This window comes from Hydrogenophaga sedimenti (genome assembly GCF_051857515.1).
Classification (GTDB): Bacteria; Pseudomonadota; Gammaproteobacteria; order Burkholderiales; family Burkholderiaceae_C; genus Hydrogenophaga.
The window spans coordinates 219,698-274,779 of sequence record NZ_JBPZHA010000003.1; the positions used below are offsets into that span (position 1 = coordinate 219,698).

The window sequence follows — 55,082 nt, forward strand, 5'->3', positions numbered from 1 at the left end:
TCGGCCAGGCTCACGAAATCTTCCAGCCACTTGGTTTCCATGGCGGCGGATTATGCGCGCCGTGCATGAACGCACACCCCCTGCTTTTCCGGGGTTTGGGATGCGCCCGCTTCCGTTACGATAGAGAAAACCTAGGGTTAACCCTTACCTTCATTCCCATGACCCAGAACCCGCCCGCCGTCTTCCCGTCCCGCATCGCCCACGAAGGGCTGCGCCAGAAAATCATGTCGGCCGACGCGGCCGCCGCCCTCATCCACCATGGCGACCACGTGGGCATGAGCGGCTTCACCGGCGCCGGCTACCCCAAGCTGGTGCCGCTGGCGCTGGCGAAAAACATCCAGGCCCGGCACGACGCCGGCGAACCCTTCCGCATCGGCCTGTGGACCGGTGCCTCCACCGCGCCCGAACTCGATGGCGCGCTGGCCAAGGTGGGCGGCATGGACATGCGCCTGCCCTACCAGTCCGACCCGACCTGCCGCGAGCGCATCAACGCCGGCGACATGGCCTACACCGACATCCACCTCTCGCACGTCGCGCAGTACGTGTGGTTCGGCTTCCTGGGCCAGCTCAACGTCGCGGTGATTGAAGTGGCCGGCGTGCTGGAAGACGGCCGCCTGATCCCGGCGACCTCGGTCGGCAACAACAAGACCTGGCTGGACCAGGCCGACAAGGTCATCCTCGAAGTCAACCATGGCCACCCGCTGGCGCTGGCCGGCATGCACGACATCTACTACGGCACCGAGCGCCCGCCGCACCGCAAGCCGATCCCGATGACGCACGCGGGCGACCGCATTGGCGAACCCTACCTGCGCTGCGACCCGGCCAAGGTGATCGCCATCGTCGAGACCAACCTGCCCGACCGCGACACCCGCTTCACCGCCCCCGACGAGGCCTCGCGCCGCATCGCCGGCCACCTGATGGACTTCCTGCAGAACGAGGTGAAACAGGGCCGCCTGCCGCCCGAGCTGCTGCCGCTGCAGTCGGGCGTGGGCAACATCGCCAACGCCGTGATGGAAAGCCTGAACGACGGCCCGTTCACCGGCCTGCAGGGTTACACCGAGGTGCTGCAAGACGGCATGCTGGCCCTGCTCAAGTCCGGCAAGATGCGCATGGCCTCGTCGACCGCGATCTCGCTGTCCAGCGAGGTGATGAAGGAGTTCAACGAGAACCTGGACTTCTACCGCGAGCGCATCGTGCTGCGCCCGCAGGAGATCAGCAACCACCCCGAGGTGATCCGCCGCCTGGGCCTGATCGCGATGAACGGCATGATCGAGGCCGACCTCTACGGCAACGTGAACTCCACCCATGTGATGGGCACGCGCATCATGAACGGCATCGGCGGTTCGGGCGACTTCGCGCGCAACGCCTACATCTCGATCTTCATGACGCCGTCGACCGCCAAGGGCGGCGCGATCAGCTGCATCGTGCCCATGGTCAGCCACGTGGACCACACCGAACACGACGTGCAGATCGTCGTGACCGAACAGGGCCTGGCCGATCTGCGCGGCCTGTCACCGCGCCAGCGCTCGCGCCTGATCATCGAGCGCTGCGCCCACCCGGATTTCAAACCCGCGCTGCTGGACTACGTGGAACGCAGCGAGGCCAACGCCCGCGCCGGCCACGCCGGCCTGCACACGCCGCACCTGCTGGAAGAAGCACTGAGCTGGCACGCCCGGTACGAGCAAACCGGTCACATGCTGCCGCGCTGAACAATCAGCCCCCACGCTCCGCCGCTGCGCGGGTCGCTGCCCCCGAGGGAGCGCGGCCTTGCTTGGGGCGGCCCTGCGCAGCGGCCCGTCAGTCCTGCCCTGCCTGCTGCAGGGACCACATGCCGGCGTAGGTGCCGCCCTTGGCGACCAGTTCGGCGTGCGTGCCGCGCTCGACGATCTCGCCGTTGACCAGCACCAGGATCTCGTGCGCATCGACCACCGTCGAGAGCCGGTGCGCGATCACCAGCGAGGTCTTGTTGCGCGCCGCGCTCTTGAGCTCGGTCTGGATCGCCCGTTCGTTGGCCGAGTCCAGCGCCGAGGTCGCCTCGTCGAAGATCACGATCGGCGGGTTCTTCAGCAGGGTGCGCGCGATCGCCACCCGCTGCTTCTCGCCGCCCGACAGCTTGAGTCCGCGCTCGCCCACCGTGGTCGCGTAAGCCTGCGGCAGCCGGTCGATGAAGCTGTGGATGTGGGCCGCCTTGGCCGCCTCCACCGCCGCATCGTGACCCGCATCGGGCCGGCCGTAGAGGATGTTGTATTCGATGCTGTCGTTGAACAGCACGGTGTCCTGCGGCACGATGCCAATCGCCTGGCGCACGCTGGACTGCGTCACGGCGCGGATGTCCTGGCCGTGGATGGTGATGCGGCCGCCCCCGTGAGGGCCATCGGGCTCATGGTTGCTCACGTCGTAGAAACGGTAGAGCAGCCGGGCCAGCGTCGACTTGCCCGAACCCGAGGGCCCGACCACCGCCACCGTCTTGCCGGCCGGCACCTCGAAGCTGATGCCGTGCAGGATCTCGCGCGCCGGTTCATACGAGAAACGCACGTTCTCGAAGCGGATGGCCGGCGGCCCGTCCAGCGCCAGCGGCTGGGCACCCGGCTGGTCGGCGATCTCGCGCTCCTTCTCCAGCAGCACGAACATCTTGTCCAGGTCGGTCAGGCTCTGCTTGATCTCGCGGTAGAGCACCCCCAGGAAGCCCAGCGGGATGTAGAGCTGGATCATGAAGGCGTTGACCATGACCAGGTCGCCCAGGGTCATGTGGCCGTCGGCCACGCCCTGTGTGGCGCGGTACAGCATCAGCACCAGCGCCACCGCGATCACCAGCTGCTGTCCGGTGTTGAGCATGGACAGCGTGGTCTGGCTCTTGATGCGCGCGCGGCGCAGCTTCTCCAGCGACTCGTCGTAGCGGCGCGCCTCGAAGGCCTCGTTGTTGAAGTACTTGACTGTCTCGTAGTTGAGCAGCGAGTCGATCGCCTTGGTCTGGCTGCGCGATTCCAGCTCGTTCATCTCGCGCCGGAACTTGGTGCGCCACTCGGTCACCGTGACGGTGAAGGTGACATAGAGCACCAGCGCGACCAGCGTGATCCAGACATAGCCCATGTCGAACTTCGTGCCCAGCAGCGTGAGCACGAAGGTCACCTCGATCAGGGTCGGGAAGATGCTGTAGAGCGAATACGAGATCAGCGACTGCACCCCGCGCGTGCCGCGCTCGATGTCGCGCGTCATGCCGCCGGTCTGGCGCTCCAGGTGGAAGCGCAGCGACAGCGCATGCAAGTGGCCGAACACCTGCAGCGCGATGGAGCGCGTCGCGCCTTCGGTGGCCTTGGCGAACACCAGTTCGCGCAGCTCGGTGAACGCGCTGGTCGACAGGCGCAGCAGGCCGTAGGCCACGATCAGGCCGACCGGCACGACCAGCATCGCCGCCGTGCCGCCGGGCGGGATGGTCATCGCATCGACCAGTTGCTTGAGCAGCAGCGGCACGCCCACGTTGGCGGCCTTGGCCGCGACCATGAAGCTCAGCGCCGCGATCACGCGCCACTTGTACTGCCACAGGTAGGGGAACAGGCGTTGCAGGGTCGCCCAGTCGGAACGGGGCGCAGACGTGCCGCTGTCGGCGGCGGGCGCGGGATAGGCGGCCCGGGAGACGGACGAGGAGCGCATGCGGGACAATCGTGGGAGTTAATCAGAGATTGTGCCCATGTCCAGCGAATCAAGCCCCCGCCCCCACACCGATCTCCCCGAAGGCCGCGAGCTGGTGCTCAAGGTCATCCCGATGCCGGCCGACACCAACGGCAACGGCGACATCTTTGGCGGCTGGGTCATGGCCCAGGTCGACCTGGCCGGCGCCGTGCTGCCGGCGCGCTATGTGCGCGGGCGCATGGCGACCGTGGCGGTCAACCAGTTCATCTTCAAGCAGCCGGTGCGCGTGGGCGACATCCTGAGCTTCTTCTCGCACGTCACCCGCGTGGGCAACACCTCGATCACGGTGCAGGTCGAGGTCTTCGCCGAGCGCTTCTCGGCCCAGGGCCAGTATGTGAAAGTGACCGAGGCCAGCCTGACCTACGTGGCGATCGACCACGAAGGCAAGCCCCGCCCGATCCCGCGCGACGGGCTGCCGGCCAACATGGGTTGATGCGCCGACGCGGTGGGGTGTCAGACGCCGGCACCGGTGCTGCGCACCGCCGCCAGCATCTCGTGCACGTCGTGCGTCATCACGGCCAGAAAGCCCAGCAGGGCGATGTAGTAAGCCCCGTACTCCAGCTTGATGGCCGGGGCCGCCTGGTAGTAGGCGGCGTCGTCACCGTCCGCGCGGTGGCGCAGTGCCTGCAACACCTGGGGCGCCGCCATCACGGCCATCAGGATGAGCATCGGGCTGGGGCGGTAGAAAAACAGGCCGATCAGCACCGGCACGCCCAGCAGCCAGATGCGCGGCGAGAGCACCGCCGTGATCCGCCCGCCATCGAAGGGCGAGAGCGGAATCATGTTGAACAGGTTGAGAAAAAAGCCCGAATAGGCGACCGCGAGCAACCAGTTGAGTTCGTGGTTGCGCGCCAGGAAATAACACAGCAGCGCCCCCACGGTCCCGACCAGCGGTCCGCCCAGGCCCACATAGGCCTCGGTCTCGACGTCGTGCGGCATCTCCTTGAGTTCGATCCAGGCGCCGACAAAGGGAATGAAGGTCGGCAGCCCCACATCCAGCCCCCGCTGCCGGGCCGCCAGGTAATGCCCCATCTCGTGCACGAACAGCAAGGCGACAAAGCCGGCCGCGTAACGCCATCCGTAGACAAAGGCGTACACGACCAGCGAGATCAGCATCGTCCCGCCGGAGCTGAGCAGCTGGCCCAGCTTGGCGCCGGACAGGAGCAGCAGCAACAGCTTCATCAGGCTTCGGTTTTCTTGCCGAACAAGCGCTTGAGGCCAAAGCCCAGGCCGGCGAGCGCCAGCAGCCCGATCTTGGCGAACTTCACCGCAAACGCCGCGATCACCGCCAGCAGGCCCAGCTTCTTGGCACCCACGCCCAGCACCAGCGCAGCCAGGCCGTACTCGGCCACGTGGTCGGTGCTGGCGTTGAAGTCGGCGTAGCGCTTGCCGTCGATGAAATTCATGGCATCCAGCAGGGCGTGGGCCTGCGGCTTTTGCGACTCCAGTTCCTTGAGACCGGTCACCAGGTTCATGCTGAAGTACCCCTCGCGGCCGAGCACATAGGTGTTGTAGTTCACGCCCAGATCGTCGTCGTTGGTGGCGCCCTTGTCGCGCGACTTCATCGCCCACACCAGGCGGTGCGTCGCCGCGTCATAGGCCGGCGGCTGGGCCCAACCCAGGATCTCCATCTCGGTCACGCCCATCTTGACGCGTTCCTTGTTGTTTTCCTCGGTGCCTTCGCGGTAGCTCTTGAGCAGATCGTCGGCGTTCCAGTCCTTGGCGTCGTCGTCCTTGATGTAGCCCGAGCCTTCGTAACGCACGGTCATGAACCAGCCCGCGTTGTCGTCCGCCGGGAAGATCAGGCCCTGCAGGCGCGGGTCCTCGCCGGGGTTGCCCATGGCGTTGAGCAGCTTGGTGGCATTGGGCTGGGGAATGAACACGCGGTCGGCCGGCAGCTTGAGCACGGCCTGACTGGCCAGGGTGATCTCGGCCGGGCCTTGTTTGGCCACTTTCTTGGCTTCTTCCCAGGGATCGTCCGCCTTGGCGGCAGCTTGCTGTGCGCTGGCCAGCAGCGGCGCCGCGCACCACATGCAAAGGCCCAACATCAGGGCGAGCACGCCCCTCCACACGGTGATGGTCCGCATATTCCTCCACTCCATTTATTTGTTGATGTGTGGCGCTGGCGCCCTGCCAGTCCCTCCTCGGGCAGTATATGCGGCACCCTTCCGGGCTCCAGGGTGCGCTCAGCCCCGCCAGCGTTCGCGCCAGCGCGCGTAGATGCGGTCGGCAAGCGCCCGGCTGGCGGCCAGGTGCGCGCGGCTTCCCTCGCGCATGGCGGCGGCCGTCTGCACGGTCTGCGGGTGCGCAGCGCAGGCCGGCCCGTAGGCCTGCCCCGGCGCGGCCAGCCAGTCTTCGACCTTGCGCGCCGTGATCTCGATGTGGAACTGCATCGCCAGGTGCTGGCGCAGCACGAAGGCCTGGTGCGGACAGGCCCGCGATCCTGCGATCGGCTCCGCGCCCGGCGGCAACGCCACGAAGCTGTCGTGGTGCCACTGGTAGACAGTGGCCTCGGGCGATTCACCGAGCCACTCCCGCGCCGCCGCACTGCCGCTGTGCCGCATCGGCAACCAGCCGATCTCGGGCTCGGCCAGTGTCTCGACGCGACCTCCGAAGGCCCGCGCCATGAGCTGGCCGCCCAGGCAGTGCCCGATCACCGGAATACCCAGCGTGTCGGCCTCGCGGATCAGGGCCTCGGCCTGTCGCAGCGAGGGATGTTCGTCGTTGGCGCTCCAGGCACCACCGAGCACCGCCAGCCCTCTCAGGCCGCGCAGGCCGCGCACCGACGCCGGGTAGGCCTCACCCGCTTCGGTGCACAGCACGCGCCAGCGCACGCCCTGCGCGTCCAGCCAGTCGCCCAGATGCCCCGGCCCATCTTCCAGCAGGTGTTGCAGCACCAGCACGTCGGTGCTGTGGGTCAACAGATCGTTCATGGCCGGAATGATCGCGACGCGGCGCCCACCACCGGGGGCCAATCGGCCCCGCTCAGAAGGTGCCGTGCCGGCCTTCGCCACCCGCGAACCGCGTCGCGCCCTGCAGCGCATCGGGGATGCGCGCCTTGCCGCGTTGCCATTCCTGCTGCAGCGCCTCGCCCAGCGGCAGGTCCCACTGCGCATGCGCGCTCTCGCGGTCGGCGCGCATCGTCGCCTGCGGGAACGCCGCGAGCTGGCGCGCCAGCGCCAGCGCCGCCTCGCGCGCCTGCCCACGCGCCACCACGCGGTTCGCCAGCCCCATCTGCAGCGCCTCGGCCGCCTCGACCTTGCGGCCCGTGAGGATCAGGTCCATCGCGTGGCCCATGCCGATCAGGCGCGGCAACCGCACCGTCCCGCCGTCGATCAGCGGCACGCCAAAGCGCCGGCAGTAGACGCCGAAGTAGGCGTCCTCTTCCATCACACGCGGGTCGCACCACAGCGCCAGCTCCATGCCGCCGGCCACCGCCGCGCCGCTCACGGCGGCGATCACCGGCTTGGACAAGCGGAGGCGCGACGGGCCCATCGGTCCGATGGCGCCCGGGTCGGCGCTGTCGAATTCCAGTTGCGAGAGGGCGCCTGCGTCGCCCGAAGCCGCCAGCCGCGCACCGTGCTGCAGATCCCAGCCGGCGCAGAAGTGGCCGTGGGCGCCATGGAACACCGCGACCGTGCCGCCCGGGTCCTCCTCGAACGCCAGAAAGGCGGCGTGCAGCGCCTGCGCGGTCGCGCCGTCGACGGCATTGCGCACCTCGGGGCGGTCGAGGGTGACGACATGGATGCCGTCGACGACTTCGGTGGTGACGGCGCTCATGCCTGGTCTCCCCACCAGCCGACTCGCTGCTCGCGCGATGCAGCTTTAAGCTCCTCTTCCGACACATCGATCTCCATCCGCAAGAGCGCCCCCGCCATCGCCTTGCCCAGGTTGTCCAGCCGCAGGTTGCGCGCGCCGCCACCCTGCAGCGCGCCCTTGAGCACGAACTTCAGCGCCAGGATGTTGGGCAGCGGCCAGGCCTCGACCTCGCCCGGCAGCCAGGGCGCGAAATGCGCCTGCACGCGTGCGGCCGTGACCTCGCGTTCGAGGATGGCGTAGCCGGCGGCGTTCCAGGCGAACAGCCCGAAGTCGACCCAGTCGGCCTTGTCGCCGCTGCGCGCGTGCGCGAGACGGACCAGGGGAATCTTGAGCACCGTCATAAAACCTCCACCCGCACACCCGCCTCGACCTCGGCCCGCGGGATCAAGGTCGGCCAGATGCCCAGCAGTTCGCTGGTGTTGTGCAGGCCGGTGAAGCCACAGGTGTAGGCCGGGCCGCTCAGGCCGATCCAGGGGAACAGGCGGCCGAAGCCGTCGGCCGCGGCCTTCACGTTGGTGCGCAGCACCAGCCGGGTCCAGAGCTCGTTCATGGCGTTGAGCTGATCCGGCGGCGGCAAGGGCGCCAGCGGTCCATGGGCCGAGTTCAGGCCCGGGTATTCGATGTACAGCTCTTCGTGCGGCACGCGCCGTTCGGCCAGCTGGGTGCGGATGGTGTGAATCGCGGCCTGCGCCTTGTCCCAGGCGTCGGGCCACGAAAAACCCCAGGTCACCTCGGCCTTGAAGCCGTCGCGAAAGCCCGCCACCACCTTGAGCCGGTCGCCCGGCGCGGTGCCGCGCGCGCCGGTCAGGCGCACGCGGTCGTGGCCCTCGTCGTGCAACGTGATGCCGCCCATGTCCAGCACCACGTCGGGCGAGCGGTAGGCGTGCGGGTTGTGCACCTCGTAGAGCAGCTGCTGGCGCACGGTGTCGAAGTTGACCCGCCCGCCCGTGCCCGGCGCCTTGGTGATGAGCGCCGTGCCGTCGGCCCACACCTCGGCGATGGGAAAGCCGATGTGCGCCAGATCGGGAATGTCTTTCCAGGCGTCCTGGCTGCCGAAGTTGCCGCCGCTGCCCTGCCCCGAACATTCGAGCAGGTGGCCCACGGTGAGGCCCTGCGCCAGCCGGTCCAGACCCGCCGCATCGGTGGCGCCGAGGTCCCAGCCCAGGCGGTGCACGATGGGCCCGAGGAACAGCGCCGCGTCGGCCACTCGGCCGGTGATGACGATGTCGGCCCCCAGGTCCAGCGCCTGCACGATGGGCGCGGCGCCCAGGTAGGCATTGCCGAACACCAGCCGTTCGCGCACCGCCGCCACCGGTTCGCCCGTGAACAAATGGGCCAGGGCCGCGTCGGGCACCGACGCGTCCAGCAAGCGCGGCAGCACGTCGTCGCCCGTCACCACCGCGATGCGCGGGTGCCAGCCCCTGGCGGCCAGCGCCTCGCGCACCGCCTGCGCCGCCCCCAACGGGTTGAGACCCCCGGCGTTGCAGACGAAGCGCACACCGCGCGCCTGCATCAGCGGCCACAGCCGCAGCAGCATGGGCACCACGTCGCGCGCATAGCCCAGCGAGGGGTCGCGCTGCCGGTCCTTCTGCAGGATGGCCAGCGTCAGTTCGGCCAGGTGGTCGCTGGCGATGAACTGCACATTGCCGCGTTCGATGCTCGCGACCACGGGTTCCCAGTGATCGCCGTAAAAGCCGAGCCCGGCGCCGATGCGGATCGATGTCATGAGGTCAGCATAAGGGCATTCCCTATTTTTGCCAAGCAATTGCTTGCTGAAAATACACCCACACCGAAGGATGGCGCCTGCGGGACGCGTGCTGGGGACAACCCTAGCGTCCGTTTCGCACAAGCCCTATATAAAAACCGCACCACCGCTGGACCAGCGCCACCGTTCTTGCCGCGCAGCGTTCCGGAACATCACAGGAGACAGGGCGTGCAATTGCTGCAACTGCTGATCGGCGGCGTGGCCCAGGGATGCATCTACGGACTCATCGCCCTGGGCTTCGTGCTGATCTACAAGGCGACCGAGACCGTGAGCTTCGCGCAGGGCGACCTGATGATGGTCGGCGCCTTCGGTGGTCTCCTGACCATGACGCTGCTGGGGTTTCCCTTCTGGCTGGCGGTGCCGGCGGCGGTGCTTGGCATGGGGCTCTTCGGGGTCGTGGTCGAACGTCTCGTGGTCCGCCCCATCCTCGGCCAGCCGGCGTTCTCCATCGTGATGCTGACCATCGGCGTGGGCTATGTGCTGCGCGGTGTCATCACCATGATCCCCAACTTCGGCACCGACACCCACACGCTGGCCGTGCCCTATGCGGGCGAGGTGTTGCGCCTGGGTTCGCTGGTGCTGGCGGCCGAGCAGCTGGTGGTGATCGGCGTCACCGGCGTGCTGTGCGCCCTGCTGTTCGCGATGTTCCGCTACAGCAAGCTGGGCATCGCGATGCAGGCCGCGTCGCAGAACCAGCTCGCGGCCTACTACATGGGCATTCCGGTGCAGCGCCTCAACGGCCTGGTCTGGGGCCTGGCGGCCGGCGTGGCCGCGGTCGCGGGCCTGCTGCTGGCACCCATCACCTTCGTGCACGCCAACATGGGCTTCATCGGCCTCAAGGCCTTCCCGGCCGCGGTGGTGGGCGGCTTCGGCAGCCTGCCCGGCGCCATCGTCGGCGGCCTGGTGATCGGCATCGTGGAAGCGCTGTCGGGCTTCTACCTGCCCGAGGGCTTCAAGGACATCGCGCCCTACATCGTGGTGCTGCTGATGCTCGTCTTGAAACCCAACGGCCTCTTTGGCGAGAAGCTGCGCAAGAAGGTCTGAACGAAAAGAACCCATGAGATTCATCTTCAAGACCGACTACGACCAGGACATCCGGCTGGCCAAACACGGCGGCCATGTGTTCTGGTACAGCCTGCTGTGCGCCTTCCTGGTGGTGGCGCCCTGGGCCCTTCCGGAGTACTGGCTGGCGCAGCTGACCTTCGTGCTGATCTACGCCATCGTGGGGCTGGGCCTGATGCTGCTGGCGGGCTTCACCGGACTGTTCTCGCTGGGTCACGCGGCCTTCCTCGGCGTCGGTGCCTACACCGAAGCGGTGCTCAGCAACGCCGGCTGGCCCTTTCCGCTCTCCATCGCCTGCGCCGGCCTGCTGTCGGCGGCGGTCGGCATGGTGGTCGGTCTGCCGGCGCTGCGCGTCAAGGGCATCTACCTCGGCATGGCGACCCTGTCGTTCGGTTTCATCGTCGAAGAAGGCCTGGCGCGCTGGGAGCACGTGACCGGTGGCAACGCGGGCCTCACGGTCAACCCGCCGTCCATCGCCGGCTGGACGCTGGACTCCACCAACGCCTTCTACTTTCTCTGCCTCGTGCTCTGCTTGGGGTCGACGCTGGCCATCGTCAACCTGCTGCGGGCGCCGACCGGCCGCGCCTTCGTCGCCATCCGCGACTCCGAGATCTCGGCGCAGAGCATGGGCATCCACCTCGCGCGCTACAAGACGCTGTCGTTCGCGCTCTCGGCCGCGCTGGCCGGCATCGGCGGCGCGCTGTACGCGCACAAGATCCAGTTCCTCTCGCCCGACCAGTTCTCGATCATCCAGTCGATCGACCTGCTGCTGATGGTGGTGATCGGCGGCCTGGGCTCGATCCACGGCGCCTTCCTGGGCGCCATCTTCCTGATCGTCATGCCGCAGCTGATTTCGCTGGCCAAGGATGTGCTGCCCGAGGCCATCGGCCAGTCCACCGGCCTGCAGGGCACGGTCTACGGACTGGTGCTGATCGCCTTCGTGCTGTTCGAACCCATGGGCCTGTACGGGCGCTGGCTCAAGGTGCGCGCGTGGTTCCAGCTGTTCCCGTTCTACCGCAAGGGCATGTTCAAGCGGCAGAAGAGCTTCCAGAAATCCGATCGTCTGAAGTGAGCACCATGAACGACGACATCCTTCTCTCGGCCCGCGACCTCAGCGTGCGCTTCGGCGGCGTGCTGGCGGTCAACAAGGTGAGCTTCGACGTCCGCAAGGGCGAGGTGTTCACCCTCATCGGCCCCAACGGCGCCGGCAAGACCACGGTCTTCAACCTCATCAGCCGCATCTACACGCCCACCAGCGGCGAGATCGACTTCTACGGCCCGCGCGGCCCGCTCAAGCTGACCGAGCAGCCGCCACACCGCATCGCCGGCCTGGGCATCGCGCGCACCTTCCAGAACATCGAGCTGTTCGAACACGCGACCGTGCTGCAGAACCTGCTGATCGGCCGCCACACGCACCGGCGGACCGGGCTCTGGAGCGAGCTGCTGTTCACCGGAAAGACCCGCGCCGCCGAGATCGCCGCGCGCGAGAAGGTCGAGCAGGTGATCGACTTCCTGGACCTGCAGCACCACCGCGAGTCGCTGGTCGCCGGCCTGCCCTACGGCGTGCGCAAGGTGGTCGAGCTGGCGCGCGCCCTGTGCACCGAACCGCGCCTGCTGCTGCTGGACGAACCGTCGTCGGGCCTGAACGTGGAGGAAACCGAAGACATGGCGTTCTGGATCGCCGACATCAAGAACGAGCTCGGCATCACGGTGCTGATGGTCGAACACGACATGACCCTGGTCTCCAAGGTCTCCGACCGCGTGCTGGCGATGAGCATGGGCGCCGAACTGGCGACCGGCACGCCGGCCGAGGTGCAGCGCCACCCCGGCGTGATCGAGGCCTACCTCGGCACGGTGGACGACGTGTCCAGCCTGCGCCGCGAAAACCATGCGGGGGCTTCGACATGACCGCCCCGGTGAGTGACCAGGCCGTGCTCAAGCTGCTCAACGTCGAGAGCGCCTACGGGCCGATCAAAGCCATCCGCGGCGTGAGCCTGCAGGTGCGGCGCGGCGAGATCGCGACCGTGCTGGGCAGCAACGGCGCCGGCAAGACCACCATCCTCAAGACCATCAGCGGCATCATCGATCCGCGCAAGGGCAGCATCGAGTTCAAGGGCAGCGACATCACCGCCCAGGACCCGGCCCACATCGTGCAGCAGGGCCTGATGCACGTGCCCGAGGGCCGCGAGGTGTTCCCGCTGCTGTCGGTGCGTGACAACCTGCTGATGGGTGCCTACACCCGCAAGGACCGCGACGGCGTGGCCCGCGACATGGAGCTGGTCTTCAACTACTTCCCGATCCTGCGCGAGCGCGCGGTGCAGGACGCCGGCCTGCTCTCGGGCGGACAGCAGCAGATGCTCGCCATCAGCCGCGCGCTCATGGCCAACCCCGACCTGATCCTGCTCGACGAACCGAGCCTCGGCCTGAGCCCGAAGCTGACCAAGGAAATCTTCGAGATCGTGGTGCGCATCAACCGCGAGCGCGGCACCACCATCCTGCTGGTCGAGCAGAACGCCAACATGGCGCTCAACGCCTCCGACTACGGCTACGTGCTGGAGAACGGCCGCATCGTGATGGAAGACACCTGTGCCCGGCTGCGCGAGAAGGAGGACATCAAGGAGTTCTACCTCGGCATGAAGGAAGCCGGCGTGCGCGCCGACCGCCGCTGGAAAAAGAAGAAAAACTGGAGATAAGGATGACCCACCCCCGCGCCGCGCTTTCAGCGCGTCACCCCCTCAAGGGGGCCATGCGAGTGGCCCGGCAAAGCCGGTTCCACCGCATTCTCGACACAGGCACTTCTCGCCGGAAGGGGAGTGGGTTACAGGGCACCGAGGCAGCGGCTTTGCCGGGCCGCCAGTGCCGCCCCCTGGGGGGTGACGCCGCAGGCGGCGCGGGGGGACTATGAGCTTTCTCTGGGACCTCTCCTCCATCCGCCCGCAGACCGGCATCGTCATGCCGGGCGAGACGATTCCCGCGATCTTCTGGAACGCGGTCGAGAAGCGCGGCCCGAACATCTGGCTGCGGCAGAAGGAGTTCGGCATCTGGCGCCGATGGAGCTGGACGCAGGTCGGCGAGGCGGTGCGCGAGATCGGCCACGGCCTGCTGTCCATCGGCTTCGATGGCCGCGAAACCGCGTCCATCCTCTCCAACACCAACGTCGAGTGGGTGCTGTGCGACCTCGCGGTGCTGAGCGCCAACGGGGTCTCCAACGGCATCTACCCGACCGACGCCGCCGAGCAGGTGCAGTTCCTATCTGAAGACTCGCGCACCACCGTGCTGTTCGTGGAAGACGACGAGCAGCTGGACAAGGCGCTGGAAGTGCGCGGCCGACTGCCGCTGCTGCGCAAGATCGTGGTGTTCGACATGGAGGGGCTGCGCGACTTCGACGACCCGATGGTGATCAGCCTGGACGCGCTGCGCGCCCTGGGCCGCGACCACCTGCGCGCGCAGCCGAAGGCGCTGGACGAGCGCATCGCCTCGGTGCGCAAGGAAGACCTCGCGATCCTGGTCTACACCTCGGGCACCACCGGCAAGCCCAAGGGCGCGATGCACTCGCACCAGGCCCTGGTGTATGCCGCGCGCGGCTACAACACGCTGATTGCGCGCGACGAGAGCGACGAGTGCATGTGCTTCCTGCCGCTGTGTCACATCGCCGAGCGCATGGGCGGCGAGTACTTCTCGCTCTACACCGGCGCCCGGCTCAACTTCGTCGAGAACCCCGAGACCGTGCCCGAGAACGTGCGCGAAATAGCGCCCACCGTGTTCACCGCCGTGCCGCGCGTCTGGGAGAAGTTCTATTCGGGCGTGATGATCGCGCTCAAGGAAGCCAGCGGGCTGCAGCAGGCCGCCTACGCCTGGGCCATCGGCGTGGGCCAGCGCGTGGCCGACCACGTGCTCAGGCGCGAAGAGGTGCCGGGCGGCCTGAAGCTGCAGTTCCGGCTGGCGCGGGTGCTGGTGCTCGACAACGTGCGCAAGCTGATCGGCATCCACCGCGCGCGCTTTCTCGTCACCGGCGCGGCGCCGATCTCGCCCGATCTGGTGCGCTGGTACCTCGCGCTGGGCGTGCCGATGCTGGAGGTCTGGGGCATGACCGAAACCTGCGGCGCGGCGACCGGCGTCCCGGCCGACCGCATCAAGCCCGGCAGCATCGGTCCGGCCACCCAGTACAACGAGGTGCGGCTGGACCCGCAGACCTGCGAGATCCTGGTGCGCGGCCCCAATGTGTTCATGGGCTACCTGAACCTGCCCGAGAAGACCGCCGAGACCATCGACCAGGACGGCTGGCTGCACACGGGCGATGTGGGTGTGGTCGATGAGGAAGGGTTTTTCCGCATCACCGACCGCATGAAGGACATCATCATCACCGCAGGCGGCAAGAACATCACCCCCAGCGAGCTGGAGAACGAGCTCAAGTTCTCGCCCTACATCACCGACGCCGTGGTCATCGGCGACAAGCGGGCCTACCTCACCGTGATCATCATGATCGACCAGGAGAACGTGGAGAAGTTTGCGCAGGACAACGACGTGCCCTTCTCCAACTACGCCAGCCTGACCCGGGCGCCCGAGGTTCAGCAGCTGATCCAGGACGTGATCGACACGGTCAACAAGAAGTTCGCCCGCGTCGAGCAGATCAAGAGGTTCTGGCTGCTGGAAACGCAGCTGACCGCCGAAGACGAAGAACTGACCCCGACCATGAAGCTCAAACGCAAGCTGGTGCAGCAGAAATACGCCGGGCCGATCGAGGCGATGTACCGCTGAGCCCCAGCCCCCAGAACAACAACGGTTCCCGCCCATTCCCATCCAACCAGGAGACAAGACCGATGAAAGCCCGACTCTCTCTGATCGCCGCCGCGCTGGCCCTGACGACCGGCGCCGCGCTCGCGCAGTCGCAAGGCGTGTCCAAGGACGAAATCCTGCTCGGCTCGATCCAGGATCTGTCCGGCCCGCTGGCGGGCTTCGGCAAGCAGATCCGCCTGGGCATGACGCTGCGCGTGGACGAGATCAACGAACAGGGCGGCGTCAACGGCCGCAAGCTCAAGCTGCTGGTCGAGGACAGCAAGTACGACCCCAAGAATGCCGTGCTCGCGGCGCAGAAGCTGGTCAACCAGGACAAGATCTTCGCCATGGTCGGCCACCTCGGCACGGCGCAGAACATGGCCGCGATGCCGGTGCAGTTCCAGAAGAACGTCGTCAACTTCTTCCCGGTGACGGCCGCGCGCGAAATGTACGAGCCCTTCCACAAGCTCAAGTACTCCTTCGCCGCCACCTACTTCGACCAGATGAAGAACTCGCTGCCCAAGGTGGTGAAGGAAAAGGGCGCGAAGAAGGTCTGCACCGTCTACCAGGACGACGAGTTCGGCCTTGAAGTGGTGCGCGGCGCCAAGGAAGGCCTGAAGTCCATCGGCATGGAGATGGCCGAAGAAGCCAGCTTCAAGCGCGGCGCGACCGAGTTCGGCTCGCAGATGCAGAAGCTCGCCGCCGCGCAGTGCGACTTCGTCGTGCTCGGCACCATCATCCGCGAGACCGTCGGCACCATCGCCACCGCGCGCAAGCTCGGCTTCAACCCCACCTTCATGGGCAGCAGCGCGCTCTACACCGACCTGATCCACAAGCTCGGCGGCCCCGCCATGAACGGGCTGTACGCCACCATGACGGTGCAGAACCCCTACACCGACGACGCCTCGCAGCCGGTGCGCTTCTGGGCCAACAAGTACAAGACCAAGTTCAACGAAGACCCGACCGTGTTCTCGGTCTACGGCTACAACATCATCGACACCTTCGCCAAGGCCGCCGGCAAGGCGGGCGGCAACCTGAGCACCGACAGCTTCGTCAAGGCGATGGACTCGATGACCATCCCGTCCGACATCTTCGGCAGCGCCCCCGCCACCTTCACCCCCACCCAGCACCTGGGCAGCAACGTCTCGCGCCTGTCGCAGATCGTCGACGGCAAGTGGAAGGTGATTTCCGAGTACCCGAAGAACTGAATCCGTTCAGGGCATCAGCGACGCCTGGACAACAGGCCATGCGCTACCGCCGCCAGTGCCCTCGGGTGCTGGCGGTTTTTTTATCCACAATCCGGCCATGATCACCGACATCGAAGACTTCTTCTCCAAAGGCTGCGGCCGCTGCGACCGCTTCGCCACCGAAGCCTGCTCGGCCCGGAAGTGGGATGCCGGCCTTAAGCACCTCCGCGAGATCTGCCGCTCGGCAGGTCTGGTCGAAACGGTGAAATGGGGCCACCCCTGCTACATGCACGCTGAGCGCAACATCGTGCTCATCGGCGCCTTGCAGGGCGACTTCCGGCTCAACTTCTTCAACGCCGCGCTGATGAAGGACACCGATGGTCTGCTGGAGCGGCAGGGGCCGAACACGCAGCACCCCGACTCGATCCGGTTCACGGCGAGCGGGCAGGTCGAAGAGCGCGCCGCATCCATTCGCGCCTATCTGCAGGAAGCGATGGCGTATGCCGACGCCGGCATCCTGCCGGCGAAGGTGCCGCAAGCACTGGAACTCCCAGACGAACTGGTCGATGCGATGGACGCTGACCCGGAGCTGGCCGAGGCCTTTCACGCACTCACCCCGGGCCGCCAGCGCAGCTACGTGATCCACCTCTCCTCGGCCAAGACGGCGGCGACACGCGTGTCGCGCATCGAGAAGGCCCGACCGAACGTCCTGTCGGGCAAGGGGGCCAATGAACGCTGACTGCCAAGAGCGGGCGTTCAACGAAGTAGGTAACCGGCGCGTAGCGGCGCGGCACTGCTGGATCAGAATGAAATGAGGCGCTGTGGTGGCATGCTGTTGCGAGTCCAGTTGATCCAAGGTTAAGCGTCATCCGCTAGGATTTCGAGTACAGATCGACCCTGCTTTTCAGAATTTCCAAAGGCGACTTGTTCCAATCAATTAGCGTGCGCTCCTTGAGCCACCACCGAATTAGCACCACGAAAGAGAAGGCCGCGCGCCGGCATTCCATCGGGCCTATTGGAATCCTAGACTTGTGAGATGCAGCGTTTCGATATCGTATGAGTTCGTTCACTGCATTGTTCACGATCTCAGGCCAAATTAGAATCTTCCGCTCTGGCTTTCCAAACCTATCGATTCGGACGTTTGTATGCTTATGAACTTCAACCATCAAGGTAACCAATCTGCGTAAAAGTTCAACGGACTTTGCCGGTGAGAGTTGAGGATCTTCAATCGCGGCCTTGAGTTCTGGATACATCACTGCAACGTCGGGAAGTGGCTCTTCCTTTCTCTTGAAGAGTGCGGCTGCGCGAGCATGTAGCTCGTCGGCAAGCTGGCCCAAGGTCAAGCCCTTGGTCAACTGCTCTCGATAGAGTGTTTCGAAAATCTGGGTTAAGACATCTTCGGACGCCAACCCTATCGCGCTGACGCAATCAGAGAAATTTGATTCCGCAAAGTTTGTCATTGCCTTTTCAATGACGGGCTGTAGATGTGGTTGTGGAATGACAAAATCGTATGCCATTCTGAGAAGGTCAAAATACGGTGCGAATACCTCTTCCTCCGGGGAGAAGACGGGCATAACTGAGGCTTCCTCAATCTTTCCGGTCGCCAAAAGGAACCGCTGTAAATCATGCAGCGGTGAGGAGTCCCAAGCAATCGCGGAGAGTTCACCGTGGCTTCTCGGACCTCGCTGAACGATCATTGAGCCGGACTTAAGGCGAGTTTGATGTCCAACTGCAGCGACCGGGTCAAACCCTGGCAACCAAACCGTCTGTCGAAAGACGTTCAGAGCGTCCACATACTTTTCCTTGATTGGCCCAATGTCGATCAAATCTAATACCAGCTGAACTTCTTCATGACCCGGCCCGAACTGATCGATGCTTTCAGGCTGTTGAGTGTCGAGTCTGACGAGATAGTCGAAGAGGGCAACTGTAAAAGTCAGAGTTGAACAGACCTCCTGACGAAGCTTCATTCGCCATTCGTCATTAATTTTGATGCGGCGATCTCGCTTCCCGCTGCGGATCGTGAGCGTCTCTTTGTCTTTCGTTTCCTTCTCAATATCTGCCCAAATGTCGGCTGAGATGCCGTTACTTGGCAACCATACCGCGTTGAGGTGCCACAAACCAGACGAAACTGGGTTCTCTAGGTACTGAGCAATCTTGCGCTTTTCGTTCTGACTCAGCGGATTGGAGTCACGTTGGCGCAAGCGCCCGCTTCGTCCCATCGTTGCAAGAAAGGCGGCGAATTGGTCGTCGGAGGTGCTCACAGTTGCTTTCGAAGATGTTGAATGAGGAGGAGCTGAGGCGCTCTACTACACTTGGCGTAATTTACCTCACATGACCTGCTGGATGTTCTAGCCAAGCAACTCCCCAAAAGACCCAATCAGTTTCACCAATTGCGAGAGAACAGTCGTCATTTATACACAGATATGAAGTTCGCGAAATCCGGCGGCATCGACCATAGGTAGTTTGTTGCGTTTTCAGTGCTTCAACCAGCCGCTTCGGGTCGATTCCTGGCGTTCAAACTCCACCCAGCCTACGCGCCTCCACCTCAAACGGGTTGTCCCAGTAAGCCCGCCGCCCGCGCATCCATTGCCACACCCCGGCCAGCGCATATGCCGGCAGGAACAGCGGCCCCCAGCGTTCGCATTGCCGCACATGCACCCGCTCGTGTGCGCGCAAGCGTTGCAGTTCCTGCGCATGGGTGCCGAGGATGACGTGGCCGAAGGTGATGGCGGCGAAGGGCCAGCGGCGGCGCGGTGAATGGTGCCGGGCGGCGATCTCGATCACGCCGTCGACCAGCCGCAGGCGCGCGCCAAACGGCACCAGCAACAGACCAAACACAAGACCGATCAGGGTGTTGGGGGAAGCCCAGAGACGCAACGCCCAGCGCTTGAGCAGGCCTGTCGGGTGGCCGGGGCGGCGGCCCCTTCGTGTCATGGTTTCAGGAGACGATGTACGCGCCCGAGCCGCAGGACAGCAGCTTGCCGTCCGGGCCACGGAACTCCATGCGCGTGGACGCGACGCGCGAGCCCAGGCGCAGCACTTCGGCGCTGAGTTCGAAGTGTTCGCCGATGCCGGGGCGCAGGTAGTCGATGCGCAGGTCGATGGTGCCGAGCTTGCCGAAGCGGTGCAGGCGCTGCTCGGGCGTTTCGTCCATGTGGCGCGCACCGATGGCGGCCATGCAGGCCAGGCCGCCCATGGCGTCCAGGCCGGCGCTGATGACGCCGCCGTGCACGCGGTTGTAGCTGTAGTGGCCCACCAGCTCGTGCTTCATGTCGATGCGTGCGACGACGCGCTCGGGCAGCAGGCTGGTGATCTTCAGGCCCAGCACCTGGTTGAAGACGATCTTCTCTTCGAAGATGCTCTTGAGCCCCGCGATGAACTCGGGCTCGAACTCGGTGGGCGGTGGCGGTGTGGTCTTGCTCATAGTCCCCATTGTCGTGCGGCCAGTTCTTTCATGATTTCTTCGGCGCCGCCGCCGATCATCATGACCTTGACCTCGCGGTAGATGCGTTCGCTGGCGGTGCCGCGCATGTAGCCCATGCCACCGAGGATCTGCACCGCCTGGTCGGCGCAGAACTGCATGGCCTGCGTGGCGTGGTTCTTGAGCAGGCAGATCTGCGCGACCCAGTCCGGGCCGGTGTCGCCCGCGTCGGCGCGGGCAGCCAGCGCGTCGGTCCAGGCCTGCGTGGACTCGATGCGCATGCGCATGTCCATCAGCTTGTGGCGGATCACCTGGCGCTCGATCAGCGGCGCGCCGAAGGTCTGGCGCTGGCGCGCCCAGTCGAGCGCTTCGTCGTGGCAGGCCTGCGCAAAGCCCAGCGCCATCGCCGAGAGCGCGATGCGCTCGCCGTTGAAATTGCCCATGACCATGCGAAAGCCCGCGCCCTCCTCGCCCAGCCGGTAGCGCGCGGGCACGCGCACACCGTCGAAGCGCAGGTGCGCGGTGTCGGAGCAGTGCCAGCCCATCTTCTGCAGCACCGTGCGCGAGACGCCGGGCCGGTCCATCGGCACCACGACCATGCTGATGCCGCCGGCGCCCTTGTTGTTGGCATCGGTGCGGACGGCGAGCGTGACCCAGTCGGCGCGCACGCCGGAGGTGATGAAGACTTTCTCGCCGTCGATCACGTAGTCGTCGCCGTCGCGGCGCGCGGTGGTGCGCAGGTTGGCGACGTCGGAGCCGCCGCCGGGCTCGGTGATGCCCAGCGCCGCGATCTGCTCGCCACGCAGCACCGGCGGCACGATCTCGGCCTGTTGCTCGGGCGTGCCGTGCGCGAGCACGGGCGGCAGGCCGATGTTGTGCGAGAACAGGCTGGCCATCAGGCCGCCGCTGGTGCCGTGGCGCGCCAAGGTCTGCGACAGCGCGTTGCGGGCGCGCCAGGGCGCTGGCGTGCCGCCGAGGTGTTCGGGGTAGCCCAGACCGAGCAGGCCGAGGTCGGCGGCTTCGCGGTACAGGTCGCGCGGGATCTCGCCGGCGGCTTCCCAGGCATCGAGGTGGGGGCGCACGCGTTCGGTCGCGAAGCGCCGCACCGTGTCGACCAGGGACTGCAGATCGGCCGAATCGAAGGATGCAGCGATGTCGGTGGCGGTGTGGCTGCTCATGCGGCGTCCTCACCGAACACCAGCAGCACCTGCCCCGGCATCAGCTGCTGCCCCGCGACCACGGTCACACCGGACACGGTCGCGTCGCGCGGCGCGCTGATCTGGTGTTCGATCTTCATGCTCTCGATGGTCAGCAGCACCTGGCCCCGCGCCACGCGCTGGCCGGGTTGCACCGACAGGGCCACCAGCTTGCCGTTGAACAGGGCACGCAGCTCGCGCGCAGCGGCACCGCCGCCCGCGCTGGCGGGAGCGGTGTGGCTCAGGTCGTCCAGCGTCACCTGGTCCGCGCCCCAGCGCACCTCACAACGCCCATCGGGCTGGCGCGACACGGTGGCGCGGCGCGTGACGCCGTCGAGCGTGACCACACCGTCACCGACCACGGCGTCGTGCGTGTCGGTGCCCACCGCGACCTGCAAGGCGCCGTGGCCCTTCTCGCGCACCACCAGGTCGAGCGTCTCTTCACCATGCCGCCAGCGCAGCGGCCGGGGGAACGGCGACGGCAGGTCGCCCGGTCCGTGGCCGAGGTAGCTGGCCGCCAGCGCGGCGGCCAGCAGCGCCTCGCGGGACGGGGCGAGCGTGGCGCGCACCTCGCCGGCGTGTCCGGCGAGAAACGGAATGCCCGCGTCTCCGGCCCGGAACGTCGGGTGGCGCAGGCAAGCCGCCAGGAAGGCGCGGTTGTTCGGCAGGCCGAGCAGCACCGTGTCGTCCAGCGCCTGCGCCAGCCGGTCGATCGCTTCTGCGCGGGTCGGCGCGTGGGCGATCAACTTGCCGAGCATGGCGTCGTAGTGCGGCGTGACCACGGCGCCGCTCTCCAGCGCATGGTCAAAGCGCAGACCTCCGTGCAACGCGGGTTCGATGAAGCATTGCACCGTGCCGGCGTGCGGCGTGAAGTGATCGTCTTCGGCACAGAGCCGGACTTCGATGGCGTGGCCGTCCAGACGCACCTGTTCCTGCTTCAGCGGCAACGCCTCGCCACGGGCGACGCGCAGTTGCCATTCGACGAGATCGAGGCCGGTCACCATCTCGGTGACAGGGTGTTCCACCTGAAGCCTGGTATTCATCTCCATCAGGAAGAACTGGTCGCCCTCCAGCAGGAACTCCACCGTGCCCGCGCCCACATACCCCGCGCCCTGCGCGAGCGCGACGGCGCAACGGCCGAGTTCGGCGCGCAGCTCGGGCGAGACCGCCGGGCTGGGCGACTCTTCGATGATCTTCTGGTGGCGGCGTTGCACCGAGCAGTCGCGTTCACCGAGATGGATGCAGTGGCCGTGCGCGTCGGCGAACACCTGCACCTCCACATGGCGCGGCGCCAGCAGGGCGCGCTCGATCAGCAGGTCGCCATTGCCGAAGCCCGCGAGCGCTTCCGAGCGCGCACTCTGCAGCGCAGCCGGCAACTGATCCGCGCGGTGCACCAGGCGCATGCCGCGCCCGCCGCCACCGGCCACGGCCTTGACCATGAGCGGAAAACCGATGCGCTGCGCTTCAGCGATGAGGGTTTCGTCGCGCTGGTCGTCGCCAAAGTAACCCGGCAACACGGGCACCCCCTGCTGCAGCGCCACGGCCTTGGCGGCCGACTTGCTGCCCAGCGCGCGGATCGCCGCGGGCGGCGGACCGACCCAGGTCAGGCCGGCGTCGATCACGGCCTGTGCGAAGTCGGCGTTTTCGCTGAGGAAGCCATAGCCCGGATGCACGGCGTCGGCGCCGCTGCGGCGTGCCGCGTCGAGCAGCTTGTCAATGCGCAGGTAGCTGTCGGCCGAGGCGGTGCCGCCCAGCGCCACCGCCGCATCGGCCTCGCGCACATGCAGCGCGTCGCGGTCGGCGTCGGAATACACCGCCACCGTGGAGAGGCCCATGCGGCGCGCGGTGCGGAGGATGCGGCGCGCGATCTCGCCGCGGTTGGCGATCAAAAGGCGCTTCATCGCGGCCCCGACTGCACCCAAGGGGCGGGCTGCTTGTGCATGAAGGCGTGCAGGCCGCTGGCGGCTTCGTCGCCGCGCAGGGCCGTGGCAAAGGCCAGGGCCGCTTCGTCCCGCAGATCGGGCAGCGGCGCGTGCATGCGGCGCAGCAGCTGCTTGGTCGCGGCGGTGGCGCCCGGTGCGGCGCGGCGGAAATGCACCAGCGTGTCGAGCAGCGCGTCTTCCAGTTCGCCGTCGGCCACCACATCGTTGACCAGACCGAGCGCGTGCGCTGCGGTCGCGCTGTAGTGCTGCCCGGAGAGCAGGCACTGGCGCGCGGCCCGGTCGCCCAGGCGCTGCCAGACGAAAGGCGCGATCTGCGCCGGCGGCAGGCCCAGCGTGACCTCGGGCGTCGCGAACACCGAGCGCTGCGTGGCCAGCACCACGTCGGCGCAGCAGGCCAGACCGAAGCCGCCGCCCATCGCCGGACCATCGACCGCCACGATCAGCAACTGCGGCAGCAGGCTCAGCGCGTGCAGCACGTCGCCGAAGCCGCGGTTGGCGTCGATCAGCGGGTCGCGCTCGCCCGGCGGCAGCGGCTGGCCGATGGCGCTGGCGAAACCGCCGAGACTGCCACCGGCGCAGAAGGCGCCGGCCGCCCCGGTCAGCACCACCGTGCGCAGCTCCACATCGGCCTGCGCCCGCAGGCAGGCTTCGTACAGCGCCACCACCATGCCGTCCGACAGCGCATTGCGCGAGGCCGGGTCGTTGAGCGTCCAGCGCTCCACGTCGCCCTGTCGCACCACCAGAAAGTTGCTCATCGTCGTGTCCTCCGTCTGCGGCTCAATGCACCGGCTTCTTGGCGATGCCCATCATCTTGGTCAGGATGCCCAGCATCACCTCGTCGGCGCCGCCGCCAATCGACGCAAGCCGGCCGTCGCGGTACATGCGCGAGACCTTGTTGTCCCAGGTGAAGCCCATGCCACCCCAGAACTGCAGGCAGGTGTCGGGCACCAGGCGGTTCAGGCGCCCGGCCTTGAGCTTGGCCATGGTCGCCCACTCGGTCACATCCTCGCCCGCCACGTAGTGCTCGCAGGCCTGGTAGGTCAGCGCGCGCAGGCTCTCGACCTCGGTCTTGAGCTCGGCCAGCTTGAACTGCACCCACTGCTGGTCGGCCAGCGTGCTGCCGAACAGCTTGCGCTCCTGCGCGTAGTCCACCGTCCACTGGATGCAGTTGCTCAGGCTCTGCAGGCAACTGGCCGCCGCCCACAGGCGCTCTTCCTGGAACTGCTGCATCTGGTAGATGAAGCCCGCGCCTTCGGCGCCGATGCGGTAGCGCTGCGGCACGCGCACCTCGTCGAAGAACAGCAGGCCGGTGTCGCTGCTGTTCATGCCGATTTTCTTGATCTTCTGGCCGACCTCGAAGCCCTTGACCGTCCTGCCGTTCTCGCGCAGCGGCACCATGACCAGGGTCTTGTTCTTGTGCGCCGGGCCGTCGCTGGTGTTGACCAGCATGCACATCCAGTCGGCCTGCAGGCTGTTCGTGATCCACATCTTCTGGCCGCTGATGACGTAGTCGTCGCCGTCCTTGCGCGCCACGGTCTTGATGGCGGCCACGTCGCTGCCCGCGCCCGGCTCGCTCACGCCGATGCAGCCCACCGCGTCGCCCGCGATGGCCGGCGCCAGGAACTGCGCCTTGAGTTCTTCGCTGCCGAAACGGGCCAGCGCGGGCGTGCACATGTCGGTCTGCACGCCGATCGCCATCGGCACGCCGCCACAGTGGATGTGGCCCAGCGCCTCGGCCATGGCCACGCTGTACGAATAGTCCAGCCCCATGCCGCCGTGCGCCTCGGGCTTGGTCAGGCCCAGCAGGCCCAGGGTGCCCATCTGCTTGAAGACCTCGTGCGCGGGAAAGATTTCGGCCGCCTCCCACTCGTCGACGTGCGGGTTGATCTGCTCATCGATGAAGCGCTTGAGCGTCTTCTGGATCTCGCGGTGTTCGTGGGTGAACTGCATGTCTGGTCTCCGGTTTTTGTGGGGTCGGGTTTGGGTCACATGCGCGCGACACCAAACTGCATGCGGCGCGGCTGGCGCAACGCGGCTTCGGCCACGGTGTCAAGGCAGAAGCTCAGCACCGCGCGGGTGTCGCGCGGGTCGATCACGCCGTCGTCGAGCACCAGGCCGCTGGTGGTGAACGCGTCGGCCTGCGACTCGAACTTCTGCACGATGGCGTCGAACTGCGCCTGCATCTGCGCCCGCACCTCGGGTGTGTCGGTCGGTATCCCTTTGCGCGCCATGCCGGCCTCTGCAACGATCTGCATGGTCTTGGCGGCCTGCTCGCCGCCCATGACGGCCGTGCGCGCGTTGGGCCAACTGAACAGGAAACGCGGTGCATAGCCGCGGCCGCACATGCCGTAGTTTCCGGCGCCGAAGCTGGCGCCGCACTGGATGGTGATCTGCGGCACGCTGGCGTTGGTCACCGCCTGGATCATCTTGCTGCCGTGCTTGATCATGCCGGCCTGTTCGCTGTCCTTGCCGACCATGTAGCCGGTGGTGTTCTGCAGATAGACGATGGGGTGGCCAAGCTGGCACATCCACTGGATGAAGTGCGTGGCCTTGTTCGCGCCAGCCACATCGATCGGGCCGTTGTTGCTGATGAGGCCCACCGCATGGCCGCCGATGTGAGCTTGTACGCAGACCGTCGCGGCGCCGTAGAGCGGCTTGAATTCGAGGATGTCGGAGGCGTCGGTGATGCGCAGCATGAGCTCGCGCATGTCGACCGGCTCGCGGTGGTGCGGCGGCATCAGCGACAGCAGGTCGTCGGCGTCGAAGCGCGGCGAGGGGACAGAAGCAGCCGTTGTCGTCTGCCACCCTGCCTGGGAAACCACCTCGCGCGCAATGCCCAGCGCCTCGCGGTCGTCTTCGGCCAGGTACTCGCCCAGCCCCGACACCGCCGTGTGCATCTCGGCGCCGCCGAGTTCTTCTTCGGTGGCGACCTCGCCGGTCGCGGCCTTGAGCAGCGGCGGCCCGGCGAGGAAGGCGCGCGAACGGCCGCGCACCATGATCACCACGTCGGAGAGGCCCGGCATGTAGGCGCCACCCGCCGTGCCCGAACCGTGCTGCACCGTGATCACCGGCAGCCCTGCCGCCGAGAGGCGCGCAAGGTTACGGAACAGCCCGCCACCGAGCACGAAGCCTTCGACCTGGTACTTCATCAGGTTCGCGCCCGCGCTCTCGACCAGATGCACGAAAGGCAACTTGTTCTCCAGCGCGATCTCCTGCACCCGCAGGATCTTCTCCAGCCCGCGCGGCTGGATCGCACCGGCGTCGATGCCCGAATCGCTGGCCACCACCATGCAGCGCACGCCGCCGATGAAGCCGATGCCGGCCAGCATGCCGCCGCCGGGCACCGACTTCTCGGGGTCCTTGACGTCCTGCAGAAAGCCCGCCAGCGAACACAGCGGCAGGTACGGCGCGCCCGGATCGAGCAGCAGACCGACACGCTCGCGCGGCAGCAGCTGGCCCCGTTTGTGGAACACCGGCGCCGACTGGGCCGAGGCGGCGGCGGCGCGATCTTCGAGCGCGCGCAGCAGGGCGATGCGCTCGAGCATGGCTGCACGGCGTTGCGCCGCCTGTTCGCTGTTCGGGTTGAAGCTGCTCTGGAAGCTCATGACTGGAACACCTTCGGCGTCACGTAGCGGTGGAACCCGTCGAACGGCTTGACGGCGTCGCGTTGCTGCGCTTCTTCGGGCGCCGCGACCTGGCCCCAGCCCATGCGCACCTGCGGCCGCGCCCCGTCGACGCGCAACACCGTGCCGCTGACGAAGCTGGCGGCCGGCGAGAGCAGGAACACGATGGCAGCCGAGGTCTCGGCCTCGTTGCCGAAGCGGCCCAGCGGAACCGTGGTGCGCATCTCGCGCAACATGGGGCCGGCTTCGGGCGGGTAGTGGTCCATGCCGCTGGAGGCGATGTAGCCGGGCGCCACCGCGTTGACGCGCACGCCGCTTCGCGCCCACTCCATCGCGGCGGTCTCGGTGAAGCTCACCATGCCCGCGCGCGCCGCGCCGCTGTGGCCCATGCCGGGCATCGAGCCCCAGATGTCGGCCACGATGTTGACGATGGCCCCGCCGTGCGCGGACATGCTCTGCAGGTAGCACTCGCGCGCCACCAGGAAGCCACCGGTGAGGTTGGTGTCGATCACCGCCTGCCAGCCCTTGGCGCTGATCTTCTCCAGCGGCGTGATGTACTGGCCACCTGCGTTGTTGACCAGCGCGTCGATGCGGCCGTGGGCCTGCACCGCGTCCGCCACCATGGCCTGCACGCCGGCTTCGTTGCGGATGTCGCAGACGTGGAAACTCGCGCGGCCGCCGTCTTCGGCGATCTCGACCGCGGTGGCCTGCAGCTTCTCGGGGTTGCGCCCCACCAGCACCACCATCGCGCCCAGACGCGCCAGCTCGTGCGCGGTGCAGCGGCCGATGCCGGAACCGCCGCCCGTGACCATCACCACGCGGCCGGCGAACAAGCCATCGCGAAAGGCCGATCGGTAGCCTGCGCTCATGACCGACCTCCGCCGGGCCGCCCCAAGGAGGCCGAGCCCCCGTGGGGGGCAGCGACCCGCGCAGCGGTGGAGCGTGGGGGTGTCATGTCGTCTCCTTCAGGAAGAGTTGCAACGCCGCCTCGGTCAGGTCGTCAAGCGACTTCCTGCGGCCCGGTTCGAACCACTGCACGGCCCAGTTCAGCGCGCCGAACAGCATCAGGCGCGCCAGGCTCGGGTCCCCACTGAGCTCGCCGCGCTCGTGCAGCGCCTGCAGCACCGGCACCCAGACCGCTTCGTACTCGCGCCGCAGCTCGTTGACCGCCTGCCGCTGCACCTCGGACAACGAACGCCACTCGTACAGCATCACCGGAATGAAGTCGCTTTCGGCACCCAGCAGCACCTCCAGGTGGTTGCGCACCAGCACCCGCAGGCAGTCGCGCGCGCTCAGCGGCTGGCCGTGGCTGGCGGCCGCCTGCATGGCGCCGGCCTGCCGGCCGGTCGCGCGCTGCATGCCTTCGAGCATCACCGCCGCCAGCAGCGCCTCCTTGTTTTCAAAGTGATAGAACGGCGAGCCCGAGCGCATGCCGGCAGCGGTCGCGATGTCGCGCGTGCTGGTCGCGGCAAAGCCCTGCTGGCGGAACAGGCGCGCCGCGGCGCGCAGCAGCTCCTGCCGGCGGTTGCCATCGTCGCGTTCGTCGGCGGTTTTCCGGGGTCGGCCACGGGCGCGCCGCAAGGGTTCGGCCGCATCGGGTGCGGGGATCGGTGCATTCATGGAACGACACCCTAGCAGAGCCCCTTATTTTTAGCAAGCAAATGCTCTGTGAAAATCAGGCGCATCCCGGGATATTCCTATTTTCAGGGATATACCGTGCGTGATTTGCTGGTTTTTCAGAAGTTAAGCCACGCCTAAGATCGCGGGCGTCCACTTTCCTTCCTTGATGGAGACCCACATGAAAAAACTGCTTTCCCTGCTGGCCGTCGTGCTGACGCTGGGCCTGGGCACCGCCCACATGGACGCCGAGGCCAAACGCCTGGGTGGTTCCCGTTCGATGGGCATGCAACGCCAGGCGACGCCGCCCGCGCGCACTCCCGACGCGACCCCGAACGCCACGCCGGCCACCCCGGCCGCCGGCGCCGCCGCTGCTGGCGCTGCCGCCGCGACGCCCAAGCGCAACTGGATGGGCCCGCTCGCCGGTCTGGCCGCCGGTCTGGGCCTGGCCGCGCTGGCCTCGCACCTGGGCTTCGGTGAAGGCTTTGCCAACATGCTGATGATCGGCCTGCTGGTGATGGTCGCGTTCGCCGCGTTCCGCTTCTTCATGGCCAGGCGCGCCACGGCACAGGGCAACGGCATGGCCTATGCCAGTGCTGGTGCCGGAGCCGGTCAGGCGAACCCGGGCAACGTGTTCCGCATGCCGCCCGCCGGCAACCAGACGGCAGCGGCCGCTGGCGGCTCGATGATCGGTGCCAACCTGCAAGGCGCGCAGCCGCGCATCCCGGCCGACTTCGACGTCGCTGCTTTCGAGCGCAACGCCAAGGTCAACTTCATCCGCCTGCAGGCGGCCAACGACACCGGCAACCTGGACGACATCCGCCAGTTCACCTCGCCCGAAATGTTCGCCGAACTGCAGATGGACATCCGCGACCGCAACGGCGCCACGCAACAGACCGACGTGATGCAGCTGAACGCGCAGGTCCTTGAAGTCGCCGAAGAAGGCGCCATGTACATCGTCAGCGTGCAATTCGGCGGTGAGCTGCGCGAAGACGGCGTGGTCGGTCCGATCAACGAGATCTGGCACCTGACCAAGCCGCGCCAGGGCAACAGCGGCTGGACGCTGGCCGGCATCCAGCAAGGCGCCTGACCGCAGGACCGAACGCCGACCGAACCTTTTGTCGCTCCTAGAGAGCTCCTCGCTTGCCCCGGCCCCGTGCCGGGGCTTTTTTTTGCCTCCAGCCCGTTGCCTCAGGTCTTGAGCCCGTAGCGCCGCAGGCGGGCGGCGATCGCGGAGTGCGAAGTGCCCAGCCGCTCGGCCAGCTTGCGCGTGCTCGGGTACTCGGGCAACAGGCGTTCCAGCAACGCACGCTCGAATCCGCCGACCGCCTCGTCGAGCGTGCCGACCTCTTCCGCCGCCACCGGCACCACGCTCACGTCGGCCCCCGCCAGTTCCAGCGCCGCCACGTCGATCACCGGCGATTCGCTCATGGTGACCGCGCGGAAGATCACGTTCTGCAGCTGCCGCACATTGCCGTGCCAGGGATTGGCCATCAGTGCCTCGCCCGCCGCCCGGCTCAGGCGCGCCTTCGGTCGCCCGGTCTGCGCGCAGGCCCGTTCGAGGAACACCTGCGCCAGCGGCAGGATGTCTTCGGTGCGCTCACGCAGCGGCGGCAGGTTCAGCTGCAGCACGTCGAGCCGGAACAGCAGGTCCTGCCGGAACGCGCCGCTGGCGACCATGTCGTCCAGCGCGCGGTGGGTCGCGCTGATGACGCGCACGTTCACCTTGAGGTCGCGCTCGCCGCCCACGCGGCGGAAGCTGCCGTCGTTGAGGAAACGCAGCAGCTTGGCCTGCAGGTAGGGCGACATCTCGCCCACCTCGTCGAGGAACAGCGTGCCGCCGTCGGTGAGTTCGAGCAGGCCCGGCCGGCCGCCGCGCAAGGCGCCGGTGAAGGCACCGCTGGCGTAGCCAAACAGCTCGCTCTCGGCCAGGCTCTCGGGCAGGGCCGCGCAGTTGAGCGCGAAGAACGGCTGGTCGCGGCGCGGGCTGCCGGCGTGGCAGGCCTGCGCGACCAGCTCCTTGCCGGTGCCGGTCTCGCCGCGGATCAGCAGCGGCGCGTCGACCTGGGCCATGCGCATGGCACGCTGCTTGAGCGCACGGATCGCCGGCGACTGGCCGAGGATGGCGTCGAAGCCGCCAGCGCCGTGGTTCTGCAGCGCGCTGATGCGTTCGCCCAGGCGTTGCGGCGCGTGCAGCGTCAGCACGGCGCCCGCCACGTGGCCGCCCGCGTCGTGCAGCGCCACCGTCTCCATCAGGAAGCGCTGGCCGCCGATCTGCACCTCGCTCACCGGCAGGCGCGCGCCCTGCGCCACCAGCGCATCGACCAGGGCCTGGTCGCCGGTCAGTTCGCGCAGCGAGCGTCCGGCCAGCTCGGCCTCGGGCATGCCGCAGACCGCGACCGCCGCCGCGTTCGCCAGCACCACGACTCCGTGTCCGTCGACCGCCAGCACCGGGTCGGTCAGCGACGCCATCAGCGCATCCAGGTAGAGGCGCCGCCGCGCGCCGGGCAGCATCTCCAGCTCCGCCACCGACAGCACCCCCGACACCCGCAGCAGCGGCTCGCGCAGCGCCGCGAGATCCTGGGCTCCGAGCGCGGGTGCCTCGATATAGATGTGGGGCGGCTCGACCTCCACCGCCGACACGTTCAGCGCGCGGCTGGCCAGCGCGGCAAGGATTTCCTGGGCAATGCCGACCCGGTCGGTGAAATGGACGTCGATGCGCATGGTGTGTAACTTTTTTGTTCCATTGTATTGATTTTAGTCCACCCACAACCCGAAAACGGAATGAATCCAATACACCACAATCAAGGCCCGCGGGTTTCCCTTTGTGGATCAGGCACTTACCGCGGCCGCTGAGGTGGCACGGTGCTTGCAAAAAGACAGCACTGGGCCCCAGCGACGCCATCGCGCCGCGGGCCACGTCGGAGAAAAACAATGCGGGTACTGGTTCTGGGCAGCGGTGTGATCGGCACGACGATCGCGTATTACCTGGCGCGCGATGGCCACGAGGTCGAAGTGATCGAGCGCCAGCCCGGCCCGGCGCTGGAAACCAGCTATGCCAACGCGGGCGAAGTCTCGCCCGGCTACTCGGCCCCCTGGGCCGGCCCCGGCGTGCCGGTCAAGGCCATCAAGTGGCTGCTGATGCACCACAGCCCGCTGGTGATCAAGCCCATGCTGGACCCGGCCATGTGGCGCTGGGGCGCGTCCATGCTGCGCAACTGCACCGAGGCGCGCTACCAGGTCAACAAGGGGCGCATGGTGCGACTGGCCGAGTACAGCCGCGACTGCCTGAAGGAACTGCGCGCCGACATCGGCATCGAGTACGACCACCGCGAGCAGGGCACGCTGCAACTCTTCCGCACCCAGAAGCAGCTCGACGGCACCGCCAAGGACATCGAGATCCTGAAGGAATATGGCGTGCCCTACCAGGTGCTCGACCAGGCCGGCTACCTGAAGTACGAACCCGCGCTGGCCGACGTGAAGGAGAAGTTCGTCGGCGCGCTGCGCCTGCCCGGCGACGAGACCGGCGACTGCTTCAAGTTCACCAACACGCTGGCCGAGAAGGCCAAGGCCCTGGGCGTGAAGTTCCGCTTCGGCGTCGGCATCGAGGCGCTGGAGCGCAGCGGCAACCAGATCACCGGCGTGCGCACCAGCGAAGGCCTCAAGACCGCCGACCGCTATGTGCTCGCGCTGGGCAGCTACTCGACCGCCATGCTCGCGCCGCTGGGCATCCGCATCCCGGTCTACCCGGTCAAGGGCTTCTCGATCACCGTGCCGATCACCAACGCCCACAAGGCCCCCGAGTCGACCATCATGGACGAGACCCACAAGGTCGCCGTCACGCGCCTGGGCGACCGCATCCGCGTCGGCGGCACGGCACAGCTCTCCGGCTTCGACCTGGAACTCAGCGAGGGCCGGCGCAAGACGCTTGAGTTCGTCGTCACCGACCTGTTCCCCCGCGCCGGCGACGTGGCCAAGGCCGAGTTCTGGACCGGCCTGCGACCCATGACGCCCGACGGCACACCCATCGTCGGCGATTGCAAGTACGACAACCTGCTGCTCTCCACCGGCCACGGCACCCTGGGCTGGACCATGGCCACCGGCACCGGCCGCGTGATGGCCGACCTGATCGCCGGCCGCACGCCGGAGATCAGCATGGAAGGCCTGGACGTCGCGCGCTACGGTTGACCGAGGCCCTGGAGGAATTGCGCCATCGGCTCCGTCCAGATGGCGCGGCTGCGGACGATCTGGTGGTCGTTCCGAAACGGGCCGAACGTCAGCACCTGAAACCGGCCCTTGCCGCCCGCGGCGGTGAACGCCGCGAAGTTCCCCTGGCTGTGGGCGATGCGGTAGTACGGGTCGCGCTCTCCGTAGAGCCACAGGGTGGGTCCGGGAAAGACCGCCGCCTTGCGGAAGCTGTCGCCATTGATCTGCTCCGCCGTTTCGCAGCGCTCGCCGACCCAGCCGCCCACGAAGTTCAGCACGCCCGCAAAGCGCTCCGGCTGTGAGGCGGCCACCACCATGGCCAGGAGACCGCCCTTCGAGTGCCCGCCAATGAGCATGCGCTTGGGGTCCACGTTCGTCCGGGTCGCCAGGTACCCGGTCACCTCGGCCAGATCCTGCGTCGCGCGCTCCAGCCCCGCCAGCGACACCGAGGGATCGCAGGCGTAGCGCCCGGCCTCGGGCTGCCAGCCCTCGGCGTAGCGGCCATCCGACTGGCCCCGGCCACGCCGCTGCGGGAACACCACCATCCATCCCCGCTCGTTGAAGAAGGCCGCCAGCTCGGGGTAGGTGACCGTGTGGCTGACCTCCCGGGGGTCGTTGCCGTTGCCCACCGAACCGTGGTTGAACACAAGCGTCGGGAACGGGCCGTCACCGGCTGGCCGGGCGATGACGAGCTCCAGGGCCACCGGGCGCCCGTCCTCCTGCAGCGCCGTGGCGATCTTCAGGGCGGACAGCGCCTGCGCGCCGGAGGCCGCGGCGAGCAGCGACAGCGCCGCGACACAGACCCGGGCCATGTGCACGACAGGGATGCGCATCAGGCGGCCGCCTTCTCCACCGGCAGCGCCGCCTTGTAGACCGAGTTCTTCGGCGCCGCCATCAGCCGGCGCAGCATCGGCTCGAAGTGGCTCAGCGGCAGCGCCTCCATCGCCGGATCGAAGGCCGGGTTGTCGTAGCGCTCGACGAACTCGGCCGTGCGCTGGTAGTGCGGATGGTCCCTGAACATGTCGCGCATGTTGCGGTCCAGGCCGATGTGGTGGAAGAAGTTGTAGCCCTGGAAGATGCCGTGGTGCTGCACCATCCACAAGTTCTCTTCGCTCACGAAGGGCTTGAGGATCGCGGCGGCGATGTCGGGGTGGTTGAACGACCCGAGGGTGTCGCCGATGTCGTGCAGCAGCGCGCAGACCACGTACTCCTCGTCGCGGCCGTCCCGCAGCGCCAGCGTCGCCGCCTGCAGGCTGTGGGTCAGGCGGTCGACCGGAAAACCGCCGTGGTCGCCGTCGAGCAGCTTCAGGTGGTCGAGCACGCGGTCGGGCAGCGATTTCGCCATCGCCATGGCTTCGGGAAGGATGCAGGCCCAGTCTTCGCGGGTGCTCTCTTCCATGCGTCTGAAGGTGGCTCGGGTCTGCATGTCGGTCTCCTGGATGGTCGTTTGCGGGTCTATCGCTCGGCGCCATCTTGTCCGAAAGCCGGAGACGCCACAATGGGTCCATGGACCGGTTTGTGCTCTTTCCCCTTTTCGCTGTCGGCGTGCTCGCCGCCGGCCTCCTGCTGCCTGCCCACAACGCCTTGTTGCTGGTGGCGGTGCCCGCGCTGGTGCTGGCGGTGACCAGCGCCGTGCACCACGCCGAGGTGATCGCGCACAAGGTCGGCGAGCCGTTCGGCACGCTGGTGCTGGCGCTGGCGGTCACGGTGATCGAGGTGGCGCTGGTGCTGTCGATGATGCTGGCCGGCGGTGCGAACGCGGCCACCGTGCCGCGCGACACGATCTACTCGGCGGTCATGATCATCTGCAACGGCGTGGTCGGGGTCTGCCTGCTGCTGGGCGGCCTGCGCCACCGGGAGCAGGCGTTCCGGATCGAAGGCACCGGTTCGGGCCTGGCGGCCCTGGTGGTGATGTCGGCGCTGGTGCTGGTGATGCCCTCGCTGACCACCAGCGCGCCCGGCGCCAGCTACACCGCCTCGCAGCTGGTGTTCGTGGCGGCGGGTTCGCTGCTGCTCTGGCTGGTGTTCGTGTTCATCCAGACCGTGCGCCACCGCGACTACTTCCTGCCCGAGGAAGACGCCGCCGACGAGTCGGTGCACGCCGAGCCGCCGTCCACCCGCGAAGCGACGGTCAGCTTCGTGCTGCTGCTGGTGGCGCTGGTGGGCGTGGTCGGGCTGGCCAAGCTGCTGTCGCCCTCGCTGGAGCGGCTGGTGCACCAGTGGCAGGCACCGACCGCCGTGGTCGGCACGCTGATCGCGATCGTCGTGCTGGCACCGGAGACCTGGGCCGCCATCCGCGCGGCCCGCGCCAACCGCCTGCAGACCAGCATGAACCTGGCCCTCGGGTCGGCGCTGGCCTCGATCGGCCTGACGATTCCGGTGGTGGTGATCGCGGCCGTGTGGCTGGGTCTGCCGCTGACGCTGGGCATCGACTCCAAGGACATGGCCCTGCTGACGCTGACCTTCATCGTCGGCACGATCACCCTCGGCTCGGGCCGGACCAACCTGATGCAGGGCGCGATCCACCTGGTGGTGTTCGCGGCCTTCCTGTTCCTGACCTTCGTGCCATGAGCACCGTCGGTCGGGCGTCACCTACGGCCAGACGGCCGGCGGGCTGCAGGCGCCGGTGTGGAAGATGCCCTTTTCGCCGTTGTTGGGCACAAAGACCTGGACATCGGCCGTCTTCGGAAACACCTGGCCGTCGCCGCAGGTGACGCTCTGCGTGGTGCCGACCACGACCTGCGTGCCCGGGTGCACTTCGCAAGACACGACGCGGTCCAGCCGGCTCCAGGCCGGGCAGATGGCAAAGGCGTTGCGGTAGCTCTCGGGCGTCCCGGCCGGCGGGACCATCGACCACCAGCCGCCGAACCGGGAATACGGCACGGTCGAGTCGAACACCCGGTAGAGCGTCACGGGCTGCTGCACCGCATACACCTTGGCCGTGCAGGTTCCGCCCTGGCCGGAAGCGAGCCGGGCCTGCCACAGCAGGGCCGGGTTGTCCGAGGGCATCAGGCCGGGCACGGTGTCGGGCGCGCGGCCTTCACAGGCCACCCCGTCGATGCCGACCTCCAACGACGTCCCGCCCCGGTCCACCGGCAGGGCACAGCCAGCCAGGGCCAGGACAACAACACACAGCGGAAGGGTCGGCAGGGGACGCATGGAGCGGTTCTTTCGCGAAATACCCGCCCTTTCGGCCGGGCGCGGCAGAACTGTAGCCGGACCGCCGACCGGCTGGACCGGCGCCCGGGTGAACGCCGCGTTCACGCCCCGTTCAAGGCGGCGGCTCCAACATGTCCCCACAGGCCCACCCCGGACCTGACCCGAGCCCAGGAGCCCCACATGCCCACCGAAGTCAAGCAACTCATCCTGTCCATGCTGCGCGTCGCGCTGCCGACCCTGTTCGTCGTTGCCACCGTGGCGTTCGTCAGCATCCCCTACTCGCTCGGACACCAGCCGGGCGACCTGCAGCAGGCCAGCCTGCACGCTGGCGAACCGCGCCACATGACCTGAGCCTCAGCCCGCCGCCGCGGCGATGCGGAACTGCGCGACCGAGGTCACCAGATGCCGCGCCTGATCGTCCAGGCTCTGCGAAGCCGCCGCGGTCTCCTCCACCAGCGCCGCGTTCTGCTGCGTCGCCTGGTCCAGCTGAGTGATGGCCTCGCCCATCTGGGACACGCCCGTGCTCTGCTCCTGCATCGCCCCGGCGATGTCCACCACCAGCTGGTTCACGCGCCGGATCGATTGCACCACCTCGGTCATCGCGGCCCCCGCCTGGTCGGCCAGGGTGGTGCCGGAGCTCACCTGGTCCACGCTGGCCTCGATCAGTTGCTTGATCTGGCGCGCGGCGTCGGCCGAGCGGCCCGCCAGCGCCCGCACCTCCGAGGCCACCACGGCAAACCCGCGCCCCTGCTCACCGGCGCGCGCCGCTTCCACCGCCGCGTTCAGCGCCAGGATGTTGGTCTGGAACGCGATGCCGTCGATCACGCCGATGATTTCCGCGATGCGCCGGGAACCCTCATCGATGCTGCGCATGGTGCGCACCACCGCGCCCACCGTCTCACCCCCGGCCTCGGCCGCCCGCGAGGCATCGGTGGCCAGCGAGCGGGCGGCCTGCGCACTGTCGGCGTTGATGGCGATGGCGCTGCTGAGCTGCTCCATCGACGCCGCCGACTGCTCCAGCGCGCTGGCCTGGGCCTCGGTGCGGCTGCTCAGGTCCTTGTTGGCACTGGCGATCTGCGCCGAGGCCGAGCCCACGTGATCCACCCCGCGATGGACCTGCGTCACCAGGTTGCGCAAGCCGTCCTGCATGGTGCCCAGCGCCCGCAGCAGATCGGCCACTTCGTCGCTGCCCTGTGCGTCCACCGGCTGTGTGAGGTCGCCGGCGGCGATCCGGTCGGCCACCGCCACCCCTTGCCGCAGCGGGCGCACGATGCTGCGCGCCAGCAGCACCGCCGCCACCAGACCGAGCACCAGCGCCGCCACCCCCAGCCCCAGCTGCAGGCGGTCGGCGCTGTCGATGGCCGCGCTCACCGCGTCACCGCGTTGCCGGGCCCGTGTCTCCTGGAGCTTGCGCAGCGTGTCGATCGGCTGCTGCAGCCGATCCAGCGCCGGCAGGGTTTCGTCGCGCATCAGCAGCCGGGCGTCGTCGGCCCGGCCGGCCAGCACCAGCGGCGCGACCTTCACGAAAGACGCCACATAGGCCGCCCGCGCGGTGCGCAGCTGCGCCAGTGCGGCCTTGCCCTCGGGCATCACCACCAGCCGGTCCAGCGTCTCCAGCGCCGTGTCAATCGCCTGCCGGTTGCGGGCGATGCGGGCCTGCACCTGCGGCACCTGCTGCGGCTCCACCAGCAGCAGCTCGGCCGAGGCCAGGCCGTTGGCCCGCGTGGCCGTGTCGACCACCGACACCGCCGCCACCTTCACCAGCTCCTGATCCAGCAGCTGGTGGTTTTCCTGGCCAATGTCCTGCAGCGACAGCAGCGACGACCCGACCAGGCCCACGATCAGCAACAACATCCCGCCGAAGCCGGTCATCAACCGCGCGCCGATCCGGTACCTCGAAACACTCCACATGACTTGCCCCTGGCACGCGAACACCACGGCCTGATGCAGAGGTTTTCGACCAAACCCTGGAGTCACTGAATACTCCGGAAGAACTATGCCGCCGGGCACCACGGGTTTGACACCGCCGGGTCGCGCGCGCAGGATCGCCCGAGGAGGCTGCCATGCCACACCCGACACGGACCGAACACGACACCCTGGGCGAGGTTGCCGTGCCTGCCGACGCCCTCTGGGGCGCGCAGACCCAGCGCTCGCTGCACTTCTTCCGCATCTCCGATGAAAAGATGCCGCCGGACCTGCTGATGGCGCTGGCCCGGATCAAGCGCGCCGCCGCCCGGGTCAACGCCGACCTGGGCATGCTGGACCGGCGCGTGGCCGAGGCCATCGCATCGGCCGCCGACGAGGTGCTGGCGCACCGGCACGACAGCGCGTTCCCGCTCTCGCTCTGGCAGACCGGTTCCGGCACCCAGACCCACATGAACATGAACGAGGTGCTGGCCAACCGGGCGTCCGAGCTGCTGGGCGCCGGCCGGGGCGCGCAACGCAGCGTGCACCCCAACGACCAGGTCAACCTCGGCCAGTCGTCCAACGACGTCTTCCCGACGGCGATGCACATGGCCACCGCCGCCGCTCTGCAGGCCTCGCTGCTGCCCGCCCTGCACGCCCTGCGGGGCACGCTGGCGGAGCAGTCGGCGCGATGCGCGGACATCGTGAAGGTCGGGCGCACGCACCTGCAGGACGCCACGCCACTGACCCTGGGCGACGAAATGTCCGGCTGGGTCGCGCAGCTCGACCACACCGAACAGGGGATTGCCCACAGCCTGCCGGCGCTGCACGACCTGGCGATCGGCGGCACCGCCGTCGGCAACGGCCTGAACACGCACCCGCGGTTCGGCGATCTGGTGGCCGCGCAGCTCGCGGAGGAAACCGGCCTGCCGCTGCGCTGCGCGCCCAACCGCTACGCCGCCATGGCCGCGCACGACGCGATGGTCCACGCGCACGCCGCCTTGAAGACCCTCGCGGTCGCGCTCACCAAGATCGCCAACGACGTGCGCTGGCTGGCTTCGGGGCCGCGCTGCGGCCTGGGCGAGCTGCAGCTGCCCGAGAACGAACCGGGCAGCTCGATCATGCCGGGCAAGGTCAACCCGACCCAGTGCGAGGCGCTGACCATGGTCTGCTGCCAGGTGGTGGGCCACGACGCCGCGGTCACCCTGGCGGGCGCGTCGGGTCACTTCGAACTCAACGCCTACAAACCGCTGATCGCGCACAACCTGCTGCTGAGCATCCGCCTGCTGACCGACGCGATGGCCAGCTTCGACGAGCACTGCGCCCGCGGCATGGCCCCGGACCGGCGGCGCATCGACGAACTGCTGCGGCGCTCGCTGATGCGGGTCACCGCGCTGGCGCCGCACATCGGCTACGAGCGCGCGGCACAGATCGCGAAACACGCCCTGGCCCACGACCTGAACCTGCGCGAGGCGGCGCTGGCGCTGGGCTTCGTCACGGCAGAGCAGCTGGATGCCTGGCTGGGCTGACCGCCCCCCAGGCACCCGGTCAGGCCTTCGCGCTCAGCGCAGGCCCATGCAGTTGGCGTAGAAGGTCGTGGTCGCCGGCCAGTCGGAGAACACGCCCATCACGCCCACCTCCTTGGCCAGCACGTGCAGCGCGTTCAGCATGTCGCCCTCGGTCTTCACCGCGCTGTCGAAGGTCTGGTAGTACGAACCGTTGTTGCCATCGGCCAGGATGCCCGAGCGCTCGAACGACCAGGTGATCAGGCCCAGGCCCGCGGCCTTGGCGTCCTTCGCGGCCTGCGAGGGCACGATCTTGCCGTTGTCGGCCGCCAGCAGCGCGAAGATCGGCGGTGCCCAGATGTTGATGCCCTTGGTCTTGTAGCCCACCAGGGTGTTGTAGTCCGGCAGGTCGGCCACCGTGTTGGCGTCGTCCAGGTAGACCGCCTGCTTGCCGAACGCGGCCTCGTTGTTCACCCAGTACAGGATGTCGTCGATGTTGAACGACTGCGCGAACACGTTGCGCGGGTTCACGCGGGCCTTCTTGTACTCGTCGATCATCTTCTGCGCGTAGGCCTGCTGCGTGAAGCCCTCGAACGGCATGGTCACGCTGGCGCTCTTGAGCTCGGGCGTCATCTTCACGCCCAGCTTCTTGAACAGCTCGATCGACTCGGCGTGCGTCACCAGCGTGCCGCTGGTCGGGCCGGCGTAGAGATCGGTGCGCCAGTTGGCCGTGCCGCCCAGGTACTGCTCGGGCGTGCGCGCGGCCGGGTTGAAGGCGTCCATCTTGCCGCGCAGGGTCTTGAACTCGGCCAGCGTGATGTCGCTGGCGCGGCACTCGGCCTTGGCCGGCGTCACCACCTTGCCGTCGGCGTCGAGCACCGCCGGCACGAAAGGCTGCGTGCACTTGGCGGCCAGCGGTGTGACCAGGATGTTGGTCGTCGTGTGCAGGTCGTTCTGCGCGTGGCGGCAGACCAGCTCCTTGTCTTTGGTGAAGGTCACGTCGCACTCGACCACACCCGCGCCCATGCGCGCGGCCGCGGTGTACGACTCGACCGTGTGCTCGGGGAACTGCATCGCGGCGCCGCGGTGGCCAATGGAGAAGTCGCGCGACGTGAACTCGCCGCGGCGCGCGCACTGCTGCAGCTCGCGCTTGAGCGGGCTGTCGACCATGTCGTCGACCAGGAAGAACGGGCGCGGGCCAAGCTGGACATGGGTCGGGCGCTCGACACCACCCAGGCGGCGGCTGTGGTGGGCGTCGGACGAGGACTGGGCCAAGGCCGAGGATGCGGCCAGGCCAAGCAAGGCCAGACCCAGAACACGGGGCAAGAACGACATGGGGATTCCCTCCGGTGGGATGAACGAACGATCGGTGTGGGCCGGTGCGCCCGCAAGCGGACGCCCGACCGGCGGATCATCGGGAGGGTTTGTGTAGGGGGTGTGACGGGGGCCGAATCGGCCAGGAGCCGCCACCGAACGTCCAAGCAGACACCGCCAGGTCGGTGCACCGGACTCCGTACCTGGAGACGACACCGCTTGCACGGACCTGGTTCCACCGGGCCTGGATGTCTTCCACGAGGATGTGCATCATGAAGTTCTCGGCCAAGCCATCAGCGCAGAAGATGGGCCATGGCTGCTCTCTGTGAAGCCCACCGTCCCCTTGACGGCGGGGCTAAGCGTCACCGCGTGGCCCGTGAGCGTGGAACATGCACCACAGATCTGCTTTGCCAAGCTGGCCTTGGCCGGTGACGACAAAGCCCGCATGCTCGTAGAACCGGACATTGGATGGGTTCGCCGTTTCGAGGTAGACCCCCCTGGACAACTTGTCGGAAGCCGATAGGTCACAGAAAGCCTTGAGCAGTTGTGCGCCGGTGCCCAGGCCCTGCGTGTCTGGAGCCATGCCGATCGCGCCGAGGTAGTAGTGTGGCAAGGACGGCCTGCTGGCCTCGGCGATCTCGTCGTACAGCGCCATTCGGTCGGTGAGACCGGGAATCGCCTTTTCGAAGTGATCCCAGTCCTCTGCGATGTCACTTGGCCAGGATGGGTACGAAGTGGTGTATCCCATCGCCGCACCATGAACCGCGACTGCGCCTCGCGCCACAAGAACCGGCATATTGAGAGCCATGCGTGCGCGCATCAGCAAGGAGAAGAATTGCGTCACGCGGTCCCGGTAGCCCGGACCCGTTTGGAGCAGAAATCCCGTGATCGGGTCTTTGGCAAACGCAGCGGCCAGGCAGCCAACGGCATGCTCCAGATCAGAAGGCGACGCAGTGGTGATTTGCATGACGTCTACCGTTCGAAGTAAGCCACCAGATGCAGCGTGCTGCATCTGGTTTTCATTGGCGTGGAGACCAGGTCTTCATCCAAACGAAAGGAGTCCGGGGGGAATGCTACAACCGTCGCCGTTGATTTGGCAAAGTCCGTCTTCCATCTGGCCGTGGCCGACGGGCACTGGCGCACCGACACAGGCCGATTCAAGCCCGCAGACGAACGCATTCAGGCTGGCTTCCAGCGCCTTCAACGCGTCCAGCCTGCGCCCGCCACCACGGCCGCGGAGCCCACGCAGACACTAGTTCGCGGTCGTCACCTGCTGCGCCCGCGCCCGCAGCAGTGCCCGCTCCCGGTCATTCGTCGCCAACTCCGACGCCCGCTGGAACGCCACCCCCGCTTCGTCCCGCCGCCCCAGCTTCTCCAGCAGATCGCCCTGCACCGCCGGCAGCCAGTGGTAACGCTGCAGGGCCTTGTCCTGCAGCAGGGTTTCAACAATCGCCAGACCGGCCGCAGGGCCTTCGGCCATGCTGACCGCGACCGCGCGGTTGAGTTCGACCACGGGTGAGGGCGCGACGCGCATGAGCTCGGCGTAGAGCGCGGCGATGCGCGGCCAGTCGGTGTCTTCGGCCTTGGCCGCGCGCCCGTGGCAGGCGGCGATCTGGGCCTGCAGGCGGTAGCGGCCGGCCGGCTGGCCCAGCGCCTGCGCGCGGTCGAGCGCGGCCAGGCCGCGGCGGATCAGCAGCCGGTCCCAGCGCCCGCGGTCCTGGTCGGCCAGCAGGATGGGGTTGCCTGCGCGGTCGGTGCGCGCGGCCGTGCGCGAGGCCTGGATTTCCATCAGCGCGAGCAGGCCCAACACCTCAGATTCCTGCGGTGCGAGCCCGGCCAGCATGCGACCCAGGCGCAGCGCTTCGTCGCACAGCGCGGGGCGCATCCAGTCGTTGCCGCTGGTGGCGGTGTAGCCCTCGTTGAAGATCAGGTAGATCACTTCGAGCACCGAGCCCAGGCGCAACGCGAGCTGTTCGCCCTGCGGCACCTCGAACGGCACCTTCGCCTCGCTGAGCGTGCGCTTGGCGCGCACGATGCGCTGCGCGATGGTGGGCTCGGGCACAAGGTAGGCGCGCGCGATCTCGCCGGTGCTCAGGCCACCCAGCAGCTTGAGCGTGAGCGCCACGCGCGCCTCGGGGCCGAGCACCGGGTGGCAGGCGGTGAAGATCAGGCGCAGCAGGTCGTCGCCGAGGGCGGCGTGTTCGCGCTGCTGGTCGATCGCATCGCTGAAGTCGGGCACCACGTGCGCCTCCATCGCTTCGAGGTCGCTGGCAATGTCGCTGTGTCGCGCGTCGGCCATCTGGCGGTGGCGCAGGTGGTCGAGCGCGCGGTTCAGAGCGGTGGTCATCAGCCAGGCGCCGGGCTTGTCGGGCAATCCGTCGCGCGGCCAGTGCTCCAGCGCCGCCACCAGCGCGTCCTGCGCCAGCTCCTCGGCCACGCCCACATCGCGCACGCGGCGCGCGACCGCCGCGACGATGCGGGCGGACTCGATGCGCCAGACGGCGGCGATGGTGTCGTGGACAGCGGAATGCACGAGAGCAGATTACATCTGCTCGGGCGCAGCGGTTTCGTCCATCCAGAACACCTCCCACTGGTGGCCGTCGAGGTCGGCGAAACCGTCCTGCACCATGAAGCCGTAGTCCTTGGTTTCATCGATTCGAACCGCACCGGCGGCCACGGCCTTGGCCATCACGGCTTCGACCTCGGCGCGGCTGCCCACCGACAGGGCCAGGATGACTTCGGTGTTCTTGTGCGCGTCGCTGATCGGCTTCTTGGTGAAGCCCTGGAAGAAGGGCTCGACCAGCAGCATGGCGTAGAAGTTCTCGCCGATCTCCAGACAGGCGCCCTTGTCGTTGGTGAAGCGCTGGTTGAACGTGAGGCCCAGGGCCTTGAAGAAGGCCTGCGAGCGGGCCATGTCCTGGATGGGCAGGTTGACGAAGATCTGGCGGAACATGGTGGTCTCCTGAAAGGATCGGGTGGTGGGGCTCAGGCCTTTTCGGCGAGCTTCTTGAGGTTGGCCAGGCCGGCTTCGAAGTCCTTGCCGATCATCTGGTCCATGTTGAAGAAGATGCCCATGAGCTTGGTGATGAAGGCGCTGGGTCCGTGCATGGCCCAGGTGACCTTCGTGCCGGCACCCTCGGGCACCAGCGAGAACACGACCGTGTTGTGGCCCTCGAAAGGTTCGAACATGTCCAGCTGCATCGCCACTTCCGACGGCGCCTTCTCGCCGGTCAGCGTGATGCGGCCCTTGCCCACGTCCTTGTTGCCCGCGAAGTCGTAGCGCGCGCCGGGGCCGGCGGTGGGGCCTCCGCCGAAATCGATCCTGATCGCCGGGTCTTTGAGCGCGTAGGGGTTCCAGGTGTTGAAGGCCTGGAGGTCGTGGATCAGCGGGAACAGCTTCTCGGCGGGCGCGGCGATGGTGGTCGAGCGCTCGACACGGAAGCTGTCGGGGCGGGTCGATGCATAGATCAGCAGCAAGGCGACGGCGGCGACGAGCACCAGCAACACAGTCTTGATCACGCGGGCTCCTTCGTTCAGGGCTTGGCCAGGTACTGGTCGACGGTCTTGAAGGTCTCCAGCGCTTCGCTGGGCGCGAAGTCTTCCATTTCGTAGACCTGGCGCACCTCGACGACGGCTTCGGCGCCTTCGCGCACCGGGTTGGGAAAGCGCCGGCTCCATTCCAGCGCCTCTTCGCGCGATCGCACCTGGATCAGCGTGTAGCCGGCGATCAGCTCCTTGACTTCGGTGAAGGGGCCGTCGACGATCTGCCGGCCCTGTGCACCGTAGTGAACGCGCCAGCCCTTGCGGGAGGGCTGCAGGCCGTTGCCTTCGAGCAGCACGCCGGCGCGGGCAAGCTCTTCGTGGTAGCTGGCCATGGCGGCCATCACGGCCGGGTCCGGGTCGGGCCGGGTCTCGGCCTCGAACTCCGCGCAGGACTTGACGATGATCATGAAGCGCATGGTGTCCTCCTTCGGCATCAGCTCTTGCACTCGGGCGGTGCCATGTCGGGCTGCATCATGCTGTTGTGGTTGCCCTCGGTGTCGCGGAACACGACGTACTCACCCACGCCGGGAATCGCCATCGGCTCGCCGATCACCTCGCCGCCAGCGGCCCGGATGCGCTGCATCGCCGCGCGGATGTCGGGCACTCCGACCACCACCGAGGGATGCTGCATCGGCCAGTCGGGCTTGAAGGGGAACAGGCCCCCGTTGATCGAGCCGAGCGCCGCTTCGGGCGGCACGGGCGGGCGGGCCCCCGGAGGCGCGGTGCTCACCAGCACGTAGTCGCCCATCTGCGGGCCGAGAAACTGGTGGGTCCAGCCGAAGGCGGCGGCGTAGAAACGCTCGGCGCGCTCGCGGTCTTTGTAAGGCATCTCGAAGTGCACGACGGCACACATGGGAACGGCGGCAGTAGAAGCACTCATGGGGGTTCTCCTCAGGCAGGGGTTTCACAGACCGATTTCAGCGACAGCAGGACCTCGGGCCAGGTTTGCGCCATCCAGTCGGCGTAGGTGCCGAACACGTCGACGTCGACCCGCACGCGGGTGCCGCCGGCTTCGTCGGTGAAGGTGTAGTTCTCGAAACACGGCGCCCAGGCGCGCACGGCCTCGCTGGTGGTGTCTTCCACGCCATCCGTGACCATGCCGAGGTGGCAGATGGACACGAAGCCGGCCGGCCGGTGTTCGGCGATCCGGGCGACCATGCCGTCGCCGTTCGGGCCGCAGAAGCGGATCGTCGACCCGGCGTCCCAGGAGCCCTCGTAGCGCGAGCCTTCGCTGAAGGTCGCCACCCAGCGCTCGTAGGTGGGCGAGAACAGCATGGTGCGCCAGACGTGCTCACGCGGCGCGTGGATCAGGATCTCGTGGTGTTGGGTGGTCATACCGGTACGACGAAATGACCCGCGGTGTTTCGACAGGCGCCAGTCTCAGGGAAAACCCGGATCAGGCACGGCTCTCGTCGAAACACGGCGCCAGGGCCCGCACCTCCACGGTGCACCACTGTGCGGCCGGGCATTCGTGGGCGAAGGCGATGGCCTGCTCGCGGGTCACGTCCTGCAGCAGGAAGAAGCCGCCGACCATTTCCTTGACCTCGGCGAACGGGCCGTCCAGCGTCTGCGCCTGCCCGCGTGCGTGGCTCACGCGCACCGCCGAGTCCATGCCCGACAGCGACTCGACCGCCTTGAGCTTGCCCTGCGCCGCCAGGCGTTCGCCGAAAGCCACCATCGCGGCGTAGGCGGCGCGGCCTTCGGCTTCGGTGCGGGTGGCGCGCTGGCCGACAGGTTCGTGGATCAGGAGCATGTAGGACATCGGGGCAGCCTTGCGTGAGACATGCGCCGATGCTACACAGGTGCGCCCGCGCCGGAAAGCGCCGGGCTGGGCGGCCAAGGACCGCGCAGACAAACCCACACACTGGCAAGGTGACGGCGCACGTGGTGCAATTTCGCACCACTTGCGCAGGAGATCGCCATGCCCAACAGCTTCGAAACGTTCAAGAGTGCCGCCCTGGCCGAGGGCTTTGACGAAGTGCTGGAGCGCGTGTGGGCGCCTGGCACCGTGCTGGAAGAACACACCCACCCGTTTGCCGTCAAGGCCCTGGTGGTGCAGGGCGAGATGTGGCTCACGGTGGGTGGAGAGACGCAGCACCTCAAACCGGGCGAGCTGTTCGAGCTGGAACACGGCGCGCCCCACGCGGAACGCTATGGCCCGGAAGGGGCGACCTACTGGGTCGCCCGGCTGAACTGATCAGAGCGTCGAGAAGTCCGGCTTGCGGCGTTCCATGAAGGCGCCGAAGGCTTCCTTCGCGGCCGGCTCGCCGAGCATGCGGCCAAAGCTCGCACCCTCTTCGGCCATCACGGCCATGACCTGTGCGGCGTTGCCCTTCTTCATCAGGCGCTTGGTCTCGACCAGCGAGGCCAGCGGCTTGGCCGCCAGCCTGCGGGCCACGGCCTGCGCGTAACCGGTGGTTTCGCTGGGCGCCAGCACGCGGTTGACCAGGCCCACTTCCAGCGCCGCCTCGGCCATGAAGGGCTCACCCAGCAGGAGCGCCTCGGCCGCGCGGTGGTAACCCATCATCTGCGGCACCAGCAGGCTCGACGCGGCCTCGGGGCACAGACCCAGGTTCACGAAGGGCATCGAGAAGGCAGCGTTGTCGCCCGCATAGACCAGGTCGCAGTGGAACAGCATCGTCGTGCCCACGCCAACGGCCGGGCCGCAGACGGCGGCCAGCAGCGGCTTGGGGAACTGCGCGATGCCGCGCAGGAAACGGAACACCGGCGAGTCTTCGGTCGCGGGCGGGTTGTTCAGGAAGTCGCCGATGTCGTTGCCGGCACTGAAGGTGGTTTCGTTGCCCTGGAACACGACCACCCGCACGGCGGGGTCGGCGGCCGCGGCGGCGATCGCATCGGCCAGCGCGCCGTACATGGCGGCGGTGATGGAGTTCTTCTTGTCGGGGCGGTTGAAGGTCAGCGTGGTGATGCCGGCTTCGGTGTGGACGAGGATGTCGGACATGGTGGTTGCAATCGCAGATTCGAAGGCTGGGAAACTACCACGGTTGGCGCGCGCCGTGTGAGGGCGCATGCCCAGTGTGCGACAGCCGCGCGGTGCGCTCTACACTGCCGCCAGACCACACAAACCGAGGGTGTTGCATGCACAGGTTCCATCGGCCGGGGGGCTGGGCTTTTGTCCTGCTGGCAGCGTTCGGCTCGCTCATGTTCTTCTCGACGCCCACGCATGCCGCCGATCCGGCACCGGCCGCGCGACCGCGCGTCGCCCTGGTGCTCTCGGGCGGCGGCGCGCGCGGCCTGGCGCACGTCGGCGTGCTCACGGTGCTGGAGGAAGCGCGGGTGCCGGTGGACATCGTGGTCGGCACCTCGATGGGCGCCATCGTCGGCGGCCTCTACGCCGCCGGCATGGACCCGAAGGAACTGGCCGACGAGGTCGGCGCGCTGGACTGGGGCAACCTGTTCCAGCGCAGCGAGCCGCGCCAGAACCTCTCGCAGCGGCTCAAGGAAGAAGACTTCGAGATGGCGCCGCTGATCGAGCTGGGCTTTCGCAACGGCGAGTTCCGCCTGCCCACGGGCGCGGTCTCGACCCGTTCGCTGGAAGTGCTGTTGCGCCGCTACACGCTGGCCTCGCGCCACATGGCGACCTTCGACGGTCTGCCGACCCCGTTCCGCGCGGTCGCCACCGACATGGAAACCGGCGAGGCCGTGGTGCTCGACCACGGCGACCTCGCGGGCGCGTTGCGCGCGAGCATGTCGGTGCCCGGCGTGTTCTCGCCGCTGGAGGTCAACGGCCGGCTGCTGGGCGACGGCGGCCTGGTGAACAACCTGCCGGTGGATGTGGCGCGCCGCATGGGCGCCGACGTGGTGATCGCGGTCAACATCGGCACGCCGCTGGCCGGGCGCGACACGCTGGGCACGCTGCTGGGCGTGACGACGCAGATGGTCAACATCCTGACCGAGCAGAACGTCAAGCGCAGCATCGAGTCGCTCACGCCCAGCGACCTGCTGATCGCGCCGCCGCTGGGCACGATCACCTCCGCCGACTTCGCCCGCGGCAAGGAGCTGATGGACATCGGCTACGGCTACGCGCACTCACAGCGCCAGGTGTTCGAGCGCTTTGCGGTGTCGCCGGCCGACTATGCGCAGTGGAAGCAGCAGCGCCATGTGCACCTGACCAGCGCGCAGAGCCGCGGCGGCTGGGTGTCGGAGATCCGCTTCGATGGCGTGGACGCGGCACGCGTCGAGCGCATCGGGCAGCTGATCGACAGCGAGGCGGGGCAGGCGCTGGACGTGCCGCGCGTCGAACAGGATCTGCGGCTGCTGGCGGCCACGGGCGACTACGAGCGGGTGGACTACCACCTGGAACGACAAGGCACCGACGGCTCGGAGGCCCTGGTGGTGCGGCTGCGCGAGAACGACTGGGGGCCGAACTACCTGCGCATGGGCCTGGATCTGCGCACCGACTTCGAGGGCCAGTCGGCCTTCAACCTGCGCCTGAGCCATAACCGCCGCTGGCTCAACAGCGGGGGCGCCGAGTGGCGCAACCGGCTGCAGCTGGGTGAGAACACCGCCGCCTCGACCGAGCTGTACCAGCCGCTGGGCCGCCACGGCGACCAGTTCGTCTCGGCCCACCTCGGCGGCGGCAACCGCCGCGTCGACCTCTACGGTGGCAGTGGCCAGGCCGCCGTCGTGACCCGCTCGAACCTGAGCGCGGGCGTGGACTACGGCTGGCCGCTGGGCCTGCTGGGTCACCTGGGCGAGGCGCGGGTGGGACTGGTGTCGACCTGGAACCGCACCACGCCCGAGCTGATCGGCGGCGAGCTGACCGGACTCGACCCGAGGCTGCTGACGCAGCGCTGGAACGACACGGGCCTGCGCTTCGGCCTGGCCTCGGACCAGCTGGACTACGCCAACTTCCCGACCTCAGGCCACCGCCTGCGCGGCGAGGTGGTCGGCGGCGTGCGGCACATCAACGGCGGCGACTCCAACGGCTTCGTGCGCTGGGACCTCAACGCCACCGGCGTGACCAGCGCGGGGCCGCACACGCTGAACCTCGGTGCGCGGCTGGCGCGCACCAACCGGCTGGCGGTCGGTGCGATCGACGAGTTCTCGCTCGGCGGCTTCCAGCAGCTCTCGGGCTTCCGCATCGGGCAGGTTGGCGGCAGCATGCTGGCCTTCGGCCGCATGACCTACTACTACCGCCTGCCGGTGGCCTCCTCGCCGCTGGCCCGCGCGATGTTCGCGGGTGGTTCGCTGGAACTGGGCAACGCCTGGCTCAAGCCGGGCGATGCCAGCCTGCGCGACCTGCTGGTCGGGCGCAGCCTGTTTGTCGGCGCGGACACCGCGCTGGGGCCGCTGTACCTGAGCGTGGTCAGCGCGCCGCGCGGCTACACGGGGCTGTACCTCTTCCTGGGCAGGCCGTAGCCCCCAGGCTCCGCCGCTGCGCGGATCGCGGCCTATTCCTTGTAGTACACGACCTGGTGACTGGAGCAAAGCAGGTGCCCGGCCTCGCTCCAGAGCAGCGCGGTCTGGTCGAAGAAGCCGTTGCGGAAGGCCTGGGCCCGGGCCTGTCCCAGCACCCAGCCGTGGCCGACCTCGGCCAGTTGTGCCGAACCGGCGTGGAAGTACACCGTCATCGACACCGTGCCCGCCGGCACCAGCGTGGCGCGGCGCAGCCAGACGCGCGGAAAGAACACATCGGCCAGCGCCGCCAGGCCACACAGGTCCAGCGGACGCGGCACCGCTTCGCGCATCCACAGGCGCGAGCGGCTGTCGCTGCCGGTCCCGTCCCAGGTGCGCGGGATGGCGCCTTCGATCGGCCGCATCTCGTAGCGCTTGATCCACTCCACCGGCGAGGGCACGGCGTAGGGCTTGACCTCGTCCGGCTTGCGCACGGTGGGCATGGGCTCGTCGTCCACGCTCCAGGTGCTGCGGCGCGCGGCGGTCACGACCGAGGCCGTGACCACGGTGTCGGCCTCGCCGCCCGCGCCGGTCTGCGTGATGGAGACCACCCAGTGCTGGGTCGAGCGGTTGGTGCGCACCGGCTGCGCCGACACCACGAACGGTCCGTCGGCCAGCGCCGCACAGAAATTCACCGTCAGCGACAGCGGCTCGCCCAGCAGCGCCGGGTGCAACATCACCGCGTTGAGCACCGTGGCCGCCGTGATGCCGCCGAACGGGCCGACCATGTTGGCGTAGGCGGGTGAAGTGGCACCGGTGTACCGACCGTCACCGATGGCAACGAGCGCGATGGCCTGATCGAACACATGAGCCGGCATATCGAGGTGTCTCCTTCAAGGGCACAGCGGATCTGGCTTTGCCAGGCCGCCAGTGCCGCCCCCTCTCAGGGGGTGACGCGCAGCGGCGCGGGGGTGGGTCGTCAGACCCTTTCGAACACTCCGGCTGCGCCCTGCCCCATGCCCACGCACATCGTGACCATGCCGTACTTCCTGTTGTGCCGCTTCAGCGCGTGCACCACGGTGGCCGAGCGGATGGCGCCGGTCGCGCCCAGCGGGTGCCCCAGTGCAATCGCTCCGCCCATGGGGTTGACCTTGCTCGGGTCCAGGCCCAGGGTGTTCATCACCGCCAGCGACTGCGCGGCGAAGGCCTCGTTGAGCTCGAACCAGTCGATGTCGTCCTGCTTCAGGCCGGCGTACTTCAGCGCGACCGGAATGGCCTCGACCGGGCCAATGCCCATGATGTGCGGCGGCACGCCGCGGCTGGCGTAGCTCACGAAGCGCGCCAGCGGCGTCAGGTTGTAGCGCTTGAGAGCAGCCTCACTCACCAGGATCAGCGCGCCCGCGCCGTCGCTGGTCTGTGAGCTGTTCCCTGCGGTGACCGAGCCGCGCGCGGCGAAGACGGTGCGCAGCCTGGCCAGGCCTCCGAGCGTGGTGTCGGGGCGTGCGCCTTCGTCCAGGCTGATGATGCGGCTGCTGGTGCTGACCTCGGCGGTTTCCAGGTCCACGCTGCGGTCGGTCACTTCCACCGGCGTGATCTCGTCCGTGAACTCGCCGTTCTTCATCGCGACCACGGCGCGCTGGTGCGACTGCACCGCGAACGCGTCCTGCGCGTCACGGCTCACCTTCCACTGCTGCGCCACCTTCTCCGCCGTCAGGCCCATGCCGTAGGCGATGCCGTAGCTCTCGATGTCGTCGGTGTTGCGGAAGATGGTGGGCGAGAGGCTGGGGCTGTTGCCCATCATGGGCACCATGCTCATGCTCTCGGTGCCCGCCGCGATCATCACGTCGGCCTCGCCCACGCGGATGCGGTCGGCCGCCATCGCCACGGCCGACAGGCCGGAGGCGCAGAAGCGGTTGACGGTGATGCCGCCGACCGAGTTCGGCAGGCCGGCCAGGATGGCGCCGATGCGCGCCACGTTCAGGCCCTGCTGGGCTTCGGGGATCGCGCAGCCGGCGATCACGTCTTCCACCGCCTTCGGGTCCAGGTTCGGCACCTGGGCCATGGCGGCGCGCAGCGCGTGGGCCAGCAGGTCGTCCGGCCGCAGGTGCTTGAACGAACCCTTGTGCGAACGGCCGATGGGCGTGCGGGTGGCGGCGACGATGTAGGCGTCTTGAACTTGTTTCATATGGCTCTCCTCAGTTCCGCACCGGCTTGCCGGTGTTCAGCATCCCGAGGATGCGTTCCTGGGTCTTGGGATGGACGATCAGCGAACAGAAGGCTTTTCGCTCCAGCGTCATCAGGTACTCCTCGCTCACCAGCGTGCCGGCCTCGACGTCGCCGCCGGTGACCACATTCGCGATCAGCGAGGCGATGTGGAAGTCGTGCTGGCTGATGAAGCCGCCGTCGCGCATGTTGACCAGGCTGCCCAGGATGGTGGCCTTGCCGTCGCGCCCGGCGACCGGGAACAGGCGCTTGTGCGGCGCGCGGTAGCCGCCCGCGAACAGGGCCTTGGCCTCGTTGATGGCGACGAACAGCAGCTCGTCCTTGTGCGGCACGATCAGATCGGAGTGCAGCACATAGCCCAGCTTCCTCGACTCGATGGCGCTGGTGCCGACCTTGGCCATGGCCGCGGCGGTGAAGCCCTCGGTCAGGAAGGGCAACAGGTCCTTGCCGGTCGAGGTCTCGGCGTTCTCGGCCGCGCGGCGCGCGATGTAGGTCAGGCCGCCAGCACCGGGCACCAGGCCCACACCGACTTCCACCAGGCCGACGTAGCTTTCCATGTGCAGCACACGGCGCGCGCTGTGCACCGCCAGCTCACAACCGCCGCCCAGCGCCAGACCACGCACGGCACTGACCACCGGCACGTTGGCGTAGCGCAGGCGCAGCATCACCTGCTGCATGAAGCCCTCGGCGTCTTCGATGGCGGTCACACCCACGGCCATGAACGCCGGCAGCATGGCCTGCAGGTCGGCGCCGGCGCTGAAGGGCTCGTCGCCCGACCAGACCACCAGGCCCTGGTATTCCTGCTCGGCCAGGTCGATGGCGGCCATCAGGCCTTCGCAGACCTCGGGGCTGATGGCGTGCATCTTGGTCTTGATGCTGGCGATCAGCACCTCGCCGTCCAGCGTCCACACGCGGATCGAGTCGTTCTCTTCGATGGTCGTGCCGGCGGTCTCGAACTTCGGACCAGCTTCGCCCAACAGCAGCTCGGGGAAGTGCTGACGCTGGTAGACCGGCAGCGAGCGGCGCGCTTCGAACACGCCCTTGCTGGGGTTCCACGAACCCTGCGCGGTGTGCACGCCACCGGCCTCGGCCACCGGGCCCTTGAACACCCAGTCGGGCAGCGGCGCTTTGCTGAGCGCCTTGCCGGCGTCGATGTCGGCCTGGACCATCTTCGCCACCTCCAGCCAGCCCGCTTCCTGCCACAGCTCGAAGGGGCCCTGCTTCATGCCGAAGCCCCAGCGCATGGCCTGATCCACGTCGCGCGCGGTCTCGGCGATGGACGCCAGGTGCACGGCGGCGTAGTGGAAACCGTTGCGCAGGATGGCCCAGAGGAACTGGCCCTGCGGGCCTTCGGCGTTGCGCAGCAGCTTCAGGCGCTCGGCGGCCGGGCGCTTGAGCATGCGGCCATAGACCTCGTCGGCCTTCTCGCCGGCAGGCACGTAGTCTTCGCTCTCCAGATCGAAACGCAGGATGTCGCGGCCGACCTTCTTGAAGAAACCGGCCTTGGCCTTCTGGCCCAGGTTCCCCAGCTCGATCAGCTTGGCCAGCACCGGCGGCGTGCCGAAGCTGCCGTAGAACGGGTCGGTCTGCTCGTTCAGGTTGTCCTGCAGCGTCTTGATGACGTGGGCCATGGTGTCCAGGCCCACCACGTCGGCGGTTCGGAAGGTGCCGCTGCTCGCGCGCCCCAGGCGCTTGCCGGTCAGGTCGTCGACCACGTCGTACGTCAGGCCGAAGTTCTCCACCTCTTTCATCGTCGCCAGCATGCCGGCGATGCCGATGCGGTTGGCCACGAAGTTGGGCGTGTCTTTGGCGCGCACCACGCCCTTGCCCAGGCCCCTGGTGACGAAGGCCTCGAGGTGATCGAGGATCTGGGCTTCGGTGGTCGGGGTGTTGATCAGCTCCACCAGCGTCATGTAGCGCGGCGGGTTGAAGAAGTGGATGCCGCAGAAGCGCGGCTTGATCGCCTCGGGCAGGCCTTCGCTCAGCTTGGTGATCGACAGGCCCGAGGTGTTGGACGCGACGATGGCGTGCTCGGCCACGAAGGGCGCGATCTTCTTGTAGAGGTCGAGCTTCCAGTCCATGCGCTCGGCGATGGCCTCGATGATGAGGTCGCAGCCGCGCAGCTGTTCCAGGTGCTCTTCGTAGTTGGCCTGGCCGATCAGGTCGGCGTCGCCGGCCACACCCAGCGGCGAAGGCTTGAGCTTCTTGAGGTTCTCGATGGCGCGCGTGACGATGCCGTTTTTGGCGCCCTCTTTCGCAGGCAGATCGAACAGCACCACCGGCACCTTGACGTTGACCAGGTGCGCCGCAATCTGCGCGCCCATCACGCCCGCGCCGAGCACGGCGACCTTCTTCACTTGGAATCGTTTCATTGGTTGTTTCCTTATCGCCTCATGCGATGCGCGAGGGGGAGTTGTTCAAGGGCACCGCGGAACCGGCTCCGCCGGGCCGCCAGTGCCGCCCCCTTGAGGGGGTCGCGCAAAGCGCGGCGGGGGTGTCATTCCACCCTTTTCCAGATCTGGGTCCGGTAGAAGGGGCCGATGTAGCCGCGGATCTGCAGCTGCTTGCCACCTTCGATCGGCGTCATGCGCAAGGTGTATTCCTTGCCGTTCTCGGGGTCGAGGATCTTTCCTCCTTCCCACACCGCTTCCGTGGCCGACTTCTTCGCGCCGCGGATGATCTCCATGCCGACCTTGGGCTTGTCCTTGCGGTCGTCCGAGCAGGCCGTGCAGTTGGGCTCGGTGCTCTGCACCAGCGCCCGCTCCACCTTGCCGCTGAGCGCTCCCGAGGCAGTCGGCGCGATGCGGATCTCGGCCTTGGCCTCGCCCGTCTTGTCGTCGATGTTGCGCCAGAGCCCCTCCGGGTTCATCTGGGCCAATGCCATCGTCGAAGCCAACGACAGAACAGTGGCAATCGCGGTCTTGGGCATGGTGGTCTCCTAGGGTGTTGTCGGGGGAATCCGGGCCTCAGGCCAGCGCCGCGTCCGTGTCCATCAACACCTTGCTGCCGGCGCGCGCCGTGCGCATCAGGGTCGCGGTCTCGGGGAACAGCTTGGCGAAGTAGAAGCGCGCGGTCTGCAGCTTGGCCACGTAGAACGGATCGGTATTCCCTTCGGCGATCTTCTGCAGCGCCACCTGGGCCATGCGGGCCCAGAAGTAGCCGAACACCAGGTGGCCGGCCACGCGCAGGTAGTCCACCGCGGCAGCGCCCACCTCGTCGGCGTTCTGCAGGCCCTTGAAGCCGATCTCCATGGTGAACTTGGTGATCTGCTCGCCCAGCACGGCCAGCGGGTTGATGAACTCGGCCATCTTCTCGTTGACACCCTCTTCCTGCACCAGCGCGCCCACCAGCTTGCCGAACTTCTTGAGCGTGGCGCCGTTGTTGCCCAGCACCTTGCGACCCAGCAGGTCCAGCGACTGGATGGTGTTGGTGCCCTCATAGATCATGTTGATGCGCGCGTCGCGCACGAACTGCTCCATGCCCCATTCCTTGATGTAGCCGTGGCCGCCGAAGACCTGCTGGCACATGGTGGCGGCCTGGTAGCCGTTGTCGGTAAGGAAGGCTTTGACGATGGGCGTCAGCAGCGACAGCATCTCGTCCGCGTCCTTGCGCACCTTTTCGTCGGGGTGGTTGTGCACCTTCTCCAGCAGCACCGAGCTGTAGATGGCCAGGGCGCGGCCACCTTCGGCGTAGGCCTTGGCGGTCAGCAGCATCTTGCGCACGTCGGGGTGCACGATGATCGGGTCGGCCGGCTTGTCCTTGGCCTTGGT

54 protein-coding genes (2 of these 54 running past the window's edge) are annotated in these 55,082 nt (G+C 67.8%); 16 read left to right on the forward strand and 38 right to left on the reverse strand.

All coding sequences use genetic code 11. The features are described 5' to 3' along the window. Positions 1-41, reverse strand: partial view of a LysR substrate-binding domain-containing protein gene (locus tag ACS5NL_RS06165; protein WP_439352761.1) — the 5' end (the start) only. It extends 883 nt beyond the left edge of the window; 41 of the gene's 924 nt are visible here — the first part of the coding sequence; it begins with the start codon at positions 39-41; its stop codon lies off the left edge, out of view. 117 nt (positions 42-158) lie between these two features. Between ACS5NL_RS06165 and scpC the strand changes: the two genes are divergently transcribed. Continuing rightward, on the forward strand, positions 159-1,709 hold the full coding sequence (gene scpC, locus ACS5NL_RS06170) for a succinyl-CoA:acetate CoA-transferase ScpC (RefSeq protein ID WP_439352762.1): 1,551 nt from the start codon (positions 159-161) through the stop codon (positions 1,707-1,709). Between the two features lie 88 nt (positions 1,710-1,797). Here the strand turns inward: scpC and ACS5NL_RS06175 are convergent, their stop codons facing one another. Continuing rightward, entirely contained in the window at positions 1,798-3,651 is a 1,854-nt protein-coding gene (locus ACS5NL_RS06175; RefSeq protein WP_439352763.1) for an ABCB family ABC transporter ATP-binding protein/permease, read from the reverse strand. A 37-nt stretch (positions 3,652-3,688) separates the two neighbouring features. Here ACS5NL_RS06175 and ACS5NL_RS06180 point away from each other — a divergent pair, with 37 nt between their 5' ends. Continuing rightward, positions 3,689-4,123 carry an acyl-CoA thioesterase gene (locus ACS5NL_RS06180; RefSeq protein WP_439352764.1) on the forward strand — a complete coding sequence of 145 codons (435 nt, stop codon included), beginning with the start codon at positions 3,689-3,691 and terminating at the stop codon, positions 4,121-4,123. 20 nt (positions 4,124-4,143) lie between these two features. On the opposite strand, the gene ACS5NL_RS06185 is transcribed toward ACS5NL_RS06180, so the two are convergent. The 6 genes from ACS5NL_RS06185 to ACS5NL_RS06210 form a co-directional block, all read right to left on the reverse strand. Further along, on the reverse strand, positions 4,144-4,875 hold the full coding sequence (locus tag ACS5NL_RS06185; RefSeq protein WP_439352971.1) for a site-2 protease family protein: 732 nt from the start codon (positions 4,873-4,875) through the stop codon (positions 4,144-4,146). Further along, complete coding sequence (locus tag ACS5NL_RS06190; RefSeq protein ID WP_439352765.1) at positions 4,872-5,777, reverse strand: DUF2167 domain-containing protein; 906 nt, start codon at positions 5,775-5,777, stop codon at positions 4,872-4,874. The genes ACS5NL_RS06185 and ACS5NL_RS06190 overlap by 4 nt, the downstream gene beginning before the upstream one ends. 99 nt (positions 5,778-5,876) lie before the next feature. Beyond that, a complete protein-coding gene (locus ACS5NL_RS06195) occupies positions 5,877-6,623 on the reverse strand; it encodes a type 1 glutamine amidotransferase (protein WP_439352766.1) in 747 nt (248 codons plus the stop codon). A 52-nt stretch (positions 6,624-6,675) separates the two neighbouring features. After that, entirely contained in the window at positions 6,676-7,470 is a 795-nt protein-coding gene (locus ACS5NL_RS06200; protein ID WP_439352767.1) for a crotonase/enoyl-CoA hydratase family protein, read from the reverse strand. Further along, a complete protein-coding gene (locus tag ACS5NL_RS06205) occupies positions 7,467-7,850 on the reverse strand; it encodes an AtuA-related protein (protein WP_439352768.1) in 384 nt (127 codons plus the stop codon). Before ACS5NL_RS06205 ends, ACS5NL_RS06200 begins: the two co-directional genes overlap by 4 nt. Beyond that, positions 7,847-9,235: an acyclic terpene utilization AtuA family protein gene (locus ACS5NL_RS06210; protein WP_439352769.1), complete on the reverse strand. Its 1,389-nt coding sequence runs from the start codon at positions 9,233-9,235 to the stop codon at positions 7,847-7,849. Before ACS5NL_RS06210 ends, ACS5NL_RS06205 begins: the two co-directional genes overlap by 4 nt. Positions 9,236-9,442: 207 nt before the next feature. Between ACS5NL_RS06210 and ACS5NL_RS06215 the strand changes: the two genes are divergently transcribed. The 7 genes from ACS5NL_RS06215 to ACS5NL_RS06245 all read left to right on the forward strand — a co-directional run bounded on the left by ACS5NL_RS06215 (position 9,443) and on the right by ACS5NL_RS06245 (position 17,038). Further along, positions 9,443-10,318, forward strand: coding sequence for a branched-chain amino acid ABC transporter permease (locus ACS5NL_RS06215; RefSeq protein WP_439352770.1), 876 nt, complete (start codon positions 9,443-9,445; stop codon positions 10,316-10,318). A gap of 13 nt (positions 10,319-10,331) precedes the next feature. After that, positions 10,332-11,408 carry a branched-chain amino acid ABC transporter permease gene (locus ACS5NL_RS06220; protein WP_439352771.1) on the forward strand — a complete coding sequence of 359 codons (1,077 nt, stop codon included), beginning with the start codon at positions 10,332-10,334 and terminating at the stop codon, positions 11,406-11,408. Between the two features lie 5 nt (positions 11,409-11,413). Continuing rightward, positions 11,414-12,244, forward strand: a complete 831-nt coding sequence (locus tag ACS5NL_RS06225; protein WP_439352772.1) for an ABC transporter ATP-binding protein — start codon at positions 11,414-11,416, stop codon at positions 12,242-12,244. Then, complete coding sequence (locus ACS5NL_RS06230; protein ID WP_439352773.1) at positions 12,241-13,029, forward strand: ABC transporter ATP-binding protein; 789 nt, start codon at positions 12,241-12,243, stop codon at positions 13,027-13,029. Before ACS5NL_RS06225 ends, ACS5NL_RS06230 begins: the two co-directional genes overlap by 4 nt. A 208-nt stretch (positions 13,030-13,237) precedes the next feature. Continuing rightward, positions 13,238-15,094: an AMP-dependent synthetase/ligase gene (locus ACS5NL_RS06235; protein WP_439352774.1), complete on the forward strand. Its 1,857-nt coding sequence runs from the start codon at positions 13,238-13,240 to the stop codon at positions 15,092-15,094. A gap of 62 nt (positions 15,095-15,156) precedes the next feature. Beyond that, positions 15,157-16,320, forward strand: coding sequence for an ABC transporter substrate-binding protein (locus tag ACS5NL_RS06240; RefSeq protein ID WP_439352775.1), 1,164 nt, complete (start codon positions 15,157-15,159; stop codon positions 16,318-16,320). A 97-nt stretch (positions 16,321-16,417) separates the two neighbouring features. Next, positions 16,418-17,038: a YdeI/OmpD-associated family protein gene (locus ACS5NL_RS06245; RefSeq protein ID WP_439352776.1), complete on the forward strand. Its 621-nt coding sequence runs from the start codon at positions 16,418-16,420 to the stop codon at positions 17,036-17,038. Positions 17,039-17,171: 133 nt separating this feature from the next. Here the strand turns inward: ACS5NL_RS06245 and ACS5NL_RS06250 are convergent, their stop codons facing one another. The 10 genes from ACS5NL_RS06250 to ACS5NL_RS06295 all read right to left on the reverse strand — a co-directional run bounded on the left by ACS5NL_RS06250 (position 17,172) and on the right by ACS5NL_RS06295 (position 28,102). Next, on the reverse strand, positions 17,172-18,560 hold the full coding sequence (locus ACS5NL_RS06250; protein WP_439352777.1) for a hypothetical protein: 1,389 nt from the start codon (positions 18,558-18,560) through the stop codon (positions 17,172-17,174). 253 nt (positions 18,561-18,813) lie between these two features. Then, the gene (locus ACS5NL_RS06255; protein WP_439352778.1) at positions 18,814-19,233 is read right to left on the reverse strand and encodes a signal peptide prediction; all 420 of its coding nucleotides are present in this window, start codon (positions 19,231-19,233) and stop codon (positions 18,814-18,816) included. A gap of 4 nt (positions 19,234-19,237) precedes the next feature. Next, positions 19,238-19,723, reverse strand: a complete 486-nt coding sequence (locus tag ACS5NL_RS06260) for a thioesterase family protein (RefSeq protein ID WP_439352779.1) — start codon at positions 19,721-19,723, stop codon at positions 19,238-19,240. Beyond that, entirely contained in the window at positions 19,720-20,898 is a 1,179-nt protein-coding gene (locus tag ACS5NL_RS06265) for an acyl-CoA dehydrogenase family protein (protein WP_439352780.1), read from the reverse strand. The genes ACS5NL_RS06260 and ACS5NL_RS06265 overlap by 4 nt, the downstream gene beginning before the upstream one ends. Next, on the reverse strand, positions 20,895-22,817 hold the full coding sequence (locus tag ACS5NL_RS06270) for an acetyl/propionyl/methylcrotonyl-CoA carboxylase subunit alpha (protein ID WP_439352781.1): 1,923 nt from the start codon (positions 22,815-22,817) through the stop codon (positions 20,895-20,897). Before ACS5NL_RS06270 ends, ACS5NL_RS06265 begins: the two co-directional genes overlap by 4 nt. Continuing rightward, entirely contained in the window at positions 22,814-23,614 is an 801-nt protein-coding gene (locus tag ACS5NL_RS06275; RefSeq protein ID WP_439352782.1) for an enoyl-CoA hydratase/isomerase family protein, read from the reverse strand. Before ACS5NL_RS06275 ends, ACS5NL_RS06270 begins: the two co-directional genes overlap by 4 nt. Before the next feature lie 22 nt (positions 23,615-23,636). Next, the gene (locus ACS5NL_RS06280) at positions 23,637-24,809 is read right to left on the reverse strand and encodes an acyl-CoA dehydrogenase family protein (RefSeq protein WP_439352783.1); all 1,173 of its coding nucleotides are present in this window, start codon (positions 24,807-24,809) and stop codon (positions 23,637-23,639) included. A gap of 35 nt (positions 24,810-24,844) precedes the next feature. Next, complete coding sequence (locus ACS5NL_RS06285) at positions 24,845-26,464, reverse strand: acyl-CoA carboxylase subunit beta (RefSeq protein ID WP_439352784.1); 1,620 nt, start codon at positions 26,462-26,464, stop codon at positions 24,845-24,847. Beyond that, on the reverse strand, positions 26,461-27,351 hold the full coding sequence (locus ACS5NL_RS06290) for an SDR family oxidoreductase (protein WP_439352785.1): 891 nt from the start codon (positions 27,349-27,351) through the stop codon (positions 26,461-26,463). Before ACS5NL_RS06290 ends, ACS5NL_RS06285 begins: the two co-directional genes overlap by 4 nt. A gap of 82 nt (positions 27,352-27,433) precedes the next feature. Further along, entirely contained in the window at positions 27,434-28,102 is a 669-nt protein-coding gene (locus ACS5NL_RS06295; RefSeq protein WP_439352786.1) for a TetR/AcrR family transcriptional regulator, read from the reverse strand. A gap of 178 nt (positions 28,103-28,280) precedes the next feature. Between ACS5NL_RS06295 and ACS5NL_RS06300 the strand changes: the two genes are divergently transcribed. Beyond that, positions 28,281-29,189 (forward strand): Tim44 domain-containing protein, encoded by a 909-nt coding sequence (locus ACS5NL_RS06300; protein ID WP_439352787.1) that lies wholly within the window; start codon positions 28,281-28,283, stop codon positions 29,187-29,189. Positions 29,190-29,290: 101 nt separating this feature from the next. Here the strand turns inward: ACS5NL_RS06300 and ACS5NL_RS06305 are convergent, their stop codons facing one another. Beyond that, the gene (locus tag ACS5NL_RS06305) at positions 29,291-30,823 is read right to left on the reverse strand and encodes a sigma 54-interacting transcriptional regulator (protein ID WP_439352788.1); all 1,533 of its coding nucleotides are present in this window, start codon (positions 30,821-30,823) and stop codon (positions 29,291-29,293) included. 210 nt (positions 30,824-31,033) lie between these two features. Here ACS5NL_RS06305 and ACS5NL_RS06310 point away from each other — a divergent pair, with 210 nt between their 5' ends. Continuing rightward, on the forward strand, positions 31,034-32,287 hold the full coding sequence (locus ACS5NL_RS06310; protein ID WP_439352789.1) for a D-amino acid dehydrogenase: 1,254 nt from the start codon (positions 31,034-31,036) through the stop codon (positions 32,285-32,287). Here ACS5NL_RS06310 and ACS5NL_RS06315 read toward each other — a convergent pair. Then, the gene (locus tag ACS5NL_RS06315; RefSeq protein WP_439352790.1) at positions 32,278-33,138 is read right to left on the reverse strand and encodes an alpha/beta hydrolase family protein; all 861 of its coding nucleotides are present in this window, start codon (positions 33,136-33,138) and stop codon (positions 32,278-32,280) included. The genes ACS5NL_RS06310 and ACS5NL_RS06315 overlap by 10 nt on opposite strands. Further along, positions 33,138-33,731, reverse strand: coding sequence for an HD domain-containing protein (locus ACS5NL_RS06320; RefSeq protein WP_439352791.1), 594 nt, complete (start codon positions 33,729-33,731; stop codon positions 33,138-33,140). Before ACS5NL_RS06320 ends, ACS5NL_RS06315 begins: the two co-directional genes overlap by 1 nt. An 80-nt stretch (positions 33,732-33,811) precedes the next feature. Here ACS5NL_RS06320 and ACS5NL_RS06325 point away from each other — a divergent pair, with 80 nt between their 5' ends. Continuing rightward, on the forward strand, positions 33,812-34,876 hold the full coding sequence (locus ACS5NL_RS06325) for a calcium:cation antiporter (protein ID WP_439352792.1): 1,065 nt from the start codon (positions 33,812-33,814) through the stop codon (positions 34,874-34,876). Positions 34,877-34,897: 21 nt separating this feature from the next. Here ACS5NL_RS06325 and ACS5NL_RS06330 read toward each other — a convergent pair whose 3' ends face one another. Then, positions 34,898-35,464 (reverse strand): hypothetical protein, encoded by a 567-nt coding sequence (locus ACS5NL_RS06330; protein WP_439352793.1) that lies wholly within the window; start codon positions 35,462-35,464, stop codon positions 34,898-34,900. A 180-nt stretch (positions 35,465-35,644) separates the two neighbouring features. On the opposite strand from ACS5NL_RS06330, the gene ACS5NL_RS06335 reads away from it, so the two are divergent. Beyond that, positions 35,645-35,815: a hypothetical protein gene (locus ACS5NL_RS06335; protein WP_439352794.1), complete on the forward strand. Its 171-nt coding sequence runs from the start codon at positions 35,645-35,647 to the stop codon at positions 35,813-35,815. A 3-nt stretch (positions 35,816-35,818) separates the two neighbouring features. On the opposite strand, the gene ACS5NL_RS06340 is transcribed toward ACS5NL_RS06335, so the two are convergent. Then, positions 35,819-37,375 carry a methyl-accepting chemotaxis protein gene (locus tag ACS5NL_RS06340; protein WP_439352795.1) on the reverse strand — a complete coding sequence of 519 codons (1,557 nt, stop codon included), beginning with the start codon at positions 37,373-37,375 and terminating at the stop codon, positions 35,819-35,821. A 152-nt stretch (positions 37,376-37,527) separates the two neighbouring features. Between ACS5NL_RS06340 and fumC the strand changes: the two genes are divergently transcribed. Beyond that, positions 37,528-38,898 (forward strand): class II fumarate hydratase, encoded by a 1,371-nt coding sequence (gene fumC, locus ACS5NL_RS06345; RefSeq protein WP_439352796.1) that lies wholly within the window; start codon positions 37,528-37,530, stop codon positions 38,896-38,898. Between the two features lie 33 nt (positions 38,899-38,931). Here fumC and ACS5NL_RS06350 read toward each other — a convergent pair whose 3' ends face one another. The 9 genes from ACS5NL_RS06350 to ACS5NL_RS06390 form a co-directional block, all read right to left on the reverse strand. After that, on the reverse strand, positions 38,932-40,209 hold the full coding sequence (locus tag ACS5NL_RS06350) for a glycerophosphodiester phosphodiesterase family protein (protein WP_439352797.1): 1,278 nt from the start codon (positions 40,207-40,209) through the stop codon (positions 38,932-38,934). 334 nt (positions 40,210-40,543) lie between these two features. Then, positions 40,544-41,155: a GNAT family N-acetyltransferase gene (locus tag ACS5NL_RS06355; RefSeq protein WP_439352798.1), complete on the reverse strand. Its 612-nt coding sequence runs from the start codon at positions 41,153-41,155 to the stop codon at positions 40,544-40,546. A 285-nt stretch (positions 41,156-41,440) separates the two neighbouring features. Then, positions 41,441-42,721 carry an RNA polymerase sigma factor gene (locus ACS5NL_RS06360; RefSeq protein ID WP_439352799.1) on the reverse strand — a complete coding sequence of 427 codons (1,281 nt, stop codon included), beginning with the start codon at positions 42,719-42,721 and terminating at the stop codon, positions 41,441-41,443. Positions 42,722-42,730: 9 nt separating this feature from the next. Next, on the reverse strand, positions 42,731-43,141 hold the full coding sequence (locus ACS5NL_RS06365; protein ID WP_439352800.1) for a VOC family protein: 411 nt from the start codon (positions 43,139-43,141) through the stop codon (positions 42,731-42,733). Between the two features lie 32 nt (positions 43,142-43,173). Continuing rightward, positions 43,174-43,707 carry an SRPBCC family protein gene (locus ACS5NL_RS06370; RefSeq protein ID WP_439352801.1) on the reverse strand — a complete coding sequence of 178 codons (534 nt, stop codon included), beginning with the start codon at positions 43,705-43,707 and terminating at the stop codon, positions 43,174-43,176. A 14-nt stretch (positions 43,708-43,721) separates the two neighbouring features. Then, on the reverse strand, positions 43,722-44,147 hold the full coding sequence (locus ACS5NL_RS06375; RefSeq protein WP_439352802.1) for a YciI family protein: 426 nt from the start codon (positions 44,145-44,147) through the stop codon (positions 43,722-43,724). A gap of 17 nt (positions 44,148-44,164) precedes the next feature. Next, complete coding sequence (locus ACS5NL_RS06380; protein ID WP_439352803.1) at positions 44,165-44,611, reverse strand: VOC family protein; 447 nt, start codon at positions 44,609-44,611, stop codon at positions 44,165-44,167. Positions 44,612-44,622: 11 nt separating this feature from the next. Continuing rightward, on the reverse strand, positions 44,623-45,066 hold the full coding sequence (locus ACS5NL_RS06385; RefSeq protein WP_439352804.1) for an SRPBCC family protein: 444 nt from the start codon (positions 45,064-45,066) through the stop codon (positions 44,623-44,625). A 61-nt stretch (positions 45,067-45,127) separates the two neighbouring features. Beyond that, entirely contained in the window at positions 45,128-45,493 is a 366-nt protein-coding gene (locus ACS5NL_RS06390) for a YciI family protein (protein WP_439352805.1), read from the reverse strand. Positions 45,494-45,652: 159 nt separating this feature from the next. On the opposite strand from ACS5NL_RS06390, the gene ACS5NL_RS06395 reads away from it, so the two are divergent. Beyond that, positions 45,653-45,928 carry a cupin domain-containing protein gene (locus ACS5NL_RS06395; protein ID WP_439352806.1) on the forward strand — a complete coding sequence of 92 codons (276 nt, stop codon included), beginning with the start codon at positions 45,653-45,655 and terminating at the stop codon, positions 45,926-45,928. Here ACS5NL_RS06395 and ACS5NL_RS06400 read toward each other — a convergent pair whose 3' ends face one another. Then, positions 45,929-46,693 carry an enoyl-CoA hydratase gene (locus ACS5NL_RS06400; protein ID WP_439352807.1) on the reverse strand — a complete coding sequence of 255 codons (765 nt, stop codon included), beginning with the start codon at positions 46,691-46,693 and terminating at the stop codon, positions 45,929-45,931. Between the two features lie 137 nt (positions 46,694-46,830). On the opposite strand from ACS5NL_RS06400, the gene ACS5NL_RS06405 reads away from it, so the two are divergent. After that, a complete protein-coding gene (locus tag ACS5NL_RS06405) occupies positions 46,831-49,113 on the forward strand; it encodes a patatin-like phospholipase family protein (RefSeq protein WP_439352808.1) in 2,283 nt (760 codons plus the stop codon). Positions 49,114-49,145: 32 nt separating this feature from the next. On the opposite strand, the gene ACS5NL_RS06410 is transcribed toward ACS5NL_RS06405, so the two are convergent. The 5 genes from ACS5NL_RS06410 to ACS5NL_RS06430 form a co-directional block, all read right to left on the reverse strand. Next, complete coding sequence (locus ACS5NL_RS06410; RefSeq protein WP_439352809.1) at positions 49,146-49,967, reverse strand: acyl-CoA thioesterase; 822 nt, start codon at positions 49,965-49,967, stop codon at positions 49,146-49,148. A 101-nt stretch (positions 49,968-50,068) separates the two neighbouring features. After that, positions 50,069-51,274 (reverse strand): acetyl-CoA C-acyltransferase, encoded by a 1,206-nt coding sequence (locus ACS5NL_RS06415; protein WP_439352810.1) that lies wholly within the window; start codon positions 51,272-51,274, stop codon positions 50,069-50,071. A gap of 10 nt (positions 51,275-51,284) precedes the next feature. After that, positions 51,285-53,684: a 3-hydroxyacyl-CoA dehydrogenase/enoyl-CoA hydratase family protein gene (locus ACS5NL_RS06420; protein WP_439352811.1), complete on the reverse strand. Its 2,400-nt coding sequence runs from the start codon at positions 53,682-53,684 to the stop codon at positions 51,285-51,287. A 125-nt stretch (positions 53,685-53,809) separates the two neighbouring features. Further along, positions 53,810-54,241 (reverse strand): DUF2147 domain-containing protein, encoded by a 432-nt coding sequence (locus ACS5NL_RS06425; protein WP_439352812.1) that lies wholly within the window; start codon positions 54,239-54,241, stop codon positions 53,810-53,812. Between the two features lie 37 nt (positions 54,242-54,278). Next, on the reverse strand, positions 54,279-55,082 hold the 3' portion of the coding sequence (locus ACS5NL_RS06430; protein WP_439352813.1) for an acyl-CoA dehydrogenase C-terminal domain-containing protein. It continues 993 nt past the right edge of the window; 804 of the gene's 1,797 nt are visible here — the last part of the coding sequence; the start codon falls outside the window, past its right edge; its stop codon occupies positions 54,279-54,281.

Coding starts and splice junctions, on each gene's coding strand:
- scpC (WP_439352762.1), top strand. CDS start 159: ATGACCCAGAACCCGCCCGCCGTCTTCCCGTCCCGCATCGCCCACGAA.
- ACS5NL_RS06175 (WP_439352763.1), bottom strand. CDS start 3,651: ATGCGCTCCTCGTCCGTCTCCCGGGCCGCCTATCCCGCGCCCGCCGCC.
- ACS5NL_RS06180 (WP_439352764.1), top strand. CDS start 3,689: ATGTCCAGCGAATCAAGCCCCCGCCCCCACACCGATCTCCCCGAAGGC.
- ACS5NL_RS06190 (WP_439352765.1), bottom strand. CDS start 5,777: ATGCGGACCATCACCGTGTGGAGGGGCGTGCTCGCCCTGATGTTGGGC.
- ACS5NL_RS06195 (WP_439352766.1), bottom strand. CDS start 6,623: ATGAACGATCTGTTGACCCACAGCACCGACGTGCTGGTGCTGCAACAC.
- ACS5NL_RS06200 (WP_439352767.1), bottom strand. CDS start 7,470: ATGAGCGCCGTCACCACCGAAGTCGTCGACGGCATCCATGTCGTCACC.
- ACS5NL_RS06205 (WP_439352768.1), bottom strand. CDS start 7,850: ATGACGGTGCTCAAGATTCCCCTGGTCCGTCTCGCGCACGCGCGCAGC.
- ACS5NL_RS06210 (WP_439352769.1), bottom strand. CDS start 9,235: ATGACATCGATCCGCATCGGCGCCGGGCTCGGCTTTTACGGCGATCAC.
- ACS5NL_RS06220 (WP_439352771.1), top strand. CDS start 10,332: ATGAGATTCATCTTCAAGACCGACTACGACCAGGACATCCGGCTGGCC.
- ACS5NL_RS06225 (WP_439352772.1), top strand. CDS start 11,414: ATGAACGACGACATCCTTCTCTCGGCCCGCGACCTCAGCGTGCGCTTC.
- ACS5NL_RS06230 (WP_439352773.1), top strand. CDS start 12,241: ATGACCGCCCCGGTGAGTGACCAGGCCGTGCTCAAGCTGCTCAACGTC.
- ACS5NL_RS06235 (WP_439352774.1), top strand. CDS start 13,238: ATGAGCTTTCTCTGGGACCTCTCCTCCATCCGCCCGCAGACCGGCATC.
- ACS5NL_RS06240 (WP_439352775.1), top strand. CDS start 15,157: ATGAAAGCCCGACTCTCTCTGATCGCCGCCGCGCTGGCCCTGACGACC.
- ACS5NL_RS06245 (WP_439352776.1), top strand. CDS start 16,418: ATGATCACCGACATCGAAGACTTCTTCTCCAAAGGCTGCGGCCGCTGC.
- ACS5NL_RS06255 (WP_439352778.1), bottom strand. CDS start 19,233: ATGACACGAAGGGGCCGCCGCCCCGGCCACCCGACAGGCCTGCTCAAG.
- ACS5NL_RS06260 (WP_439352779.1), bottom strand. CDS start 19,723: ATGAGCAAGACCACACCGCCACCGCCCACCGAGTTCGAGCCCGAGTTC.
- ACS5NL_RS06265 (WP_439352780.1), bottom strand. CDS start 20,898: ATGAGCAGCCACACCGCCACCGACATCGCTGCATCCTTCGATTCGGCC.
- ACS5NL_RS06270 (WP_439352781.1), bottom strand. CDS start 22,817: ATGAAGCGCCTTTTGATCGCCAACCGCGGCGAGATCGCGCGCCGCATC.
- ACS5NL_RS06275 (WP_439352782.1), bottom strand. CDS start 23,614: ATGAGCAACTTTCTGGTGGTGCGACAGGGCGACGTGGAGCGCTGGACG.
- ACS5NL_RS06280 (WP_439352783.1), bottom strand. CDS start 24,809: ATGCAGTTCACCCACGAACACCGCGAGATCCAGAAGACGCTCAAGCGC.
- ACS5NL_RS06285 (WP_439352784.1), bottom strand. CDS start 26,464: ATGAGCTTCCAGAGCAGCTTCAACCCGAACAGCGAACAGGCGGCGCAA.
- ACS5NL_RS06290 (WP_439352785.1), bottom strand. CDS start 27,351: ATGAGCGCAGGCTACCGATCGGCCTTTCGCGATGGCTTGTTCGCCGGC.
- ACS5NL_RS06295 (WP_439352786.1), bottom strand. CDS start 28,102: ATGAATGCACCGATCCCCGCACCCGATGCGGCCGAACCCTTGCGGCGC.
- ACS5NL_RS06300 (WP_439352787.1), top strand. CDS start 28,281: ATGAAAAAACTGCTTTCCCTGCTGGCCGTCGTGCTGACGCTGGGCCTG.
- ACS5NL_RS06305 (WP_439352788.1), bottom strand. CDS start 30,823: ATGCGCATCGACGTCCATTTCACCGACCGGGTCGGCATTGCCCAGGAA.
- ACS5NL_RS06310 (WP_439352789.1), top strand. CDS start 31,034: ATGCGGGTACTGGTTCTGGGCAGCGGTGTGATCGGCACGACGATCGCG.
- ACS5NL_RS06315 (WP_439352790.1), bottom strand. CDS start 33,138: ATGCGCATCCCTGTCGTGCACATGGCCCGGGTCTGTGTCGCGGCGCTG.
- ACS5NL_RS06320 (WP_439352791.1), bottom strand. CDS start 33,731: ATGCAGACCCGAGCCACCTTCAGACGCATGGAAGAGAGCACCCGCGAA.
- ACS5NL_RS06325 (WP_439352792.1), top strand. CDS start 33,812: ATGGACCGGTTTGTGCTCTTTCCCCTTTTCGCTGTCGGCGTGCTCGCC.
- ACS5NL_RS06330 (WP_439352793.1), bottom strand. CDS start 35,464: ATGCGTCCCCTGCCGACCCTTCCGCTGTGTGTTGTTGTCCTGGCCCTG.
- ACS5NL_RS06335 (WP_439352794.1), top strand. CDS start 35,645: ATGCCCACCGAAGTCAAGCAACTCATCCTGTCCATGCTGCGCGTCGCG.
- ACS5NL_RS06340 (WP_439352795.1), bottom strand. CDS start 37,375: ATGTGGAGTGTTTCGAGGTACCGGATCGGCGCGCGGTTGATGACCGGC.
- fumC (WP_439352796.1), top strand. CDS start 37,528: ATGCCACACCCGACACGGACCGAACACGACACCCTGGGCGAGGTTGCC.
- ACS5NL_RS06350 (WP_439352797.1), bottom strand. CDS start 40,209: ATGTCGTTCTTGCCCCGTGTTCTGGGTCTGGCCTTGCTTGGCCTGGCC.
- ACS5NL_RS06355 (WP_439352798.1), bottom strand. CDS start 41,155: ATGCAAATCACCACTGCGTCGCCTTCTGATCTGGAGCATGCCGTTGGC.
- ACS5NL_RS06365 (WP_439352800.1), bottom strand. CDS start 43,141: ATGTTCCGCCAGATCTTCGTCAACCTGCCCATCCAGGACATGGCCCGC.
- ACS5NL_RS06375 (WP_439352802.1), bottom strand. CDS start 44,147: ATGCGCTTCATGATCATCGTCAAGTCCTGCGCGGAGTTCGAGGCCGAG.
- ACS5NL_RS06380 (WP_439352803.1), bottom strand. CDS start 44,611: ATGAGTGCTTCTACTGCCGCCGTTCCCATGTGTGCCGTCGTGCACTTC.
- ACS5NL_RS06385 (WP_439352804.1), bottom strand. CDS start 45,066: ATGACCACCCAACACCACGAGATCCTGATCCACGCGCCGCGTGAGCAC.
- ACS5NL_RS06390 (WP_439352805.1), bottom strand. CDS start 45,493: ATGTCCTACATGCTCCTGATCCACGAACCTGTCGGCCAGCGCGCCACC.
- ACS5NL_RS06395 (WP_439352806.1), top strand. CDS start 45,653: ATGCCCAACAGCTTCGAAACGTTCAAGAGTGCCGCCCTGGCCGAGGGC.
- ACS5NL_RS06400 (WP_439352807.1), bottom strand. CDS start 46,693: ATGTCCGACATCCTCGTCCACACCGAAGCCGGCATCACCACGCTGACC.
- ACS5NL_RS06405 (WP_439352808.1), top strand. CDS start 46,831: ATGCACAGGTTCCATCGGCCGGGGGGCTGGGCTTTTGTCCTGCTGGCA.
- ACS5NL_RS06410 (WP_439352809.1), bottom strand. CDS start 49,967: ATGCCGGCTCATGTGTTCGATCAGGCCATCGCGCTCGTTGCCATCGGT.
- ACS5NL_RS06415 (WP_439352810.1), bottom strand. CDS start 51,274: ATGAAACAAGTTCAAGACGCCTACATCGTCGCCGCCACCCGCACGCCC.
- ACS5NL_RS06420 (WP_439352811.1), bottom strand. CDS start 53,684: ATGAAACGATTCCAAGTGAAGAAGGTCGCCGTGCTCGGCGCGGGCGTG.
- ACS5NL_RS06425 (WP_439352812.1), bottom strand. CDS start 54,241: ATGCCCAAGACCGCGATTGCCACTGTTCTGTCGTTGGCTTCGACGATG.